This is a genomic window from Vreelandella salicampi (assembly GCF_013415105.1).
Lineage (GTDB): Bacteria > Pseudomonadota > Gammaproteobacteria > Pseudomonadales > Halomonadaceae > Vreelandella > Vreelandella salicampi.
This window is the reverse complement of the sequence record NZ_JACCDF010000009.1, coordinates 1-56544: the sequence shown is the minus strand read 5'-3', so window position 1 is coordinate 56544 and position 56544 is coordinate 1. Positions and strand designations below refer to the sequence as shown.

The window sequence follows — 56544 nt, the reverse complement described above, 5'->3', positions numbered from 1 at the left end:
CTTCATTCTAGCCGCCAGAACTGATGAGGTAGCCGAATAAATGTTTGAGCATATTGAGCGAGTCCCTGGAGATGCCATTCTCGGGCTGATCGAAGCTTTCAAGAAAGACACCAACCCACAGAAGGTAGACCTAGGTGTCGGCGTTTACCGTGATGCCGAGGGCAACACACCGGTAATGCGTGCCGTAAAGGAAGCCGAAGCTCGCCTGCTCAAGAATGAAACCACCAAAACCTATATTGGCTCCCACGGTGCCCCCGCCTATGGCGAAGTCGTGCTACCGATGGTGCTGGGGGAAAACTCTCCCATACTTAACGCCAATCGTGCCAGCGCGACACAGTCACCCGGCGGTACGGGCGCGCTGCGCTTAGCTGCAGACTTTATTTCTACACAGCTGCCGGATAAGGGAATTTGGGTATCTGACCCAACGTGGCCAAACCACCACGGCATTTTCACCGCCGCCGGTATTGCGCTGCACAAATACCCTTATGTTGATGCCGAAAACCGGCTTGATTTTGATGGCATGCTGGCGGCACTTAAACAAATCCCGGAAGGCGATGTGGTCGTTCTGCATGCCTGCTGCCATAACCCCACCGGCTTTGATCTCTCCAAAGAACAGTGGCAAACCGTGCTTGAGGTCGTGCGCGAGCGCCGCTTGCTGCCACTGATTGATTTCGCCTACCAAGGCTTTGGCGAAGGCTTGGATGAAGATGCTTACGGCGTGCGCTTGATGGCCGAAGAACTGGATGAAGTGATCATCACCAGCTCCTGCTCGAAAAACTTCGGCATTTACTGCGAGCGTACAGGCTGCTTGATCATGGTGGCGAAAAATAGCGAGCAGATGGAAAACATTCGCTCGCAGATTGCCATTGTCGCGCGGGAAAACTACTCCAACCCGCCAGCTCACGGTGGCGCTATCGTCAGCGACATTCTCCATGATGACGAGCTGACCGCCATGTGGCGTGAAGAGCTCACCGAAATGCGCGACCGTATCAACACCCTGCGTCGTGATTTCGTTGAAGCGCTAAAACCTTATGGGCTGGACGATAAGTATGCTTGTGTCGCCGAGCAGCGCGGCATGTTCTCCTACACCGGTTTAACACCGGAACAGGTGGATCGTCTGCGCGATGAGTTTGGCATCTACATGGTGCGCTCGGGTCGCGCCAACGTCGCGGGCTTCTCCCACGAGAACTTGCCCTACCTGGCCAAAGCTATCGCCGCTGTAAACGACTAGCGACCCACCATTACCGCACTATAAACGCCCAGGCTTGCCTGGGCGTTTTTGTGCCTAGGACTGCATTTTCTTGTGTACAATTACGCGCTCGCTGCCGTAGCCGGAGTGTCCGTGCGGCCCCCTATATTCGTATTAGCACAATGCAACACTTGACCGATTAGTCAACACTTCGGCACACTCAGCATTGCCTTGTATACAACACACCAAAATCAAGAGGCTTATCATGGCGGCTGCCAGCACCCACTACCCTTGGTACAAAAAAGAAGACACCGATGCGTTCTTTGCGCTGTTTCAGAACAACATCGCCAACTTCGTCATCATCGCCATTACCATGCTCGGCATGGGTTTTCCCGCTTCCATCGTGTACGGCCAAGTATTGCCCGGCGCTGCCGTTGCCGTGATGGTCGGCAACTTCTATTACGCCTGGAGCGCAGCCCGCCTAGCTCGCAAAGAACAGCGCACCGACGTTACCGCGCTCTCTTACGGTATTTCCACACCAGTCATGTTTGTCTTTCTCTTCGGGGTGCTTCTACCCGCTAAACAGCTGACCGGCGATGCGGCGCTTGCTTGGAAAATCGCTGTTGCCGCGTGTTTTATTAGCGGCGCTATCGAAGCGGCGATAAGTATTATCGGCCGTTGGGTGCAGTATCACTTACCGCGCGCTGCCATGCTCGGCGCTGTCGCCGGGGTGGCGCTCACCTTCATCGCCGGGGAAATGCTGTTTAAAACCCTGGAAATGCCGATCATCGGGCTGGTGGTGCTCGCGATTATCATCGTCGGCTTGATTGCCCGTGTGAGCATGCCGTTTCGCCTGCCCACATCGCTGTTTGCCATCGTGGTTGGCACCCTAATGGCCTACCTCATCGGCGATGCCGACGGCGCCCGCTTCAGCGATGCTTTCAGCCATCTTGGTTTCTATCCGCTACTGCCTAACCTTGCTTGGTTTGAAGGCTTAGGACTACTCTTCACTAGCATGCTGGCGGTGCTCACCGTGGTGCTGCCGATCACGCTGTATAACGCGATTGAAACCATGAACAACGTCGAGGCAATGGAAGCCGCTGGCGACAAATACGATGTGCGCGAGTGCCAAGCCGTAGATGGTGTCGGCACCATGATCGGCGCGCTATTTGGTGGTGTTTTCCCTACCACGGTGTATATCGCCACCGTTGGGGCTAAGTGGATGGGCGCCGGTCGCGGCTATAGTCTTTTAAACGGTGCTGTGTATGCCATTGCGACCATGTTTGGCCTAATTGCGGCACTGGCGGCGATCATTCCCGTTTCCGTGGTCGCGCCGATTCTGGTTTTTGTCGGTATTTCGATGATCGCCACGGCGTTTCAAACCAACGATACCCGCTACTACCCGGCGGTGGCGTTGGCGATGCTGCCCTATTTCGCTAACTACGTAATGACACGCTTCAACCGGGGTGCCGAAGAGGTGGTCAGCGATATCTCGAATGCCATTGTGATCATGGGTCAGGGAGCGATGTTTATGGCGATTTTTCTCGGTGCGATGACCGTTTCTGTCATCGACCACCAGTTCCGTCGCGCCGCCGCGTTTGCGCTGATTGCCGCAGGGTTCTCTTGGCTAGGGTTGATGCACGCGCCCAAACTCGCCCTAAACGCCGCGCCGGATTTTGTCGTAGGCTACTTAGCCATGGCAGTGCTTTTTGCTTACTTTGCCTTTCAACAGCGAAATGAGGGGCACTAAACCGGCTTTGCGACGCCCGCCTGCCGATGTGGGCGGGAGAGAATCCGTTTAAGCACGTGCCACGAGGTCAACCCCGCCATTACGTTGCCGATGGCCGCGCCTAACGCAAGCCCCATCCATCCGCCAAGCTGCGCGCCCAGCCATAAACAGGGCAGATAACAGATAAAAAGCCGCGCGGCGGAAAGCAACATCGCCCGTAATGGCCATCCCAGCGCATTTCCCGCTGATACGATTAACATACACACGCCGAGAGCGGCGTAGCTTGGCAGCAAAAAGCGAATCAAAAGCGCCAGCGCCTTCTGCACCTCCGGTTGGCCGGCCAGCGCCAGGGCCACCCAGGATGCTCCCAATGCCATCAACACACCGAGGCTCAACTGCCAAACCACTGCGACTTTCAACGCCAAACGCAACAGCCGGTGAATCTGTGACCAATCTCCTGCGCCGTAGCAGCGCCCTAGCCAGGGCGGCAGTGACATCGTCATGGCCAAAATCACCATCAGCGATAGCGTTTCCAAGCGGCTGGCCAGGCCCCACGCCGCGACATAGGTTTCTCCTAGCGGCGCCACGATAGAAATGGCGAGCATTGCCGCCAACGGTGGCATCAGCTGGCTCATCATGGCAGGCCCGGCAATCCCGGCAAATGGCTTGTAGGAAAGCAGCGCTTCCGCTTTCACCCCGTTAAAGGCCAACCAGTTCTGCCTTGCAAGCTGACGGCAAGTAACCACTAAGCCAGTCGCAAACGCGAGAATCGTCGCTAGAGCGGCCCCCGGTAGCCCTAAGCCCTCCCACGGGCCGACACCAAAGATAAACAACGGGTCGAGTGCCAGATTAACCAAGCTACTCAGCACCATCATTTTGCCCGGCAGTTTGGTATCCCCATGGGCGCGAAAGAGACTGTAAACAAAATACAACAACGCCCCGAGCCAAGCCGCGACCAACTGCGGCGCCCAGTAAGGGCGAATATGTTCAAGCGCGGTTTGATCCGCCCCCAATAGCGTAAAGATGGGTGCTTGCAGCCACCATAGAATGACGGCTAAGAGCCCAATAACCCCACCACCGGCCATCAGGACCAGGGTGCCTAGGCGTTTCGCCCGCGCGTTCTCCCCCGCCCCTAATGCTCGGGAAATAAGCGCCGCAATAGCGATCCCTAACCCTACCTGAATGCCGATGATGAAAAAGGAGAGCGGAAAGGTAAACGACTGAGCGGCAAGTGGCGCCGTCCCTAGACGGGCTATAAACGCACTGTCGACCAGCTGAAAGCCCAGCAGCGACAACACCCCAATTGCCATTGGCCACGTTTGCTGCCAAAGCGTTTTACCTAACCCATCGGGTTTCTCGATATCGACCACCTAATCCAACTCCCACGCCATCTGTGTAAAACGCAAAAACGCCACCAACCTATAAAAGGAAGGTGGCGCTGTCTAACAAGTCTACCGCTTACTGGCGAACGCCTTCAAATGTCACGTAGAGCTCAAGCTCGTGCATGGCTTCCGGGAAGGCACTCATATCGATGCCAAAGTCCGAGAGCGTCAGCATGGTGCTGCCTTCAAAACCGGCGCGATAGTTACCCCAAGGATCTTCGCCTTCCCCTATCAGCTCTACCGGCATTTCAATTTCTTGGGTTTCGCCATGCAAGGTTAAATCACCGGTGACCACGCCTTCATTATCGCCGGTTGGATCAAACCCCGTCGAGGTAAACGATGCCGTTGGGTATTCACCTGCGTTTAAGAAGTCGTCGCTCAAAATATGGCGGTCGCGCTCGGCATGGTTAGAGTTGAGGCTATCCACCTGCACTTCCATCTCAAGGGAAGAGTCTTGCAAGTTCTCTGGGTCGTAATAAAACTCGCCGGAGAAATCTTCAAAGCTACCTAGCAGACGGGAAAAACCCAAATGGCTAATTTTAAATTGAACGAAGGCATGCTGGCCTTCTGTATCAATGACGTAAGTATCCGCTTGTGCTTGGCTTAACGGCACTAAGCTTGCGGCAGCGATGGCGGTTGCAACGGCAGTTTTCTTTAACATCATCTATCTCCTTCGGGTGAAATAACGCATCACTGCGATGACTCGTCAACGTGATGGCTATATTTAGGGGTTAGCATACGCACAAAAGTTTTGTGGTGGTCGATAAAATGGTGCTTAAGGGCGGCCAGCGCATGGCCGGCGGCGAGCACAATCAGCGCAAGTGCACTGTACCAGTGGACACTCCCTGCAAGGCTCGCTTGATTGGGTAGGTCGTGAACCAACGCGGGCACTTCAAACCAGCCAAAGACACTAATACCGCTGCCTTTTGCTGTGGAAATCAAATAACCACTCACCATCACGCTTAAAAGCAACACGTACAGGACAATGTGGCCAGCATGCGCGGCAAGCGCTTCTAGGCGACCACCCTCGGCATGGGGCGTGGGTTGAAAGAGGCGCCATACAAGACGCAAGAGAGTGAACAAAAGCAGTAAAACACCAATCGAGCGGTGAATCCACGGCGCTTGGTTGTACCAAGGGTCGTAATAACCTAGCCCCGTCATCCACCAGCCAAGAATAAAAAGTCCAATAATGGCAACGGCACTCATCCAGTGCAATGCGATACTGATAATGCCCCATCCGCTGTGTGTATTGCGCCACATGGTGCTGTTCCTTTCTGTATTAACTGACTTTCATGGTACTCGCCACTGCCGCCAAAAACTGCTGAAAAAAGCAGAACACACCATTCGTAAAAACCGTATTCGCAAAAAGCGTCAGACCAATGGTTCCTTATCACGGCGGTTCATGAAGAACGTCTAATCCATCTTACCGTATTGAGTCGCGAGATCAGACTCTTACCGTTGAACCACTTTCTCTGACGCACCCCAACAAAAAGCGTCGAACCTGGGAGAGGTTCGACGCTTTTAATACGCTTTTATATGCGAGTATGGTATTAACCTTCCCGAAACGCCTCTACCACGCGTTCGGCCAATACCTCGCTGGCATCGCTGCTGCCTGCACGCTTCACCAGCGCCACTTGATAATCCCCTAGTGGCGGCAGTGACTCGTTGTGGAGACGTTTGAGCGGCGGTCGGATCAAGCTTTTCGGGAAGGCCGTCACGGCCAGGTCGGCCAGCATAGCCGCTTCCTGCCCGGCGCAGTGGTCGCAGGAGTAGGCGATCCGGTAATCAATACCTGCATGATCAAGGGCGTTCAGGGTAATTCTACGCCACGCGCATCCCTGTTGAGCCAAGGTCACCGGCAACGGAATACGCTGGGCCGCAACGCCATCCTCACGACCGGCCCACACTAACGGTTCGCTATGAACGATGTCGCCGCGTGTCGCCTGACCAGGCTCTACGCTCATCACCAGCGCCAGATCCAGCTCCCCATCATCCAACTGGGCGAGCAAATCTTTGCTGCGCCCCACCACCACATCGACCTGCACCGCTGGATGCGAGCGGGCAAACTGGGCGAGCACCGTAGGCAGGATACGCCCTACGACGTCGTCCGTGATCCCTAGTCCCACGCGCCCTTCTATGGTGGGGGCTAAAAACTGGGTGACGGCTTCGGCATTGAGCTTAAGCAACCGCCGTCCGTAGCCCAGAAGTACTTCACCCTCGGAAGTCAGGCGCACATAGCGCGCCTCGCGCACAAACAGCGTTTGCCCGAGCGTTTCTTCCAGGCGTTTGATCTGCATGCTCAGCGCGGAAGGGGTCCGAAATAGCTGCTGGGCGGCGCGGGTGAAGCTGCCGCTCTCCGCGATTGTTACAAAGGTGCGCAGCACCTCGCTATCCAGTAGCGGTAAGGCAGCCCGGCTGGGAGCTATGGTCGATAGTTGATTCATCACGCCCACCTTTCAGAAAAACTTAACACTCAGTGTAGATCTTTTCGTTTGATTGATCCAAGGCGAAGCACCAAGCTGATACCTAGAGGTCGCGACCCTCCCATTTGTTAATCACAGATCACACCTGCCTAACCGGTGCCTGGGCGCCGGTTACTGAACGGCAGGAGGTGAATATGGAGGTGCGCGATGAAGTGTGAAAACCCGACCCAACATGCCCATCATGCATGGAAAAAAGCGAGCCAATTGGCGCCGCCGCCCAAGCCGCCACAATTGCATTTTTACATGCCTGCCATGCCGTCGATGCGGCTAATTCGTGCGCTCGATATGGGCTGGTGGCGTTACCGGCGGCGTTGGCTTTTCCGCCGCCATATACTGCCGCTACTGGCCTACGATGACCACGTACTGTTGGATATTGGCCATTGTCGTGAAGATATTCTCTGGGCCAACCAGCTCCCATTGAAGGTCGATGCCATTCACGCGTTAGAAGCCCGGCAGAAAAAGCGGCAAGTTCAGCAGGCCTAGAATCAAAAAAGCTTCGAACCTATGAGAGGTTCGAAGCTTTTAATGAAGCCTTTAATAGCGTTTTAAGCACCTAATATAGTTATTAGGCTTTGTGCTTATCGCCTGGTTTTACACCCCTACCGGCCCGCCGTCGCGTTTCTGAATAACAACGGTTGACGCCCGAGGGCGTACTTGGCCGCTGGCAGCAACGGTGGCATCTTGCACTAGCTCGCTACCATCCGCGGGCCAGTTACCGGGGTGCTGAATGTTAATAAACAGCGCGGTTTTATCCGGCGTGGCAAAAATACCTGTCACTTCGCAGCCGTTCGGCCCTACCGCAAAGCGCTTCAGCTGCTGCTGGTTGCTGCTGTTAATCACCGGGCCGGTGCCTTGAATATCGTCTAGCCCGTTAGGTACCACGGCAAGCAGTTGGTCGTTGGTGTACTCGGTTACTCCATCATAACCGTTATCGGTTTGGATCCAGAGGATACCCTGACCGTCCTCTCGCTCGTCGAACCAGAGCCCATCGGGGCTGGCGAACTGATTCATTTCTGTCAGGCCCGAGTGATTATCGGCATCGTCAGCGGCCGCGCCAAACACAAACACCTCCCAAGTAAAGGCATTGGGCAACCGGCTTTCGCGCCAGCGAATAATATGCCCTTGCTCGTTATTAGCGCGCGGATTAGCCGCATTAGTCGGTGCCAAATCGTAACCCACGCCCGTCTGCTCAAGGCTATCGCCACCGTTGGTATAGGTTGGCGATGCACCTTCTTCGATGCGCTGGGAATTATTGGTGAGTGTGAGATATACCTCGCCTGAGGCGGGGTCAACGGATGCCCACTCAGGGCGGTCCATTGGCGTGGCGCCCATTAAATCCGCTGCATCGCAGGTGTTGATGATAATACCCGCTCTATCGTCGTCGGCCAGGCCCAGTGCCGCTGCCAGCGTGCGGCCACCACGTGTTTGAGCGCTTGGCGTCAATGGCAACCACTCACCGCTGCCGTCGGCGTGAAAGCGGGCCACATAAAGAGTGCCGTTATCCATATATTTATTGCCAATGGCAAGGCGGTCGTACTTCTCACCGGGGCGGTTAGCATCGGCGGGATCCCAGGCAGCGTCAGACACGTATTTATATACGTATTCGTTACGAGCATCGTGACCTGAATAGAACACCACCGGCTGGCCCGCTTCCAGCTTGCCTAGCCAGCAGCCTTCATGGCGGAAACGGCCAAGTGCTGTGCGCTTAACCGCGAGTGCATCGCTATATGGATCAACTTCCACCTGATAGCCGAACGTGCGTGCTTCGTTGCGATAATCATCTTCAGCACGCTCGCCGCGTGGGGTAATGTCGAAGCGAGCAAATTCGTCATTCTGTTCAGAGGCGTCTCCCGCCGAAGTATCCCAACCATAGCGGCTTTTAGCGGTGGGAATACCAATCCGCGCGTCGTCCTGGAAGCGTTCGCCATGATTAACGAACACATTGGGCCAGTTCTCTTCACAGGCAATATAGGTGCCCCAGGGCGTTACCCCGTTACCACAGTTATTGTTGGTACCACGGGTTTGGGTACCCTCAGGCGAAAAGCGCGTTTTTACGTAGTCGCTGCCCGCCACTGGCCCGGAAAGTTCCATTACCGTCGCACTGGTGAGGCGACGGTTATAACGCGAACCCGGCACATGCGCCCATTGGCCGCTGGCATTCTTTTCGACCTCAACAAGGGTGACACCATGAGCGTTGATCTCAGTGCGCGACTCAGCTGCTGGCCGCTGGCCCTCATCCGCGTTAGTGGGGCCGCCTTGGGGCGCCCATAGCGCTGCTTGGTCGATATACTCATTGTTGAGCGCCAGCACAAAACGGCGCGAGGCGTTGTCGGTATCCAGGGCAAAACCGGCCATGCCGTCATGGTGCATGCCCACACTCTCCGCCTGACGCTCAGCGGTCATCGGCTGCTCGGGCTGCCAGGTAACATTTTGGTTCAGCGGCGTGCCCCACGGCACCAAGACTTGAGCCACATAACCTTCCGGCACCACGACGGCATCGGTAAGCGACCCATTCACCGCCTCAAACGCCAACGTCAGTGGCGTTTTTTGCGCCCCGCTTGAAGCAAGCGCCTGAGCAGCCCCGCCAAAGCTAAGCATCGAGGCGGCTGCCATGCCCAATCCCCCACGCATGACATCGCGCCGGGATACATGCCGCGCCAATACCTCGGCGAAAGGCGGATTGCCGCTGTGGTTAAACAGACGATGATCTTCGATTTCTTTGCTCATTTGTGTCTCCCCCTTATCGTTTGCAGGCCAACGGTTAACCCTCAAGAGACACTAACGACGCTAAATGACAGCACAATGACGGAGTGTCTGCATTTAGATGAAGAACATCCGTGATGTTTGCTAGACGCTTTTACTCTCCAAGCCCTATTGAGGGAACCCTATAACTCTGCTAAATTAACGCTAATAGTTATCATTAACATAGGAGTTATTCTCTCATGCAGTCACCCGATAAGGGCACTAGCCAGGGGGACACGTCTTCCTCGGCGCTCCGGGAGGTGGAAAGCAGCGATTTACTCGGCAACGCGGGACAGTTGGTTATCCACCATGAACAGCGCCGCTATGTTCTGCGACGTACTAAGAGCGGCAAGTTAATCCTAAACGCCTAACGCCCTTAACATCCAAGCTCTTCAAATCTAATAGCTCCCTAATTCACTTAAAAATTTATCAAGCTTAAGCCAGCCAGGTAGCCCATCGCACCCAGCAAGCAATCTCTTTCACTTCACTCTGTTGGAGCTCTCTGGCTTATGAAACACACACGCGCCTTTAGTGGCCTCTTGTTAACGCTTCTCCCGTTGTTAGCCGCTCAAGCAGACGACGCCGAGCTTAACCCAGTGACGGTCACCGGCACCCGAGCGCCTACGGACCTTTCACGGGCACCGCTGATTATCGATATTATTGATCGCGATGACGCCGTGCTGGCCACCGCCAGCCGGGTCGAAGACGTGCTTAGCCGACAACCCGGCCTGCATGTGGCTGGCCAAGGGCGCCGAAATGGCCAAACTTTGAGTATGCGCGGCTTTGGCAGCAAAGGGGTGCTGGTACGTTTGGATGGCGTTCGTCAGGATATCTCCACCGGCCATATCGGCAACTTCTTCCTCGACCCGGCGTTGATTCAAGAGGTACAGATCGCCCGTGGCGCGCTCTCCAGCCTATATGGCAGCAATGCCATGGGCGGTGTGGTCAGCTTCACCAGTGTGGATGCCGATGATCTGCTTGCCCCAGGCGAAGACAGTGGCGTGCGCTTGTCAGTGGGAGGCGCCACGGCCAGCGACGAGCTGCGCGGCAGCCTGACCGCCTTTGGCCGCCGCGACACCGCCAACGGCCAAGTCGATGGACTGTTTTCCGTGGGCCGCAGTGAATCCGGCGATATTCGCCGGGCCGGAGGCGATGAAGCCGAAGAGGATGCCGCCCTCAATAGCCTGCTGCTAAAAGGCGGTTGGGAGCCAAGCGACGACCAGCGGGTATTTATGAGCTGGCAGCATTACGACGAAAGCGCCACCCAGCCCGCTAACCCACAGCAACTTTCAACCGATGCCAGCAATCCGCTGCGTGACCGCGATGTGGAAAGCAACAACGTCCAGTTCGGCCACCGCTGGCAGCCCAGCGGGGTAACCGAAATCACCTCTCGGCTTACCTTTAGCCAGCAGGCTATCGACGAGCCCCAGGCCAACCGCACCCTAGAGCGGGTCGGGCTACAGAGCGACGGCTACCACGCCATGGATCATGGTTGGCTCTCGCAAACGCTGGTGTTCGGTGCCGAACTGGAGCAGGCCCGCCAACGGCCGGATGGCGACGCCAATGGCTTCCCCGACGCCGATATCGACACCCAGTCAGCTTATCTCGACACCACCCTTACCGCTGGACGCTATCTAGCCGACGGCGGCGCCGGGCAGTTTGATGTTGGTTTGGGAGCCCGCTACGACCGTTACGACGCCAGCGGCCAAAACGATGCCGATAGCGTCCACGACCAAGTGTCACCGCGGTTTCGTCTCGCCTGGCGGCCAGATGATGCTTTAATGCTGTTCTCCGGCTACGCTGAAGCCTTCCGCGCGCCCAGCCTTTCCGAGCTTTACGCCAACGAGCGCCACTTTGCCGGCTTCTGTGCCGGGCCCTTCTTCTGTACACCAGATAACTACTGGATTCCCAACCCCAATCTCTCGCCTGAATCCAGCCACACCTGGGAGAGCGGCGTGGTGTGGCACCAAGGCGACTGGCAGCTGCGCGCCAGCTACTTCGATACTCGCGCGGACGACTTTATCGACACCCAAGTCGACATTATGGCGGGCACCACCCAAGCGGTGAACGTACAGCGCGCCCAGCTGTGGGGCTATGACGCTCGCGTAACTTGGCAGCCCAGCGCCTTCCCAATGCTGACCAGCTTTGTGGGTATTTCCGAAGTGTCTGGCAAAGACCGCGACACCGGCGAACCGCTGGGCAGCCAAACGCCGCTGGAAGCCACGTTGGGGAGTGACATTGCGCTTCACGGTGGCGATGTCCGCTTAGGTTGGCAGGCCCGCTTTGCCCGCGCGTTTGACAAACAAGGCGATGACGAACGCCTGCCCGGCTACGGGCTTCACGATCTGCATCTCGCCTGGCAAATCACTCCGGCCGTTGATACCTCGCTGCGTCTCGCCAATATTGGCGACAAGGTGTGGTACCGCCCCGACGGCAGCCTGGGCGATGGACGCAGCCTGTTCGCCACCCTTAACTGGCAGTGGTAAATCCATGCAGTGAACCCTATCGAGGTACGTCATGATTCCATCCCAACAGATCGCGATTATCGAAGCTTTTGACGCGGCACGCGCCGCGCAGCCGCGGCTACCCGCGCTTGAAATTGCCGAACGTTTAGCCATCAGCGAAGGCGAGCTTCAAGCTGCCCGTTTAGGCCGTGATGTATGGACGCTGCCACTTGCGCCTAACGATCTCGCCGCCCGCCTGCCCCAGTTGGGGCGGGTGAAAGCGCTGACCCGCTCACGGCTAGCCGTGCTTGAGCAAAGCGGCGATTACCCCGAACTAAGCGGCGGACAGCATACTGGCCTGTTGCTCGATCCCGGCGGCCTGGACTTACGGCTACTCTACGCTCACTGGCACTGGGCCTGCTTGATTCGCGACCCGATGCCTTCCATCAATGAGGAAGAAGCGCAGTGGCGTTGGAGCCTGCAGATATTCAATCAGCATGGCTGCGCCGTTCACAAATGCTTTGCCCTGGAGCATCCGCTGCCGCGCCCCTGGGGCACTTTGGCGGCCTTGAGCACTCGGGACACCCCGGCATTTACCCAGAGCATGCCGCGCCTAAAGCGCCCGCTCCCCGACGTGCCCACGCTTGCTAGCGAATGGGGCTCGATGCGCGATGTACACCAGTTCTTCGCGCTCCTCCAGCGCCATCATCTTGAGCGTATTGAGGCCAACCAGTTAATGGAAGGCCGCTACAGCCGCTCATTGCCCGTGAATACTCTGGAAACACTGCTCAATCAGGCCAGCCAACGCGCGTTGCCGTTGATGCTGTTTGTCGCTAGTCCCGGCTGCGTACAGATTCGCACCGGCACATTGCCCGCTCCTCAACGGGCCCGCGGCTGGCTGAACCTTTTCGGCGAGCAGTTCACGCTGCACCTGGATGACGCCGCGATTGACCAGGTATGGCAAGTCAGCAAACCCAACCGTGACGGCGGCGTGACCAGCATCGAAGCCTTCGATTCAGAGGGCTCTCTCGCGCTGCAAATTTACGCGCAGCGCCAGGAAGGCCGCGGTGAGCGCGCCGAGTGGCGGAAACTGCTGGATGAACTCGACAATCAAGAGGCAGTGGCATGAACCCTTCAAAAACTCGCCTCTTGGCAATGATGGCCTTGGGGTTGCTGCTGGCAGGCACACCACTGGCTCAAGCTGAAGAGCGCGAACAGACTAGTGAACGCTGGGTGGTACTGGGGGGCGATATAGCGGAAACCCTGGCCGCCCTGGAGGCTGATATCAACGTTATCGCCCGGGACGACACGGTAGTGCATCCGCCCGCCATGGCGGCGCTACCCTCGGTGGGTTACCTGCGCCAGCTCTCGGCGGAAAGCGTGCTGTCGGTTAAACCTGACCAAGTGCTAGCCGCCGGATCAGCAGGCCCCAGGGAAATACTGGCACAGTTGGAGGCGGTGGGAGTCAACGTCGCCACCATCAACGCCCCACCCAGCCTTGATGCCATTGCCGATAAAGTCCGCGCCGTTGGCCAATTAACCGACCGTCAAAACGCCGCAGAAGCCTTGGCAAATGACTTGAACGACAAACTTAACCGGCTGGCCAGCATGCCCGCCCTACCGCCAACCCGCGCGATGTTTATCATGCAGCATAGCGGCTTAACCCCTCGGGCGGCAGGCAGCGACACCGCAGCGCATAGCGCGCTTGAAGCGGTGGGCCTGGACAATGCCTTCGCCGAGATGCAGGGCTACCACAGCGTGGGCGCCGAAGCGCTGGCCCGACAATCGCCGGACGTGGTGATTGTCTCCGAACGGGGCCTGGCAGCAATGGGCGGCGAAGCCGCGCTATGGCAGTTACCCGGCTTGGCGTTAACCCCCGCAGGCCGCAAGCAACAGCTGATTGTGGTTAACGTTCAAGCCCTGCTCGGCTTTGGCCCGCGCACCCCCGATCAATTACTCGCTTTGCGCCAGGGCGTCGAAGCACTCCTGGGCGCATCGGCTAATGCTCAGAAAAGCACCGCCAAGATAAGCCCATGATTGCCATCCTCAACGCTTACCGCTTTCGAGCGCGGCTGCCGATTAATCGAGCAGCCCGCGTGCTCGTCGGATTAACCGCCGCGCTGCTGCTGGCCTTGGGCTGGTCAGCCGCCTCCGGCGCGCTGGGCATTTCCCCCTGGGGCTTACTCAGCGGCCAGGCCGACCCGCTCAGTGTTCAAGTGTGGTGGCAGTTGCGTCTGCCGCGCTTGCTACTCGGCGTGGCGGTGGGCGCGATGCTCGCCGGTAGCGGCGCCGCCATGCAGGGGCTATTTCGTAACCCGCTGGCCGACCCGACCCTGCTCGGCCTTGCCAGTGGCGCCGGGCTCTTTGTGGCGGTGTGGATTGTGCTGTTTCAGGATAGTGGCGCCGGCAGCCTATACGGCCAGTTTGCAGCAGGCTTTCTGGGCGCCTTATGCGTCTGTTTGATTGTCTTTGGCATCGCCAAGCGCCAAGGCGGCGGCAGTGCTGCGGTGATGACCCTGCTGCTGGCTGGCTTGGCCATCAATACCCTGGCTGGGGCTGGCGGTGGGGTTTTAGCCTTTATCGCCAGCGATGAGCAGCTTCGCCAGCTTAGTTTATGGGGCATGGGCACGCTGACTAACGCCCTGTGGCGCACCACAGCGCTCGCCCTGGTGCTCATTGCCATTGCCCTGTGGCTGTTAATGCGCAGCGCGCGCGAACTTGACCTGCTGCAGCTAGGCGAGTCCACCGCTCATGCGGCGGGGCTGGATGCGGCGCGTTTAAAACGCCGGGTGGTGGTCGCTACCTCGCTGGGCGTCGGGCTTTGCGTGGCGCTCACTGGGGTGATTGGCTTTTTGGGTCTGTTGGTACCCCACTGCCTGCGGCTCTGGCTGGGGCCTGGCCACCGGTTGCTACTCCCCGCTTCGATGCTCGGTGGCGCACTGCTGCTGGTCGTCGCCGATACCCTCGCCCGCACCGTCGCCGCCCCTGCGGAAATTCCCGTCGGGCTGCTCACCAGCCTGCTGGGCGGCCCCTACTTCCTGTACCTACTAATGCGCAGGAACCGAGCATGCTAACGCTTCACCAAGCGGGTCTAACCGCCGTCCCCGCTATCGCCCCCCTGGACGGCACCATTCGTCCCGGCGAGCTGCTGGCGATTGTCGGCCCCAACGGCGCGGGCAAGAGCACACTGCTCAGCATGCTGTCGGGGTTTCGCCCTGCCGAGCAAGGCGAGCTGCGACTGGATGGCACCCCCCTGCCCGACTGGCCCATCGCCGAACTCGCCAACCGCCGGGCGCTGGTCGCCCAGCAGGAGTTGCCCGGTTTTGACTGGCAAACTGACGAGCTATTGAGTCTAGGCAGTAACCCGGCTAAATCACTGGTAGCGGCGCTATTGGACGACCTAGATCTAACCCATCTCGCCAAGCGCAGCGTGCTCTCGCTTTCCGGCGGCGAACGCCAGCGGGTGATGATCGCCCGCGGCGCCTGCCAGCTTCTCTCAAGAGGTTCTCCTACCGCCAAGGACGGCGGTCTTTTATTGTTGGACGAGCCCACCAGCGCCCTGGATATCGGCCAGCAGCAGCGCCTGATGCGCCAACTACGCGCCTGGGCCGAGCAGCATCGCATGGCGATTGTTTGCGTACTCCACGACCTTAATCTCGCCAGCACCTACGCCGACCGGGTATGGCTGCTGCATCAAGGGCAACGTATTGACCACGGCCTGCCTAATCAAGTGCTCAACCCCGCAACCATTGCGAAGATCTATGCGGCCGAACTTCAGCTCCTAGAGGGCAGCTCACATGGCAAGCACCTGCTTGCCCTAGCGCCTTGATGACTCGTTGAACCGTTTTTCAATCGCCGTGGCATTTGATCGACAAACAAGACCATACTTTCCTGCTAGCATTAACCGCGAGCATGGCGTGTTAAGCCGTTTAGCGTGCTAAGCCAGGAGTAAGGATGAGAGTTATACGTGCCCTATGGATAGCATTGGCGGCGATCAGTTTTAGCATTGGTTTGCTTGGGGTTTTTCTGCCCTTATTGCCCACCACGGTGTTTATGCTAATGGCTGTTTACTGTGCTTCTCGCGGTTCCCCGCGCTTTGAGGCCTGGATCCGCTCCCGCCACTATGTCGGCCCTCTGCTGGTCACCTGGGAGCAAGAACGCGCCATACCCCGGCGCGCTAAGCTGGCAGCCGTTGGCGCGATCACATTGAGCGCATTAATCACCGGTTGGTCACTCGGCCCCGGCTGGCTGCGCTGGGCAGTGATCGCCCTACTGGTGCTGATTGCCTTATGGCTGGCCACCCGGCCAGAGCCCTCGTCTGCGCCTTAAGCAACGCTTAGCATACGGCGTTCGCGTGGCTTTCAACCAAGCCAACCTATAAGATTGAGAAAACAGGCAGCCAAACAGCAAGGACGGACGCTATGCGCGATGATGAAAAATATGCCAATAACGAAGAGTTGCTGTTGCATCTTCAGAAGCTGTTAGACACCCCAGACATAGCGGCTCTACAAGAGTTCTTCACTGAACTCGACATCTTAGACATTGCGCGAACACTTGAATCCTTTCCAGCTAAAACGCGAGATTTTCTTTGGGAATATATTCCTGACGATTTAATCGGCGAGGTTCTCGCCGAAGTCGACGAAGATATCCGTGCCGACTATATCGAAGATTTATCGGCCAGCGATATAGAACAAATTGTTAAAGGCTTGGATGCTCAAGAAGTTGCTGAAGTACTGGATGTTGCTGATGAGGCCATAAAAACCAGCGTTTACGCCAGCCTAGACCAAGATATTCGCGCCCATGTTGAGAATCTTCATGCCTATGAGGAAGATGTGGTGGGTCGCTACATGGACCCCGAGACGGTTAATGTAAAACAAGGCGTGTCGTTAGAGGCGGTGCAACGCTATATCCGGATTCATCACTTGCTTGACGATGAATCGCAACAGATCATGATTACGGATAAGAATAAGCGTTTGCTCGGCACGTTGACCCTCATTGATTTAATCAAACAACCTCAAGATGCCGTGGTTGATGATTATATGGATGATTTTTTTACCCTCAATGATCAAATGAAAGTCGGTGATGCCGCAGCGTTACTGCGCTCTAAAGAGCTTCACTTTGTGCCCGTCTGCGATAGCGATGGGTTATTGGTCGGGCAGCTAAATTCTGCCGACGTCTTAGAAATCACCCAAGAAGACGCTGACATGACGTTAAAACATATGTCGGGCGTCAGTAACGAAGAGGAAGTCTTTACCCCGATTACACGCAGCGCGAAAAGTCGCGGCATTTGGCTGGGCATTAATTTGTTAACGGCTTTTTTAGCAGCCTTCGTGATTGGGCAATTTGAAGCGGCATTAGATCAAATTGTTGCGCTGGCCATTTTGATGCCGGTCGTGGCAAGCATGGGGGGTATTGCCGGTAGCCAAACCCTCACCGTCGTCATTCGCGGCTTGGCGCTGGGCCAGCTCGCCGGTAACAATATAAAATGGCTTTATAACAAAGAGATGTGGGTAGGCATGAGCAACGGCCTGGTTTGGGCGTTAGTGGTAGGCCTGATTGCCCATGTCTGGTTTAGCGACGCTATGATTACGCTCGTAATCACACTAGCCATCTTTATCAACATGAGCCTCGCCAACTTATCTGGCGTATTAATCCCCATGGTGTTGAAAAAGCTGCAGATCGACCCGGCGTTATCCGGCGCAGTGATTTTAACCACCGTGACCGATGTGGTCGGCTTTTTATCATTCCTGGGGCTCGCGACGCTGATTATCCTTTAACCTTATCCTCTTTGGCTGATGCTAGATCGTTTGCCCAGGCTTCAACCAGCGTCTTACATTAAAGCAACAGAACATTCGCCCGCTAACGTTTATCTAATGCTATGCTGATGTGCCCCGCCGATGCGGGGCTTTTTTGTGCTTCACTCTTTTACAGCATACAGAGGCGACCATGCTCCCCGATTACTCCGTCATTGCCTGGCTGTTGATCGTCTTTTCGGTCTACCTGACCGGTGTTTCCAAAGGCGGCTTTGCGGGTGGTTTCGGCACGCTGTCGGTGCCACTGATGGCGCTTGCGATCAGCCCGGCTCAGGCAGCGGGCCTTCTATTACCGCTGTTACTGGTGATGGATGTGTTTGCGGTGAAGGCGTGGTGGGGCAGGCACGCGGTGGCCGAGGTATGGCGGTTTGTGCCGGGGCTATTCATCGGCGTGGCGGTCGGTACGCTGCTGTTCGACAGCCTGAGCGAGCAGGGATTACGCCTGACGCTCGGCGTGATCACCCTGCTGTTCGCCACCTATATGCTGCTGAAACCCGTTGCCAAGAAGCCCATTTCCTCCCGCTGGGCATTGCCAGCCGCAAGCGTCTGCGGCTTTACCAGCTTCATGGCCCATGCGGGCGCACCGCCGCTCAACGTGTACCTGCTGCCGCGCAAGCTGTCGAAAGAGACCTTTATCGCCACCTGCGCCGTCACCTTTGCCGTGGTCAACGTGATCAAGCTGGCACCGTATATGTGGCTTGGCGAGATCAACGTGACCAGCGCCTGGGCCTCGCTGGTGCTGGTGCCCATCGCCTGGATCGGCGTGCGCAACGGCCTGTGGCTGCAAAGCCGCGTCAACGAAGTGCTGTTTTACCGGTTGGTGATTCTGACCATGTTTTTAGTCGGCTTTAACTTGATTTATCAGGCTATTTAGCCGGTTAGCGGCGGCTAGACTACCCAACGTCCATGACATAAAGATGACGCGCGGAGCGCACCTCGCTAACGGTCAAGCCATATCGCGGCAAATTCATCGGCCGGCTTGGGCCGACCAAACAAAAACCCCTGTGCTTCCAGGCAGCCCATTTCGGCCAACAGCGTGGCCTGCTTTTGATGCTCGACCCCTTCGGCTAGGGTCTTCATTCCCAAGGCATCGGCCATAGCAATAATGGTCTGGACAATGGCGCGGTCATGCTGGTTATCGAGCACCTCGCGCACAAATGAGATATCAATCTTCAGCGCGTCAGCAGCAAAGCGCCGCAAATATGAGAGCGACGAGTAGCCGGTGCCAAAATCATCAATATACAAGGCATACCCGGCGGCGCGCATCGCCTGGGTAATCTCAACCGCTTGGTCGGGATCGCGCATAAAGTCGCTTTCGGTCAGCTCCAACGCCAACGCTGAGGCCGGCACCCCTCGGGTAAGTCGGGCGATGTGTTGCGCCAATTGCGGGTCGGCAAACTGTTGGGCGGCGATGTTAATAGACAACCGTCCCGTTAAGGCCATCCCATGGTCTTGCCATACGCGCAATTGCCTAGCGGCCTCAGCCAGCACCCAATCACCCAGCTCACGAATCAGCCCGCGTTCCTCCGCCAGGGGAATGAATTCGCCGGGACTGACCCAGCCCCAGTCGGCTTCGTGCCATCGGCACAGCGCTTCAGCGCCGGTAAGCTGGCCGGTTTCTAGGTTCACTTGGGGCTGAAAATAAAGAGCCAGACGATTCTCAACCAGCGCCTGATGCAGTCGCTCCGCCATTTTCTGGCGGCGGCGTTGATGGTGCATCATGTCATGGCTAAACGGGCATACGGTGCCGTCACGCTTGGCAAAATGGAGTGCAATACTGGCGGCCTTGAACAGCTCTCCAGCCACCGAGGCATCGACGGGATAGTGGGCAAAACCGATACTTACCTGCAAGTTGAACGTGTTGTGGTCCAGCCGAATTGTCTTCCCGACCGTGCTGCGCAGATCGCCCAGGATGTCAGCCAACTGCGCCTCACTGGGATTGCTCAAAAGAATGGCAAATTCGTCGCCGGATAATCGTGCCAGAAAGCCGCCGTCGGGAAGGACATGCTGCAAGCGACCGGCGATGGTGGCCAGCAGTTGGTCGCCTACATGATGACCGTGGGTATCGTTAATCTCTTTAAAACGGCGAATATCGAGCAGGACCAAGCTTAACGACTGATCCCTCTGTGCGGCTTCGCGCAACATGTTGGCATGAACTTCCATAAAGCGAACGCGGTTTGAAAGCCCCGTAGTGCCATCGATATACGCCAGCTGATGCATACGACGTTGGTCGCGGCGGCGCTCCAATTCCGCCGAGGCCCCGGTGGATAAGATACGCAATAGAGACGTCGCAAAGGCGTTGGTGCTGAGAGGCTCGTGGTAGAACACCATCATCACGCCAATTGCCTCACCACCGGCATTATCCAAACGTCGACCTATCCAGGCCTGGGCCTGAAGTGCTCTACCGGGGATTGGTGTGAAATGACCACTGTGGGAAACGGCCTCTCGCTGATTTATCACCTGCTCGCAGGGTGAGCCACTCACTGCAAATGTCTGATTGCTAAGGGGCTCACCGTCGGCGATAACGCTAACGGTACTGATAGTCGCCGCTTGCCGTGGGCGACCGTTGGTCGTGTGGGGAGACCGATTCAGTAATGCAATAAAGCCACCGTCAGCATCCAACAATTCCACCAGTGTGCCGATCAGCTGCTGGAAGTAGTCGTCGCCGACATGCGACGTGACTGTCGAGGCTACCTGCATGACCGCCTGCTGAACCCGCTGGGCTTCATGGCTCTCGGTCACATCGGTAGTAAACCCTTCCAGGCAGACCACCTCGCCCGCTTCACCGAACACCGCCTGCCCTTGTTCCCACACCCAGCGAACACGACCATCACGATGATACAGGCGGTAGGTCACCTGATAAGGGCGCTTGTCATCGATGGCCGCCTGAACCTCATCAAAGACGCGCGTGGCGTCCTCGGCATGTATCAGCTCGGCAAAACTGACCCGGTGGTTCTCCACCAGCTCATCGGGATGATACCCGGTGAGTCGGTAGGCCCCCTGGCTAACCAGCTCCATGGTCCAATGGTCATCGTTGAGGCAGCGATAGGCTATTCCCGGCAGATGATTGAGCAGCGTATCCAGGCGACGCTCACTTTCTCGGGCGATCGCTTCGCTTTCCCGGGCGACCGCCTCGCTTTCCCGGGCGACCGCCTCGCTGGCCTTGAGGGCCGCCTCCGCCTGCTGGCGGCCCAGTTCAGCACCGGCTTGAGCCGCCACAATACGTAGTACTTCGCTGGTCATGCTATCCAGCGACATCACCGAATCGTTAAGCAATGCCAGTAATCCAATCGCGGCTCCGTCCGAGGCATAAAGAGGCCATCCCATATAACTATCGGCACCCAGCTCAGCAAGCATATAATCATCTGGAAAGCACCGTTGTACCTCGCAGGGATACAAGCACGGTTCGCGACCGACAACGGTCTCGCAAGGAGTTCCGGCCAACGGATAGGTGACATTGGGCAGATGCCGACCGTTGGACCAGACCGCCAGTGTTTCAGCGACGTCTGCCTGTGGGTCGCTAGCCGAGTCGTTACCCGCGTAAACGCGGGCCACCATGACATGATCCACGTCCAGCAGATTTGCCAGCCGCTCCACCAGCATTGAGTAAAACTGGGGAGTGCCTGTTTGTCCCATTCCTTCAGCCAACTGCCGAAATGTATCGGCCGCTTCGATCCCCGTCTGCATTGATTTGCTCGCTGCCCTTTTTAAATCAGCTTATCTGGAAGTTCCTTTTCGGTGAAGCATTTCACAATAAACGCTTAATTGATGCTCACCTATCCACCTTCGGTATTAGTTCAGTGAGCGACGGGCGGATGACCAAGTTCAGCTAATACGGTTACCCGGCAGAAAAAAGCCAGTCAGCGCTAACCGACTGGCATTAGTGAATTGAGTACCGGTTGATGTAAGCCACGCTTAACGCGTTAGTTGATCCAACCCTCGGGCTAAATCTCGCTGAATATCAGCTTGGCTCTCAAGTCCTACCGCCACACGTATCAGCCCCGGTGAAATCCCTGCGGCCGATTTTTGTGCATCGGAAAGACGCCCGTGAGTCGTTGTTGCTGGATGTGTGATAGTGGTTTTCACATCACCCAAATTGCCGGTGATCGACACCATTTGCGTGGCATCAATTACCTGCCAAGCAGCGGCTTGGCCACCGTTCACTTCAAACCCCAACACCGCGCCAAAACCTTTTTGCTGCTGCTTGGCGAGTGCATGCTGGGGATGATCCGTCAAACCACTGTAGTACACATGCGCCACACCCGGGTGCTGCACCAGCCACTGCGCCAGCTGCTGCGTATTCTCACAGTGCGCGTTCATCCGCAACGATAGTGTCTCTAGCCCCTTGGTAAACACCCAGGCATTAAATGGGCTCAAGCACGGCCCACAGGTGCGCACCACGCCGAAGATCTCTTCTAGAAGTTGATGACTGCCTACCACAGCACCGCCCACGGCTCTCCCTTGACCATCCAGGTATTTGGTCGCCGAGTGAATAACCAAATCGGCGCCCAGTGCCAGAGGCTGCTGCAGCGCCGGGGTTAAAAAACAGTTATCAATCGCCAATAAGGCGTCGTGTCGCTTTGCCAACGCCGCGAGTGCCGTGATATCGGCTACTTCCGCCAACGGGTTCGATGGTGTTTCCGCAAATAGCAACTTAGTCGCTGGCGTAACGGCCGCTTCCCACGCGTTGAGATCGGAAAGCTCCACGTAGCGGGTGGTAATACCTAACTTTGCCAAATACTTATCGAACAAGCTGACCGTGGAGCCAAACAGCGAGCGTGACGCGACAATTTCATCGCCAGCCTGCAAGAGCGCAAGCGCTGTCGACAGAATCGCGGACATACCGGAACTTGTCGCCACACAGCGCTCTCCACCTTCCAACGCGGCAAGACGCTTTTCAAACGTGCGCACCGTCGGGTTGGTAAAGCGTGAATAGACATTACCCGGCTCTTCACCACCGAACTTCCGCGCCGCTTCCGCCGCACTGCCGTACACAAAACTGGAAGTCGGGAAAATCGGCTCAGAATGCTCTTGTTCGGCAGTACGTTCATGACCGGCACGAATGGCCAGTGTTTCCAGTGACCACGACGGTTCTACCGTATCGTCTTCCATCTCTATTTCTCCTCACCAGGACGCCTAACGTAAAACACGTTTCTAAAACTAGTCGTCGAGGTCGTCGTCCTGATTGTGCATATCCACTAACGCATGGTCTCCCGCGCTATGGTCCTTGGCGGCATCGCTGCGGCTTGCCTCAAGCGCTTGAAGATACGCTTCATCAATATCGTCGGTGACATAATTGCCATCAAAGACCGAACAGTCAAAACCGTCAAACGCTGGGTTCACTTCGCGACACGCGGCTTTTAAATCGTCTAAATCTTGATAGAAAATACGGTCAGCGCCAATCAACTCGCCCACTTCAGCTTCGCTACGCCCATGGGCGATGAGCTCGGAGGCGACGGGCATATCGATGCCATACACATTCGGGTAGCGTACCGGCGGCGCAGCAGAGGCAAAATAAACATTGCGCGCCCCCGCATCGCGGGCCATTAGAATAATCTGTTTGCAGGTTGTCCCCCGCACAATCGAGTCATCCACTAACAGCACATTCTTGTCTTTAAACTCGACATCAATGGCGTTGAGCTTTTGGCGCACGGATTTCTTACGCTGGGTCTGCCCCGGCATGATGAACGTGCGACCGATGTAGCGGTTTTTCATGAAGCCTTCGCGATAGGTCACGCCCAGGTGCTGAGCCATCTCCAGCGCCGAGGTGCGCGATGTATCAGGAATCGGGATCACCACGTCAATATCGTGCTCAGGCCACTCGTTGAGAATGCGATCCCCAAGCTTACGACCCATCTGCATCCGTGTGCCATAGACGTAGGCGCCATCGAGAATTGAGTCCGGCCGCGCCAGGTAGACATGCTCGAAAATGCACGAGCGCAACAGCGGGCGGTCTGCGCAAACCTGCGTATGGATAGTGCCCTCCATATCGACAAATATCGCTTCACCGGGCGATAGATCCCGCACTAACTCAAAGCCACCCACGTCCAGAGCAACAGACTCAGACGCAATCATCACCTCTTGCTGGCCTTCATGCTCGCGGGTACCAAACACGACCGGGCGAATACCGTGAGGGTCACGAAATGCCACCATGCCAAAGCCGTTGATGATTGCCACAGCGGCGTAGCCGCCTTTACAACGACGGTGCACCCGGCGGACGGCATCGAAGATATCTTCGGCTTCTAAATGCAGCCCTTGTTTGCCTAACTCATGGGCAAACACATTGAGCAGCACTTCGGAATCGGAGCTGGTATTGATGTGGCGAAGATCGGTAGAGAAAAGCTCTTGTTTGAGCTGCTCGGAATTGGTCAGGTTGCCGTTGTGGGCCAACGCAATACCGTAGGGCGAGTTGACATAAAACGGCTGCGATTCCGCCTCGCTAGACGAACCGGCCGTCGGGTAGCGTATGTGACCAATACCTAAGTTACCCTTCAAACGCGCCATATGGCGAGTATGGAAGACATCGCGCACAAGGCCGTTGCTCTTGCGCAGTAAAAAGCGTCCTTCGCTCCAGGTCATCATCCCGGCAGCGTCCTGGCCCCGATGCTGTAGTACGGTCAAGGCATCATAAATTGCCTGATTCACCGCCTGCTTGGCCAGAAGGCCCACTATACCGCACATAACTGTCTTACCTCGCTTGATACCCAGGCTTAATATTAAGCCAACGATTAAGAAACTTTGCCTCGCCGAAACGCTCGAATCGCCCTACTTACTCTTCGTCGCGTGAACGAAAATCGGGTAGCGGAATCTCGCTTAACGAATCTGGCGCTTGGGGCAAATCGCCCTCCCACTGATCGAGCCGGCTGACGGCCCAATCACGCAACTGCTCAAAGCTTGGGCGCAGTGACGCCTGCTGCCACGCTTGCAGCTCCATCAGCGGTGTTAGCGTGATCAAGATGGTGGCAACGAGCAAAATGGCCACGCCTCGGGCGGCGCCGAACGCAGCACCCGCCAGGCGGTTTAAAAATCCCATGCCCACCCATACCACGGCTGCGTGCACGCCACGAATGACAATGCCGCACAGCAGAATCACCGCAAATATCACCAATACAAAAGCGAGAACTAAGCGAGCATCAAAGCTCTCGATAAAGCTGGTCATAAGCTCGGCCACCGGTTCAGCGAGCACACGGGCGACCAAAAGCGCCACGACCCACGCCGCAAGCCCGAGCGCTTCACGCACCAATCCACGCACAAAGCCCGCGAGCATCGACAACGCTAAAACGGCTAAAAACAGCGCGTCGATCCACGTTAACGCCATGACTTAGTCCCTCACTCGAACCAGCAAACCTTGCTGATTAACGCGTTCTTTAATCAAGGTAGAGGCGCGCTCGCCATCAGCTGAGCTGGCAAAGGGGCCGACGATCACCGTGGTCAAATCATCGCTACGCTTGCGGGTATATACATGAAACCCGTTCTCTTCCAACTCGCGCTTAAGACGTGAAACATTATCGGGATTACCGAACGTCCCCACCTGAACGCCCCACTCCCCTTGCTCGCTGGTAGCAGGAATCGCCTCTTCTGAAACCCGGCGCTGGCTATCAGCCTGCGCCATTAGCGCTGCAATGGGATCGTCTTCCACCCGCGGGGCGCTGTCTTGTGTTTCTGTGTTTTGCGTTTCTGCGTTTTGTGATTGCGTTTGATCTTGAACTGGTGATGCATCATCACGCTCGGTGACAGCAGCATCATCGACAATCGCATCATCGTTTGACGTTGTTGGCGTCTGGGGAGCGTCGCCAGAGGAAGAAAGGTCGATTGACTCGGGAGGCACGGGTTCGGCGACGTCGCGGCGTGGCGCGTCTATCGGCTGTTCAATGGTAAACGACGGCTGCGGGCGCTCCTCGCGGGGAGCGGGGTCACTCATTAACCAGGGAATCAAGATCGCGGCCAACGCTAACAGAATAACGATGCCACTGATGCGCTCCGTTTTGCCGTATTTCATTCTTTTCTCCCTTGGGAGCGCCCTATAAAAGCGCGCCAATCAAGCGGTTGCCTCGCGTGATGCCTGAGGTAACGTGATTTCAAGCAATGCCCCAACGGTAAAAAACGACCCCGTCGCCAGCACAACATCGCATGCCGCCAGCTGTCTTCCCAACCAATCAGCTCCCTCTTTAGGCGTGTCTGCGCAGTGGTGAACCCGGCCTCCTTGATGCTCGATTACGGCTTTAAGCGATGTCGCCGAACGCCCGCGGGAACCAGAGAGCGACACACACACCCAATCGGTAACTCGCGACGCCAAGTTCGCTATTACGGCGTCAGCGTCTTTATCGTCGAACATGCCGATCAAACACCAAAGACGCCCTTGAGCTGGCTTGTGTATACGGCTCGCTACAAAAGCAGCCGCATGCGGATTATGGCCTACGTCCAAACACCATTGCCCGAGCCACTGCATACGCCCCGGCAGAGTGACGCTGGCCAATGCGCTTTGCGTTGTGGCCACGTCAAGACATAAACCGGTCAGCGTAAGCGCTTGCAGCGCAGTGGCGGCGTTATCGAGCGGCAAACCGGGGTCAGGCAGCTGTGTCAACGTCACGGCTTGCCCGTCCGCGCGATGACCATGCCACTGCCAGTATCCTTCGCCTTGCGGCGCATGACGAAAAGCCTGGCCAAGGGCGAAAAGCGGCGCATTAAGTGCTTTTGCGATGTCTTCTACGCTACTGGGGAGCGTTTCGCTCCCCAACAAGGCAGGGTGGCATGGGCGCAAAATACCCGCCTTTTCGCGGCCGATTTGCTCAAGATCGGTACCTAAAAAATTGGCGTGATCTTGGGCAATTGTGGTCACGATGCCAATATCGGCATCGATGATATTCACCGCATCCAAGCGGCCGCCCAGCCCGACTTCCAACAACACAAGGTCAAGCTCAGCGTTAGCGAAGCACCAGAGCGCGCATAGCGTGCCAGCTTCAAAGTAAGTCAGGCTAATTTCAGGCGCTTCCAAGCGAGCATGCTCTATCGCTTGAAAGCCCGCTACCAGCAGATCATCACTCGCTGGTTCGCCATTGAGCGTGACGCGCTCGTTGTAGCGCACCAAATGCGGTGAGGTATATGTCCCTACCCGCTGACCATGCGCGCCTGCAACCGCGGCCATCATCGCAAGCGTTGACCCCTTGCCATTGGTGCCCGCCACCGTGATCACCTTCGGTGCCAGAGGCGAATCTAAAAGCCCTATACGCATCGCCACTTCACGAACGCGTTCAAGCCCCATGTCGATGCCGACCGGATGTAGCCGTTCTAAATACGCAAGCCATGAAGCTAAATCGTTAGGCATTGCGCGGCTTTTCGTCACTAGATGATGCTGGCGTTTCATCGTTATCGACCCAGCTCGTCGCCTGCTCTTCACTATGGTCAGCCGCATGGGCGACGGAAGGCTCATCGGCAACCGGTTCGATAACCTCTCCCTTTTCAGGCGTTTCAGTATCGCTAACCTGCTCGAAAGGGTCGTGATGGGTCAATTTACGCAACACACCGCCTAAGCGCTTACGCATGTCGCGGCGATGTACGATCATATCGACGGTGCCATGCTCTAGCAGAAACTCGCTGCGCTGGAAGCCGTCAGGTAGTGTTTCACGAACCGTTTGTTCGATTACGCGTGGACCAGCAAAACCAATCAGCGCGTTGGGCTCGGCGACGTTTAGATCCCCAAGCATCGCCAACGAAGCGGAAACGCCGCCAAAGACAGGGTCAGTCAGCACGGAAATATAAGGCACGCCCGCCTGCTTTAACTTTTCCAGTGCCGCCGAGGTTTTCGCCATCTGCATCAGCGAAAAAAGCGCTTCCTGCATACGCGCACCGCCTGATGCGGAGAAGCAGATCAGCGGAATACGCTCCTCCAAGGCCAGTGTGGCCGCACGCACGAACTTCTCCCCTACTACAGCGCCCATTGAGCCGCCCATAAAGGTGAATTCAAACGCGACAGCAACCACAGGCAGGCCATCGAGATGACCACGGAAAGACACCAAGGCGTCTTTTTCGCCAGTGTCTTTCTGGGCCGCCACAAGACGGTCTTTGTACTTTTTCGAATCGCGGAATTTCAACCGGTCGATTGGCTCAATCTCTGGGGCGAGCTCTTCGCGCCCTTCTTTATCCAAGAACCAATCCAGCCGCTTGCGGGCCGTCAAGCGTAGGTGATGGTCGCACTTAGGACATACGCTATAGTGTTTTTCCAGCTCGGGAAGGTAGAGCACCGCTTCGCACTTAGGGCATTTGCGCCAGAGGCCGTCCGGCACACTGGCACGACGGTCTTTACGCTGGATACGTCCCATAGAGGGCACAATTTTATCTAACCAGCTCATATCAAAAATTTTTCCGTTATACGTCAATGCCTGGCAAAGCCAGGCGTTGGTAAGTGTTTAACTGGGAATTAAAAAACGTGTAACGCAATATCTTAGCGTAGACGAGTTTCATGCATCCATAGCCGAGCGCATATCCGCCAGCACATCTTTTAGCTGACCGGGAATGATCTCAGGTGTTTGCGTATTTTCCGCAATGCGGTTCACCAGCGCGCTACCGACAATCACGCCATCTGCCACATTGGCCACCTCGGCTGCCGTCACGCCATCGCGAATACCAAACCCAACGCACAGCGGCAGATCCGTCATTTCACGGAGCGGTGTCAAATGTGCCGCCACATCGGCCGCGTTTAGCGACGCCGCACCGGTCACCCCTTTGAGCGAGACGTAGTAAAGATAGCCTTGACCGTGGGCGCATATTGTAGCGGCCCGCTCATGAGAAGTGGTAGGGGCAACTAAAAAGATCGCGGCTAAATCGCGAGATTTCATTAACGGACCGATCTCTCCGGCCTCTTCGGGTGGCATATCGACGATCAGCACGCCATCCACCCCGGCATTCGCCGCTTTATCGGCAAACACCTCATAGCCGATTCGCTCGATAGGATTCAAGTACCCCATCAATACCACAGGCGTTTGCGTATCGGCTTGGCGAAACTCCTTCACCATTTCAAACAGATCCACCAAGCGCGTGCCGTGCTTTAACGCGCGCTCGCAGGCTTTTTGAATGACAGGCCCATCCGCCATGGGGTCAGAAAACGGTACGCCAAGCTCAATCACATCCGCGCCCGCCTCAACCAAAGCATGCATAAAGCCAACGGTATATTGCGGCGCTGGGTCACCCGCAGTGATATAAGGGATTAGCGCCTTACGGCCTTGCGCTTTGAGTTCGCTGAAGCGTTGATCAATTCGATTCATTGCTATCCCTTAAAATTCAATGCCGTCGAGCTTAGCGACCGTCATAATATCTTTATCGCCGCGGCCTGAAAGGTTCACCACGATATGCTGGTCCGGGCGCATGGTAGGCGCCAACACTTTGGCATACGCCAAGGCGTGAGCTGACTCTAGCGCCGGCATAATCCCCTCCATGTGCGTTAACTCACGGAACGCTTCCAGCACGTCATTGTCGTTGGCTGCCACATAATTGACCCGCCCAACGTCTTTCCACAAGGCGTGCTCCGGGCCGACGCCGGGGTAGTCAAGTCCTGCTGAAATGGAGTGAGTATCAGAAACTTGGCCCGCTTCGTCTGACATCAAATAGGTACGGTTTCCGTGCAATACGCCACGCGGAGCATTGGAGGAAAGCGGCGCCGCGTGGCGCCCGGTTTCAACCCCATCACCCCCCGCTTCAACGCCGTACATGGCGACCTCTTCGTCCTCGACGAAGGGATAAAACAAGCCCAGCGCATTTGAGCCACCGCCCACACACGCGATTAGCGCATCGGGCAGTCGGCCAATTTGCTCCATCGACTGTTTGCGCGCTTCACGCCCCACCACGGCGTTGAAATCACGCACGATAAGCGGGTACGGATGCGGGCCAGCAACGGTACCGATGATGTAGAAGGTATTATCCACATTGGTGACCCAGTCGCGCAGCGCTTCGTTCATCGCATCTTTCAGCGTGCGCGTACCCGATTCCACCGGGATAACACGCGCGCCCAATAGGTGCATACGGTAAACGTTAAGCTTCTGGCGCTGCACGTCAGCGGCACCCATGTAGACATCGCACTCAAGCCCCAATCGCGCCGCCACAGTTGCAGTAGCAACGCCGTGTTGGCCAGCACCGGTTTCCGCGATGACCCGTGGTTTGCCGATTTTCTTAGCCAGCAGTGCTTGGCCGATGGTGTTATTAACCTTGTGAGCACCGGTGTGATTTAGGTCTTCGCGCTTGAGCCATATCTGCGCACCGCCGAGTTTCTGTGACCAGCGCTCGGCGTGGTAAAGCGGTGACGGGCGCCCAACATAATGGGCTAAATCGCGGTCAAACTCGGCCTGAAATGCTGGATCGTCGCGTAAACTTGCGTAGATATTTTCCAGATCTTCCAGCGCAAAGCTCAGGGTCTCCGACACAAAACGACCGCCATACGGGCCGAAGTGACCACGGGCATCGGGCATGTGGGTCAAATTATTAAATTTTGACGTGGCGCCAGTCGGTGCGGAGCTAGTCGTTGATAAACCAGTCACAGGGGTACCTCACAAGATTGCCAAGAGCAGCAACAGTAAATAAACCAAAAACAACATAAACATTACAGCGATGAAGGCGGTACATTCGCTGCCGAAACCGCCTGAACAAACGCCTGCATTTTCGCGGCGTTTTTCTCTCCCGGTGAGGCTTCAATGCCGCCGGAAACATCCACGGCATAAGGCGCTACGTGCTTAATGGCAGCGCCAATATTACCCGGCGTTAAACCACCAGCGAGGATAACAGGTTTTGCTAAGTTTGCGGGAATTCTTGACCAATCGAAGGTCTCGCCGGTGCCACCCGGTACGCCAGGGCGGTACGCATCAAGCAGTAAAGCACTCGCCTCATGATAACGGTCGGCTTCTCGGTGCAAATCCATCCCATCGCGCATTCTCAGCGCTTTGATCCACGCCATATCATAGCCCTGACATGCCTCGGGCGGTTCATCACCGTGAAACTGCAATAAATCCAGATGCGGCGCGCAACGCTCGATCAAAGACGCCGGCTGATCGACAAAAAGACCGACCCGCGTCACAAACGCCGGCACACCGGCGGCAAGTTCCGCTAGCTGCTCAACGCTGATGCTGCGCTTGCTTTGCGGCCACATGACAAAACCAATCGCATCAACACCAAGGCTAATAGCGCTGGCAATATCGTCGGTACGAGTCAAGCCGCAAAATTTGATGCGCGTTCGCGTTATGGCGTTGGGCATCATGCGTTCTCCTGCTTTATTGGCTCACTGCCGGTTCGCGCGTGCCCTCGGCGGTGGCGCACCATCGGTGAATCGGGGATTTCCCGCTCGCCGGTCCACTCGCCGGTAAATGCCAGCAGATTGGGCCCGAGCGGCTCTTGCGGCAGGGCAAAGCTCTCGTCATAGCGCGAGTCTACAAAGTGCAAGCCGCAAGCGGGTGCGGTGACATCGCCTTTTTTACGATCACGTAATGCCAACAGCCGCTCAATGTAAGCTTCATCCTGCGCGCCCCTTCCTACACTCACCAGCGCACCGACGATATTGCGAATCATGTGGTGCAAAAACGCGTTTCCTTGCACATCCACTACGACGAGTGCGCCGTGGCGCTTCACCTCAATAAAGTGCAAATGGCGCCAAGGAGCCTTTGAGCGGCACCCCGCAGCTCGAAAGCTGGAGAAATCATGCTCGCCGACCAGCGCCTGCGCGGCGCGATGCATAGCGGCGACATCCAGCGGGTCGCGACACCAGGTGACATTGGCGCGCTCTAACACGGGCCGATTGAGCTGATTAATGAGCAGGTAACGGTAGCGGCGGGCTAGCGCCCCCAAGCGCGAGTGAAAGGTATCCGGCACGGCTTTTACCCAACGTACCGCGATATCTTTGGGTAGATTGGTATTGGCACCAAAAATCCATGCTTTTTCGCTACGCGGCACAGGCGAATCAAAATGCACAACTTGGCGGGTGGCGTGAACACCCGAGTCAGTGCGACCGCTAGCGTGAACTTTAACCGGCTCACCGGCCACTTGCGCTAGCGCCTTTTCTAGGCTCGCCTGAACAGAGGCAGCATGACTTAGCCGCTGAAACCCACAGTAGTGAGTACCATCGTACTCAACTCCCATGGCAAGGCGTCCATTGAGGGGTGTTTTTTCATCAAAGCGGTCAAACAGCGTCATCGACTCACAATACGTTAAGAGTTAAGAGGAGCGGGCATTATCCCGGCCCGGCACTTTGAATGCTACCTCTTCAATTTCCCATCCTTCGCCTAGCGGTGAATCGCTATCCGTTTTGGTTGCCTTTTGCCGCTCGTCAGCAACATTATCAGCCAGCAATTTTTCCTTCTTTTCCCCATCTTCCGCTTCTTCTGTGCCTTGCGGTTTGTTCGTTTCGACCGGCTCGAACTCAACCGTCGGCTGCATGGGGGTTTCTTCGCGGGGCGCGGCCGGCTCAGCGCTTAATGAAGGTGGCTGATAATCAATAAAACGTGAATCCGGTTGCGTGTCTTGCTCGCTAGAGGATGCCTCAGGCGGTTCGGGAGAAGCCTCGGTTTTCGGTTCTGCTTCCGGCTCGATTTTCGGTTCTGGTTCCGGCTCCATTTCCCGCTCGGCCTCCAGTGCGTCTTCTGAGTCAGACAAATCTTGAGAGCCGGCGCTTCGCTGTGAAGCGAGCCCTGCCGCTTGACTCCGGACTAAGTCTTCATCGTCATCGGCTTCCCACTCAAGCGGCTCATCTATTGCAAACGCATCGGGCTCGGGGTTGCTGTCTTCAGGCTCAGACGCTTCTGACGCGGCGTTTTTAGCGTAGACCTCTTGGGCGGCATAAATCGTCGGCGAAGGCTCGGAAAAAGGATCAGTTTCAAGCTCTTCTGTTTCAATATCTTCTTCGACGGCAGTAAATGATGACGCTTGGGGGTTCTGCGCGCTCGAAGTCTCCTGCGTAGGCGCACTCTCCTGGGTGGCGCCCCCCGGGGGTGTCGCGCTAGCGTGGTTGTTGGGGACGACAGATGGCTCGCTAATGGTTGCTTGATCGACATCCTCCCACTCTCTCGCTTGGCGCCGACGAATCATGAGCAGCAATACCAACAGCAGCGCCAACCCAGCCGTTATTAATGTCCAACGGTAATTCTCCATAAGCGCTGGTAGCGATGGAAAACCACCCGCTTCCCCGGCGGAGCTGGCTGATGCGTGTGTTTCGGCTTCTTCTATTTGCGTGTTTTGTGCATCTTCTGTCGGTGCGACACGTTCTTCTGTACCTCGCTCTGCTGCACTACTCTCAACATTGGCGTCACGAACCGCCTCTTGCTCTTGCACGACATCGCTGGCAGCGGAGGGGTCGACACGTTCCTGAGATGCCAATGCTTCAGTAAGCTCGGATACTTCACTGCGTAACGCATCAAGTTCGCCACGCATCTGCTCGCGCTCTTCGATGAGCTGCGCCAGCATCGCCTGGCTTTGTTCAAGCTGCGCCGCCAGAGTGCCAGCTTCACCACTGGCATTTACCACTTCGGCGCTAGGGCTGACCGCCTCGGCACTGGCGATAACGGCATCAGCAATGCCCGGTTCAGCGCTGTCACTGACCCCTGTCTGTTGCTGCGCGGGCGTGTCTTCATCCGGGTTTGCGGCGGTTTCAAGATTGGGCAACGCGACCGAGGCTAGGCTACTGTCGCGATTACGCCAAGCGGCATTCATCGCATCAATCGCGTCAGCTGAGGCGGCTGCCGAGCGACGCATGACATGCGCATCGGCGGGCACGTCTAGCCTAAACCCCGCCCGCATGGCGTTAATATTGCCGGATGGAAACACCTCCGGGTTTGCTTCAAGCAACGCAACCATCATTTGCTGCACGCTTGCCTGCTCGGGTTTTAACCGTTCAGCGACGCTCCAAAGCGTATCCCCACTGTTCACGTAGGCAGGATGGTTCACATCCGCGTTGACCGCATTGCGGCTTACATCAGCACGGCTAGTTTCATTACGGCTAGGCTCAGCGCGGCTTTCCGTATTAACGCGATTTGACGCTTGTGGTTGAGACTGAGACTGCGATTGAGACTGTGGTTGAGATAGAGACGGCGATGCCGCTTGGCTTGCCTGTGCCCCTTCGGTTTCGTAGTCGGCGGGATCAAAAAGCAGCGTGACTTCATGCGCATGACGCCCTGAAGGAGATTCAATCACAATAAGCAAATCGAGCCAGGGGGCATCAACGGGCTGCGACGAAGTAAGACGGATGGTCGGCGGCTGCCCTTGGAGCGTAGCGTTCACATTCGCGATGACATCACTCCACTCAAGCCCAGCGGAGGCGTAAGCGCTGCGCTGCGCTAAGCTGACGCTGAGCATTTCGGGTGAATACTGCTGCGCATCGACCAACGGGATCGAAGCATCTAACGGGGCATTTAAGGCCGAGCCTACCTCTGCCTCACCGACCCCAAGTGCATGCACCAATGGGCTCGAGACGGCGAGGCTGAGCAGCATGGCTAGCGTGATTGGTGGTTTCATGAACGCCCCTGCTTCTTTTACGTCATCTTGCTAAAGCGATAAATGGCTTATCAACTCAAAGTGTTACGCCCTTTTTACCACAGCTTATACTATTTGCGCACAAAAACGGGGGCTAATGTTAGCCCCCGCTTCAACGCCTTAGCGTAAAACCTGCCGTTTTACTGTTCGCGCAGAATTTTCAGCATGCGCTTAAGTGGCTCGGCAGCACCCCATAGCAGCTGATCCCCCACGCTGAATGCTGAGAGGTATTCGCCCCCCATGGCCAGCTTACGGAGACGACCAACGGGCACGTCAAGTGTACCGGTCGCGACAGTCGGCGTCAGGCCTGCGATGGTGGCATCTTTGTCGTTGGGAATGACTTTGGCCCATTCATTGTGCTTAGCGATGCGATCTTCGATCTCATCAATCGGCACGTCCTGCTTGAGCTTGATCGTGAATGCCTGACTGTGCGAGCGCATCGCGCCAATACGGACACATAGGCCATCAATCGGTACCGGATTGTCCTGCAAACCAAGAATCTTATTGGTCTCAACACTACCCTTCCACTCTTCGCGGCTCTGGCCGTTATCGAGTTTGGTGTCGATCCACGGCAACAAGCTGCCCGCTAAAGGCGCGCCGAAGTTCTCGGTGGGGAAGTCGCCACTGCGCATGGCGGCTGTCACTTTGCGGTCGATGTCCAAAATCGCGCTGGACGTATCTTTCAGCTCTTCCCCCACACTATCGCGCAGCGTCCCCATTTGGTTGAGCAACTCGCGCATGTGCTTAGCGCCGGAACCGGATGCCGCTTGGTACGTCATCGACGTCATCCACTCAATCATATCGGCTTCAAACAAGCCGCCCAGGCCCATCAACATCAGACTGACGGTGCAGTTACCGCCGACAAAGGTTTTCGCGCCTTTAGCAAGCTGCGCGTCGATCACTTTGCGGTTAACCGGGTCGAGTACGATGGTCGCGTCATCTTCCATACGCAGCGTGCTGGCAGCGTCGATCCAGTAGCCTTTCCAGCCTGCGCTGCGAAGATCTTTGTACACCGGCTTGGTGTAGTCGCCGCCTTGGCAGGTCACGACAACATCCAGCGCTTTAAGCGCTTCGATATCAAAGGCATCCTTTAGTGGAGGCACGTCCACGCCAACATCGGGACCCGGTTGGCCGACTTGAGATGTGGTGAAGAAAATCGGCTCGATGCCGTTAAAATCACCGTCTTCTTGCATGCGCTGCATCAGCACAGAGCCGACCATGCCACGCCATCCTACGAAACCGACTTTCAACATCGTGACGTCCTCCTATAAAAAATGAGCCCTTCATTATACATACTTTTATGCATCGTTCAGGGCGGCACGCATTACGCCTGCTGAGCAAACGCTGCCAAAACGGCATCGCCCATGGCGTCGGTGCCGATGGTCTGCATGCTTTCGGAAGCAATATCCGCCGTGCGTAGGCCGTCATCCAGCACTTTGCCGACAGCCGCTTCAATGCGCTCGGCCATGGCATTCTCGCCCAAAGAATAGCGTAGCATCATGGCCACCGAGAGCATCATAGCCAGCGGGTTAGCGACGTTTTGCCCAGCGATATCCGGCGCGCTACCGTGACACGGCTCGTACATACCCTGCCCGCTCTCGTTAAGCGAGGCTGACGGCAGCATGCCGATGGAACCGGTGAGCATCGCGGCGGCATCGGACAGAATATCGCCAAACATATTCCCGGTGACCACCACGTCAAACTGCTTAGGCGCGCGCACCAGTTGCATCGCGGCGTTATCCACGTACATATGCGAAAGCTCAACGTCGGGGTATTCCGGCGCCAGCCGTTCCATCACTTCCCGCCACAAGATGGTGACTTCCAGCACGTTGGCTTTATCCACCGAGCAGAGCTTTTTATGGCGCTTCTGAGCCATTTCAAAAGCCACGCGGCCGATTCGCTCAATCTCGCTTTCCGAGTACACGTAGGTGTTAAAACCCACGCGCTCGCCGTCACGCTCTTCGATGCCACGCGGCTGGCCGAAGTAGATCCCACCGGTGAGCTCGCGAACGATCATGATATCCAACCCGGCAACCAGCTCGGGCTTCAGGCTGGAAGCACTGGCAAGCTGCGGGTAAAGCATCGCCGGGCGTAGGTTGCCGAACAGCCCGAGGTTTTTACGCAGGCCTAGCAAGCCTTTCTCCGGGCGCTTGGCGAGATCTTCAATCTTGTCCCACTTCGGGCCGCCTACGGCACCAAGAAGAATGGCCCTGGCGGCCCTGGCTTTATCCAACGTCTCTGCCGGTAATGGCTCGCCGTGAACATCGTAAGCCGAACCGCCGACCAAGCCCTCCTCCACGTCAATATCGAGACCGGCCTCTTTGCACGCTTGCAGCAGGCGCTTAGCTTGCGCGGCGATTTCAGGGCCGATCCCATCGCCCGGAAGAAGTAAAACCTTATGTGTCATGCGAGATCCTTAAAGCATTAAACGTATATCTTTAAATTCGTGGCATGAAACGCATGCCGTTCAACATCAGGCGGTCTGGCGGAATAGCCACGGGCGGCGCTGACGGTGTTTTTCCTCGAAGGCCCGAATGGCGTCTTCGTCTTTTAGCGTGATGCCGATATCGTCTAGCCCTTCGAGCAGGCACTGCTTGCGGAAGTCATCGACCTGGAATTCCAAAATCTCGCCCCGCGGGGTCACAATACGCTGGTTTTCCAAATCGACATCAAGCGCATACCCTTCACGCTCTTCCACTTCTTGGAAGAGCCGCTCGACTTCGTCTTCTTCTAAGGTGATTAACAACAACCCGTTTTTAAATGCATTGTTGTAGAAAATATCGGCAAAGCTGGGGGCGATGATGGCTTTGAAACCGAAATCTTCCAACGCCCAGGGCGCGTGCTCGCGGGAGCTACCGCAACCAAAATTGCGCCGCGCCAGCAGCACCTCGGCGTTTTCATAACGTGGCTGATTGAGCACAAAATCCGGGTTCAACGGACGCTGAGAGCAGTCCTGATCCGGCTGCCCCTCATCAAGGTAGCGCAGCTCATCAAACAGGTTCACCCCAAAGCCCGTGCGCTTGATCGACTTCAAAAACTGCTTAGGAATAATCAAATCGGTGTCGACATTGGCACGATCTAACGGCGCCACCACCCCTTCAAAACGTTCAAACTTTTTCATCGCTTAAGCCTCCTGAGCGTGAGTGGCATCGTTTGCGGGCAAGCTGCGCACATCAACAAAATGGCCGGCAATCGCAGCAGCAGCTGCCATGGCGGGGCTGACCAAATGCGTACGGCCGCCATAGCCCTGGCGCCCTTCAAAATTGCGGTTGGAAGTAGACGCGCAGTGCTCGCCCGCACCCAATTTATCCGCGTTCATCGCTAGGCACATGGAGCAACCCGGCTCGCGCCATTCAAAACCGGCCTCAATGAAGATTTTATCCAGTCCTTCTTCTTCCGCCTGACGCTTCACCAACCCAGAGCCTGGCACGACCATGGCCAGCATAATGGAGTCAGCGACTTTCTTGCCCTTCGCCACTTTGGCGGCTTCACGTAAATCTTCGATGCGCGAGTTGGTGCAGGAGCCGATAAAGATTTTATCCAGCTTGATATCGGTGATTTTCTGGTTGGGCTGTAGGCCCATGTACTCAAGCGCGCGGGTGTGGCTGCGCTGTACGGTGTCGTCCGGGGCGGCTTTCGGGTCCGGCACTTGGCCTGAGATACCGGTGACCATTTCCGGGCTGGTGCCCCAGCTCACCTGCGGCTCAATATCCTCGGCTTTCAAGGTGACGACTTTATCGAAAGTAGCGTCAGGGTCGGAGACCAAATTACGCCAATCCGCCACGGCAGCTTCCCACTGCTCGGCGGTGGGTGCGAAAGGGCGATTGCCGATGTAGTCGATGGTAGTATCGTCGACGGCGATCATTCCCACCCGGGCACCTGCCTCAATGGCCATGTTGCACACGGTCATGCGCCCTTCCATCGAGAGCGATTCAATGGCGCTGCCAGCAAATTCAATGGCGTAGCCGGTGCCGCCGGCGGTGCCAATCTTGCCGATAATCGCCAACACCACGTCTTTTGCCGTCACGCCGAGGCCAAGTTCACCCTCGACGCGCACCTGCATATTCTTCATCTTTTGTGCCAGCAGGCACTGGGTCGCCATCACATGCTCGACCTCAGAGGTGCCGATACCGTGGGCCAGTGCACCGAAGGCACCGTGGGTGGCGGTATGGGAGTCGCCGCATACCACCGTCATCCCCGGCAGTGTTGCGCCTTGCTCCGGACCGACCACGTGGACGATGCCCTGGCGCGGATCGTTGATTTTGAACTCTTCGATGCCGTACTCAACGCAGTTGTCGTCCAGAGTTTGCACCTGAATCAGCGACACCGGGTCTTTAATACCGCTATTGCCTTCGGCGCGCTCTTTCACCGTGGTCGGCACGTTATGATCCGGCGTTGCCAGGTTGGCATCCAAACGCCAAGGCTTACGCTTGGCTAAACGCAGACCCTCAAAGGCTTGCGGCGAGGTCACTTCGTGGAGCAGTTGGCGGTCGATGTAAATCAACGCGGTGCCGTCATCGCGCTGCGTAACCAAGTGTTGCTCCCACAATTTATCGTAAAGTGTTTGACCTGACATGTGGCTCTCCTGGGCAATGCCCTGCTAGTTCGGTATGACAGCCTCTGTGTGCTGCTTATATTGCGGTTTTAAGCGTACTGTGATGAGAGTGTCACGCGACTCGCGCATAAAAGCAATTCATGTTATTCATAGATTAGATTCCAAACAGGAATATATTAATGGATACGCAAAGCCTACAAGCGTTCCTGGCGGTCGCGGAAACCCAAAGCTTTTCTCGCGCGGCGGAACAGTTGCATCTTACTCAGCCGGCCGTCAGCAAACGCATCGCCACCTTGGAAGACCTCTTGGGCACACGGCTGTTTGACCGCATTGGGCGGCGTATTGCGTTAACCGAGGCAGGCAGCGTACTGCTGCCCCAGGCGCGGCAGATTTTATTCACGGTGGAAGACAGCCGCCGGGCGTTGGCAAACCTTTCCGGCCATGTGGGCGGGCGTTTGACCCTTGCCACCAGCCACCATATTGGCTTGCACCGCTTGCCACCCGTCTTAAAGCAGTACACCCAACGCCACCCCGAGGTAGACCTGGACCTGCATTTTCTCGACTCCGAGTTTGCCTACCAGGGCGTGCGTGATGGTTCGCTGGAAATGGCCGTGGTAACCCTAGCGCCCCATCCCGTCGAGCAACTGCATGTGGTCGAACTTTGGCGCGACAGACTGTGTTTTGTTTGCGCGGCAGATCACCCCCTCGCCAACCACCGACGCGCGTTATCGCTAGCGGCTCTGTGCGACTACAACTGTGTGATGCCAGGGGCCAAGACGTTTACCGGCTCGCTGATCGCCCAGCGTTTTGATGAAGCCGGCCTACAGCTGCCGGTGAGCATGGCAACCAACTACCTGGAAACGCTCAAAATGATGTGCAGCGTGGGGTTAGGCTGGAGCCTGCTGCCGGAGAAGATGATCGACCGCGACCTGATCGAGCTTAACGTGGATACCGCCCCGCTCTACCGCCCGCTAGGTTACTTGGTTCACACCAACCGGACGCTCTCCAACGCCGCCAGTAAGATGATTGAGGCATTGGAGAGGAGCCAATAAAGAGAGTAAATGCCATCTTTGTCATTAACAAATACGCACTGCCCCGTGAAATATACCTACTCGGGGCCCCTGGGCAGGCGTAGTTATCAGCCTGCACGACAAGCCATCGCTGGCTGTGATCGTGCGCAAAGAACGCCTCTCGCTGCTCAGACCGATAAATGTCGCCTGAATAAAACCAACGCCAAAGAAAAAAACACTCCCCCGATAACGATCAGCGCCAGCATCTGTGGCCAAACCACCTCAATCCCCGCACCACGATACAGAATCGCCTGCGCCATACTCACGAAGTGCGTGGTAGGTGCTGCCAGCATGATGTTCTGCACCAGCTCGGGCATACTTTCCCGCGGGGTAATGCCCCCAGAGAGCAGTTGAAGGGGCAGGATCGTGAGAATCAGCAGCAAACCAAACTGAGGCATGGTCCGGGCCACAGTGCCGATCAGGATACCGATGGCGGTGGTAGAGAACAGGTGAATCAGGGCACCGAGCAGGAACAGCCAGACCGAGCCGGCAATCGGGACATTGAGCCACCCCTGAATCACCAGCGTGATGGACATGGAAGCCACCAGCAACACCACCAGGCCGTTCGCCCACACTTTCGACGCCATGATCTCAAAGGGACGCAGTGGCATCACCATCAGATGCTCCACGGTACCGTGCTCCCGCTCACGAATCAGTGCCGCGCCTGTCAGAATGATGCTGATCAGGGTTACCTGCGTGATCAGCTCCATGACGCCGCCAAACCATGTGCCATCCAGATTCGGATTGAAACTGGCCCGGGAGACCAGGGTCACCGGCAGGTCCATTCCGGAACTCCCCGGCTGCAGGAATTCCGCCACTTCGGTTATAACAAAGCGTTCAACGTAATTTGTTCCAATAAAGGCCTGGCTCATGCGGGTGGCGTCAATATTCAGCTGCAGGCTCACCTGCTGGCCCTGGCGAACACGGCGCTCAAACCCTTCCGGAATCACCAGGGCAAAGGTGTGGCTGCCCTGGTCGAGCAGCTCATCAATCTGGTCATAACGCACGATGTCCGGCGGCAGAAACCATGGCTGTTGCAGGGAGTTGATGACCCGGCCCGAGAGCACGGTGTTGTCTTCATCCACCACGGCAATGGGTGCATTATGCAGCTCCATGGAACCAGCAGAGCCGGCGGTGTAGATCATCAGCGTGAAGGCCAACAGAACAAACACCATCAGAACCTTGTCCTGCCACAGACTACGAAGCTCCTTGACGCCCAGGTGCCAGATGTTACTTAACGATTCCATGGTCAGCGCCCCTGTTTCCGGAGTAGTACCACTGCCATCAGCGTCAGTACCGGTATGAACGCGGCGAGTGCGAGAAAGGCTCCCTGCATATCCGCCAGGCTCAGGCCTTTGGTAAAGACGCCCCGGCTGATCTGCAGGAACCAGGTAGCCGGCCAGAACGGGCCTATCAGTGCGCCGGCACCACTCAACGATGAAACCGGTTCCGTAAGGCCGGAAAACTGCACGGTAGGCAGAATGGTCAGAATCGCGGTTGCTGCCAACGCGGCAATCTGGGTGGAAGCGAAGGTAGACATCACCTGACCCAATGCCGTGGTAGCGGTAACGAACAGCAACGCCCCCAGGGTGAGGGTCAGCAGCCCGCCTTTCACCGGCACATCAAAAACATACACCGCAAGCAGTACCAGGCTGACATAACTCACCATGCTGAACGCGATATAGGGCAACTGCTTACCGAGCAGGAACTCCAGGCGGGTAACCGGGGTTACATACAGATTGGTAATGGAGCCCAGCTCTTTCTCCCGGACAATTCCCAGAGCCATCAGAATAGCCGGTATGAAAATCAGCAGAATCGGAATCACCGCCGGGACCATGGCGTCCAGGCTCCGGAAATCCTGGTTGTAGCGGTAGCGATCTTCCAGAGCCACCAGACTCAGGGTCGGAGTTTCGCCCAGGGTACGCTGAGCCAATTCACCCAGATAGCTGATGTGCAGCCCCTGCACATAACCAAGAATGGTTTCACCCCGGAACGGCATGGCCCCGTCGACCCATACCGCAACCTCTGTATTCCGGCCTCTTTTCAGATCCTTGCCGAAGCCTGAAGGAATCTCGATGGCCAGACTGAGTTCACCTGAGCGCATTCGCTGTTCCAACGCGTCCATCCTGTGGATAGGTGGCTGTTCCAGAAAATACCGGGAGCCGGCAAACGCATTCACATAATCCCGGCTTTGTGGCGTCTGATCCCGATCCAGTACCGCGAACGACAGATCCTCCACATCCAGGGTAATGCCATACCCAAGAATCAACATCAGCAGCGCGGAGCCGATAAACGCGAACGCCATGCGGATCGGATCCCGCAGCAGTTCCCGGGCTTCGCGCCGGCCATAGGCCCAGAGCCGGCGCACGCTGAACGGTTTATGGCGACCGGAATGTTCTTTACCGGCATTCAGCACTGAGTCATCGGCGCGGGTTTTCGGCTCTTTATCGACCGCTTCCAGAGTTTTCATGAAAGCGCCTTCCAGGCTGCCGGTGCCTGTCTGTGCCGCCAACCGTTCCGGACTGTCGCAGGCCAGCACTTCGCCGGCGTGCATCAGCGAAATACGATCACAGCGCTCACCTTCGTTCATGAAATGGGTGGAAATGAAGATGGTCACCCCATCCTGCCGGGACAGCCGCATCAGCAATTGCCAGAACCGGTTCCGGGCGCCGGGATCCACACCCGAGGTGGGCTCATCCAGAATCAGCAATTCCGGCTCATGCACCACCGCAACCGCCAGGGACAGCCGTTGGCGAACGCCCAGAGGCAGGGCGCCGGAACGCTGATCGAGCACGTCTTCCAGGTCGAACTCCCGGGAGAGGGTACGGATGCGATCAGTGATTCCGGCCTCTGGCAGGTGGAACAGGCGGGCGTGCAACTCCAGGTTCTGGCGTACGGTCAGTTCGCCGTAAAGGGAAAACGACTGAGACATGTAACCCACCTTGCGGCGGGTGGCCAGATCTTTGGCATTCAGCGGCTCACCGAACAATCTCACTTCGCCGTCGGTGGGAGTAAGCAGGCCCGTGAGCATTTTCATGGTGGTGGTTTTACCGCAACCATTGGAACCCAGAAAGCCGAAAATCTCTCCTCTGGGAATATCGAAGCTCACATCCTTAACGGCGGTAAAGCTGCCAAACTTCAAGGTAAGGTTGTGGGCTTCAATGGCGAGCGTGCCCGGCCCTTGTTCAGACGGTTGCCCGGCGCCCTGGCTCCGGTTAGCGGCCGTTGTTCCCGGCTCCCGGGCCTGACGGCTTTCCGGTAGCAGAGCAATAAAGGCGTCGTCCAGGTTGTCTGTCCCGGTTTCCCGGCGCAGATCCGAGGGGGATCCAGTGGCAAGTACCTGGCCGGCATCCATGGCCACCAGCCAGTCATAGCGCTCGGCTTCTTCCATATAGGCGGTGGCGACCAGCACGCTCATTCCGCCACTCTGCTGACGAATGGTATCAATCAGGTCCCAGAATCGCCGGCGGGACAATGGATCTACGCCGGTGGTGGGTTCATCCAGAATCAGCAGATCCGGATTGTGGATGAGTGCGCAACACAGCCCCAGCTTCTGCTTCATGCCACCGGATAATTTGCCGGCCGGGCGGTCCCGGAATTCCAGCAGACCGGTAGCATCAAGAAGTCGGTCAATCTGCTCCCTGCGGGAGGCACCGGTAAGGCCGAACAGATCGGCGAAAAAGCCGATGTTTTCGTGCACCGTCAGTGCGTGATAGAGATTACCGCCCAGCCCCTGGGGCATGTAGGCAATACGAGGCGCCACCTGATTACGGAACCGCTGACTGGCCATATCGCCACCCAGCACCTGAAGGCTGCCCCGTTGTAACGCCCGGGCGCCGGCGATCAGCCCCAGCAAGGTGGATTTCCCCACACCGTCCGGGCCAATCAGGCCCACCATACAGCCGGCAGGAAACTCCAGAGCGATATCAGACAACGCGGAAGTTTCCCCGTAGCGGTGGCTGATTCCATCCAGCCGGGCCACGGTCTCAGTCATTGGGCAGGCTCACCTGCAGGTTTTCCGGCCACGGCTGGTTTTCTTCCAGCCGCACATAGGCTTCACCGGGAACACCGGTTTTCACCCGATCCCGGTAGGCCTTGAGCAAATCCGGGTTGATGCGGATGCGCACCCGGAACATCAGCTTCTCGCGCTCGCTGCGGGTCTCCACCGATTTCGGCGTAAACTGGGCTTCTGCAGCCACAAAGCTGACTTCCGCAGGCACTACGTAATCGGGCAGAGCATCCAGAATAATGCGGGCGTCAGAGCCAACCCGAACACGGCCAGCCTGGGAGGTAGGCAGAAAGATGGTCATATAAACATCGGTGACATCAAGCACCGTGGCCACTTTACCGCCAGCAGCCAGTACTTCGCCGGGCTCGGCAAGGCGATAAAGCACCCTGCCACCTACCGGCGTGCTGAGCTGGCTATCATCAATGTTGGTCTGAATCTGGCGGATAGCAGCCCGTGCAGCTTCAATACCGGCCTGAGCGGAAGCCACCTGGACCCGTGCGGCCTGCAGTGCAGCATCCGCGGTCTCGGCTGCGGTTCGGGTTCGATCTAGCTGCTCCCTGGACACATGGCCACGCTCCACCAGGGTTTCCATTCTGCCAAGCTCACCACGGGCATAACGTTGCTCGCTTTCGCGCTGGGCCACGACAGCTTCGGCCAACAGCTGTGCCTGTTCGGCCTTGTGCAGATTGGCTTCTGAGGCCGCCAATCTCGCGCTCAGCTCATCAGTATCCATCACGGCCAGCAACTGGTTCGCCTCCACCAGATCCCCCTCTTTCACCGAGAAAGATTCAAGACGGCCAGGAATACGGGTGGCAATATCCACTTCTGTGGCTTCGATGCGGCCATTACCAACGGCTATATGTTCGGGCAGGTTCTGACCATCAGACATCAGCTGCCATGTCAGAGCAGCTAATATGACAACGACAAGGGCAATAGCAACTTTATAGCCATAGCCCATCTTTGCGCTTTGTTTAGGCATAAGCTTTCCTTGAGGAAAGAAGATACTGAACATTCACTAATCATACATCAGAAATATAACTAGGGCCTGTTGATGTTTCACATGGGCAGCCATAAAAAAACCACAAGCTAAGACCACCATACTTTCGTAGTTTCGCTTGAGCTTGTCGTAACGCGTCGCTATGGCGCGATACGGCTTCAACCGAGCAAAGGCATTCTCTACAAGATGACGATAGCGATATAACCCCCTGTCTAAACTGCTATTTCCTGTCTTTGAGTTGCGCTTGCGAGGGATCACCGAGTCCATCCCCTTGGCGTCGACCTGCTCACGGATACGCTCACTGTCATACCCCTTGTCAGCCACTAATGCCCTGCCTGTTGGCAACTTGTCAATCAGCGCCTGCACCTCGGTGCTGTCATGTACGTCACCTCCGGTGATCCTGAAAGCAATCGGTAGTCCATCAGCGTCAACGGCTAGGTGTATCTTGCTTGTGTTGCCCGCACGGCTTTTACCAATGGCTTCTACTTCCTCTGTGGCAGCCGGTACGGATTCGGTAAAGTATCCCTTCTACCGTCATCCGCAGGTCAGCCTTGTCATAGATACGTTGTTGAAGCAAGATAGGTTTTAGCTTCGACCAGTGATCATCCGTGAGCATCAGTCAGGGCATGGCAAGCTCGCAGTTTGTTGGTGTCGGAACCTCTATTCTGCGAGTTTCCCCTATCCTGCCAATGCTATCCCTTAAAACGTCAACAGGCCCTAGCAGATTCGGCTTGAAGGCGCTCCACTAACGACATGTCACCAAACCCTTCGATGCCGTGGAGCTCAACCGAGTGTGGTCGGCCCTGCGTACCAAGCGTTATCACGATCTTCTCACCACCAAGGCCAAGATCGATGCACTTACCGGCCTCTGGAACCGTGGCTATCTCAATGACCGATTGCCGCTGAGATGTCAGTGCTGGCGCGCAAAGGCCTCCCGGTGGCCGTCGTGATGGTAGATATCGATCACTTCAAGCCGGTCAACGACACCTATGGCCATCCCTTCGGGGATGCGGTGATACAGCGTGTTGCAGAAGTACTCAGCAGCATGTACAGGGACAGCGATGTTGTATGCCGCTACGGCGGTGAAGAGTTTGCCGTCATCCTGCGGGACACGCCATCCGCCGGGGCCCTGACCGTAGCGGAATGCATGCGTGAGGCGGTGGAAACCCTGGAACAGACATACGGGAAAACGCCCGTGCCAATGACGGTGAGCATCGGCGTGACCGACAGCGACCGGATTGAAGAATCCACCACTGTGTCAGGTGAAGGCCTTCTGGAAGCCCCCGACCGTGACCTCTACCGCGCCAAGGAAGCAGGTTGCAACCGGGTTGAGGGATAAACGAAGAGATTGCGTGATTGACTTCTTCGCACTATGGGGCAGTTCTTTGTGAAGGATCCCGCTTGAAATTCCTGATCAGCTTGTGCGGATCAACCTGTGCCCGATCCTCGCAGGCCGCCACGCCTGTTACCAGCATGGATATATGGTTTCGCCAGCGCTGCCCCCTCCCGTATCGGGGCGTTATAGAGTTGGGCGATACTTCTCAGCAGGCCGGATCCGAATTCGATCCAGAATAAAGGCGATCAGCAACGGGGAATTTTGCCACTCACCCACTTGATCAGCACCAGTGTCATCTCAGGTCGCCCCACCCGGGGAATCGCGAATCGCATTCATGCCGAAATTGATTCGATGAATGCGCAAACCGTCCCCGACTATCCGATTACCTATGCCGCAGGCAGAACCCTGGCTGCCGTCGCAACCGCGACAGGCAGTCAGGAGTTTTCCGCGCACTGGGCGGGACAGGGGTGCTCCGCTTGCACGCGAGATGCCTGCAAGCGAGCTGATCGAGACGCTGGTACGAGAACTCGGCCATGCTCCCGGAAGCGGATTTCCTAATTCCTGATGGACCGAACTGTTACCTCTTATACCTCTTACTGAGAATACGATCTGTCAGCAGATGAATGGTTGGCCCGAGTACGAATGCGATCGTGGCTGCTGCAGGCCAGGCGGTGAAAAAGGCCGTTCCCCACTTCCACACAAACCCTCCCACGAATCCCAGGTTGATCCAGGTGACCCACGCAGTCATCAGGGAAGAGAGGGTCAGGGACATCAATAACGAGAACACAAGACGGTATTTCGTGGACATTGTTCCTATGCCTCCAGCGCGTTGAGTTCAGTGAGTTCGATGACGTCGGTCAGTCCCTGTTCCAGGTAGTTGCGAGTGTGTTCCGCTGCGTAATGGGCTTCCAGGCCAGCTTTGCCATCCCAGCTCTCCCACAGAAGAAAGTCACCTTTGCGCTCTTTATCCTCCAGTATCCGGAATTCATGACAGGCTGGCTCCTTTTGAGTGACAGTCTGGAGCGCGGTGAGTTTTCGTCTGGTTTCGTCAAGCCTTTGCAGGTCGGTCGCCCGGATGCGGGCACAAAGATAATACGGTGTCATGGGTCTCTCCTCTTCGTATTGAGCGCCCAGACTAGCAAGTGACGGTAATTGCAAGTAGAGTGATTTTTTAAACTTGATATTACGTATTTGCAAAATGCTGGATGAGCTGCAGTTATTTGTCGTAGCGGTGGAAGAAGGCAGCCTGACGTCTGCCGCCGGGCGTATGGGCCTGACCGTTGCAACCGCATCCCGCAGGATCAGTGCCCTTGAGGATCATCTTGGGTGCCGGTTGCTGCACCGGTCCCCCCGTGGTTTGTCGATGACGAGGGAGGGGCAGGCGTATTTTGATGAATGTGCGGAGTATGTACGTTCCCTGCACCATCGCCTGGAAAATCTGAACAGTACCCTCCACAGTCTTTCTGGACCGTTCCGGGTGCTTGCCCCTACTAACTTTGCGGTGGGGCCGATGGACGAATTCTGGGCTAGGTTTGTAACCCGGTATCCGGATATTGAGCTTTCGGTGGAAGTGAGTAATGAGTTCGTGGATCTCCGGCATGCACAGGCTGACCTGGCAATCAGGATCGGGCCGATGCCGGACTCATCACTGATTCAGAAGCGTCTCGGGCACGTACCGACTTTGTTGGTTGCCGGTTCAGGGGCCTTTGGAGTTCGGCGGGCTCCGCAGACGCTTGATGAACTCCGGGCATACCCGACAGTGGCGAGCCGGATGATTTCCGACTGGGAACTGATGAGCACGGGTGGTGAGCGGGCCTCCCTGCGGGAAAAACACAAGTATGTGGCTAATGACCTCAGCGTGGTGACCAGGTTGGTGAAGTCCGGTGTTGGCATTGCATTGCTGCCCCTGAGCCATGTGGCAGGTGATCTGGCGTCCGGAGAGCTTGTCAGGGTGCTGCCCCAGTGGTCCGGGCAGAGACGGGAAGTACACTTGATCTGGCACTATCGAAGGGCATTATCCGTGAGGGCAAAGGTGTTTATCGCCATGCTTGAAGAGTTCCTGGCGACCCGGCCCTGGTTTGAGTCTCAGCTGTAAATTCCCTGCCCCTCTGGCGACTCAATTCAAATCGTGGCCAGGTCCGACCGGTCTCTAATAGTGATTAGCACACGTATTCACACGTTGACGGATCCCTTAACGCTAGCACTTTCCATAAACAATAGGTCACTCGTAGACTCTGACTCGATGAGAGAGAAGCCAAGGCTTGAATACAAAGAACGAGCTGCACTATTGTCGCTGTAAACGCGCAGAGTGACCGTTGATAAGCCGGTTGATTGCCTGGCCTGCGCTATGAGCTTTTCACAAAGCAAGCGGCCTGCCCCCCTTCCTCTTGCCTCAGGCGAAATAATAATCCTGCCAATATGAACAGCGCCTTGTTTGCCAGGCCAGAACTGGCCAAAACCCAGGCAGTCGTTGTTACTATCGAATAAGCAATAGCTTGCCTCTCCTTCCATTGCGAGCAGCTCAGGCAACTTTTCAGCTGCAAATGGAAACGGCACGGATGGGCCAGCCCAGCGAGAACACGCTTTTTCATCACTTATCCAGGACGCAATCGTCTTGTAATCGGTTTGCTCTGGTCTACGCAGGGTTGCTTTCATATGACTGATACTTTAGTTAACGAGTTTTCTCGATGCTGGCACGGCACTTCCGCTCCGGCTCAATCAACTGCTCCTGGCGCTTATCAAGGGAATCCAAGTCTAGATACGCACGGCGTTCATTAACCTTAGCAGAATCATCAATGGGAAATGGCGTTGGCCAACCATTTTCATCAACATCGAACTGGGTGCCGAAACACTGAGGCTTACCAGATAAAGTACACGCCCACTCTGAAGGAATACCAACGGCCACCCCATCGTCTTTGGCTACGTCATCTTCCCCAACTAACGAAATGCCGCGCCTTGTTATACATTCTTTACGAGAACGGCTTGGGTCTTAGTTTTCCCATAGCCCAGTGCCTCATAAAAAATGTGAGACTGCTCTCTAAGGGCATTTGCTCGGACTCTAATAACACTGACGTTGCCCGATAGCCATTTTTCCGCTTCGAGAATTAAACCTTTGCCAAGCCCTTGGCCTCTTTAGTCTTCACTTACCACCAAGCTAACGATTTCGCCCTTAACTCCCTCGGCTAAGCGCACATCAATAATGGCAGATACACAGCCGCGTACTGTTCCAGCCACCTCCGCCACAAATACCTCTCCGCCCTTCTCTCGAAGGGCGACTATATTATCTAAAAGCGTCTTTTCAGAGTGATCATATCCAAGCTGCGCCATCAGCAGAACCAGCGTTTGTAGATCTTCAGGTTTGTATTTTCTATAAGTTGGATTCATAACCATCATATATAACGCCGTGCGAACCGATATTCATCTTAATTAATTGTCGGGTCCCGCGTGAATATGCACACCGCTGAAGCCCACCGTCTTTGCGTGTAACGCGGTTCTCGCATACATGGCAGGCAATGCTTGAACCTCATCCGTCGACATCGCCGCACATTGAAGGCCATCAAGGTTCAGCGCCGATGGCCCCTTTGGCTGGCTGATCGGCAAGTGCGCAAGGGCGCCGGCATGGCCGAGTTGCGCCCACAAATGAGCGCCCTTAATCATCGCCCTACTCGTTAGGGAGTGAAGCATGAGCTGGTTAGAGTGTGCTCCAAGGACGAGATTTCCCGGCTTCTCCGGAAAGCGCGGATCCCCCTGTACTTCACCGACGAAGGACACAGCCACGCCACCTTCCGCCCATCTTTCGTAAAGCCGAACCCGCGCCTCGGTCGGATTCCCCTCACCATCGGCAAGCGAATCTGACATTGCCGACTTAACCAGTCGATTCTTTAGAATCGCGCCGCAAGGAAGCTCAAGCATGCTTTGAAGGCAGTCGTTCGAGCCTGAATCTTTCATCATAGACATTACTCTGAGTAGCTAACACTGAATTGAGCCGCGCCGATTTTTGGCGCAATCAACCCTGAACCTTAGGTGACTCAATGAAGGCTGATCGGGACGATTGTGCTTGCTTAATGCAGTGTGAGTCGGCGAGATGAATCAGCCTCTAAGTGAACGGTTATTGTTGGATCGCGCGCCTGAGCGACGCAACGCGCATAGCCTTCAAAAGATCATCGACCTTGTGATGATATAGATCAAGGTCTACGTTGGGTGCAGGCACGGCCTGTCGTCGTGCCTTCACGTATCACATGGAGGTGAATATGGTCAGCAAGCTCAGGATCCACGCTCAGTTTAAGCCCCAGGAAACAGGGGTTTTAGCATTCGAACCTGTGCCAGCGCCAATTGATTGAATACCGGGATAAGCTGAAAAGACACGTTCAGCCGTCGGACTGCGTAGCCTATTTTCGCTGCAGATGAATAGAAGTTTAATAGGCTCTCCTTAGACATAGCAGTGACTAGGCATGGTTACCGCACTGCTTTAGCAGGCTTGTGCAGAACGCTGGAGACCAGAGACTAATCAGGCACAATTCGAATATTAATTCGTTTGTCTTTCCTGAAGGCTTCCTCTGCTAACTACGTAAAATCCAGAGGCAGCTTTTCCCCTCTATTTAGGGGTCTGCGGGGTTTTTTAACGTGCACTGTTAGGCATCCCGCCGCTGCCCAATACACAGCAGCGCCGTAGGCTCCAAGTCTGTAGGCAACTTCAATGCTTCCTTCACCCTTGAATCATCGAAGCCTGCTACTAGAACACAACCAACGCCAAGAGCCGTGCTCTGAAGATGGACATTTTGTAAGCGCGCCATAAAACCCATCTACCCAGATTAACGTTGGCTGATCACACTGATGGTCTCTTTTTGCTTTGGAGATCATCATGAGCCGCGAACTCAATCCCACTCAAGCGTTTTGGTTAGGGCACCTGTCTTATGCCGCTGCATTGCAGATGCCGTTAAGTGCGTATGCTGAAGCGCAAGCCGTGACGTTGGCCGACCTGATGGCGTGGGAAAATCGGTTAATCGTGCAAGGTTTTCCCGTACCTCCGCGTTGTCATCCCGCACGATTTGTCGCAGTGGAGGTGGTGACATGATCCGCCCCGGTACCGATCTGACGGTGTACCTGTGCCGCGAGCCTGTGGATATGCGGAAACAAATCGATGGGTTGGCCCTGCTGGTTCAGGAGGCCATGGACTTGAATCCGTTCGAGCAGGCACTCTTTGTGTTCGGTAACCGCCAACGCGATAAGGTGAAGCTGCTGTTCTGGGAGCGCAACGGTTTTGTGGTGTGGTACAAGCGCCTGGAGCGCGAACGCTTTAAGTGGCCAACCCACCTGGAAGGCGACACGGTGACGCTGACGGGCCAGGAACTTAACTGGCTGCTGGATGGCGTGAATCTGAAAGCCATGCAACCCCACAAAGCGTTGAATTTTCAGCAGGTTGGTTAGCTTTTTTGCTCCTGTTTTAGCGGCGTTTTTGGTAAACTAGGCGGTATGAAAAACGCCTCTTCCTCCGCGACAACGATCAACCAGCTTGAGCGCAAGCTGGCCGCTGCTGACGCTGAAAATGCGCGGCTATTGGCGTTGATGGAGAAAAAAGAAGTCCAGTGGGAAGCCACCAAACAATCACTGTTTGAACAGTTCCGGTTGGCCCTGGAGCGTCAGTTCGGCCCTTCCACTGAGAAGTATCAGGTGGATCAGAAAGACTTGCTGATCAACGAAGCCGAAGTGGCGGTTGACGAGGAAAACGGCGACACCGAGGCGACAGATAACGATGCCGTGGATGACACCGCGGCCGAGCCCGCCACGCCGACGAAGCGCCGTACCCGGGGTGGCCGGGTGGCGTTGCCGCCCGAACTTCCGCGAGTTGAGGTGGTGCATGAACTCCCTGAAGAAGCTCGCCACTGTCAGGATGATGGCACCGCGTTAACGGTCATTGGTGAAGCGGTTAGCGAGGAACTTCACGTGGTGCCCGCACGGGTCGAGGTCATCCGTCATGTCCGGCGTAAGTATGCGTGCCGAACCTGCGAAGAGGGCGTCAAGATCGCCGCGGCACCCGCCAAACTGTTGCCCAAGAGCAACGCCAGCGCCACACTGCTCGCCTATATTGCGACGGCTAAATACCAGGACGCGCTACCGCTTTATCGGCAGAGTCAGATCTTTGCCCGCCATGGCGCCGAGATCCCCCGTAATACCTTGGCCCGCTGGATGGTGCAGGCCGGTGAACGCATCACCCCATTGATCGAGACATTACGCCAGCACCTGCTGACCGCACCGCTGATCCACATGGACGAGACGACGCTCCAGGTGAATCAAGAAGCGGATCGTAAAGCGAGTGCCACGTCTTACATGTGGGTACAGCGCGGTGGGCCGCCAGGCCAACAGGTTGTCTTGTTCGATTATGACGCCAGTCGTGCCGGGCGGGTCCCCGTTCGCCTGCTGAGCGACTATGCGGGTCGCTTAATCACCGATGGCTATGAAGGCTACGCCGAGGTCGTGCGCCGCAATGGGATCACCCATGCGGGCTGCTGGGCGCATGCCCGGCGTAAGTTCGTCGAGGCCCAGAAAGTGCAGCCCAAAGGTAAAACCGGCAAAGCCGACTGGGCGCTGAACCAGATCCGCAAGCTGTACGGCGTGGAAAAACAGGCGAAGGCACTTAAGCCCGACGCGCGCCATGCGCTGCGTGACCAGAAGAGCCGCCCGTTAATCGATCAACTGCGCACCTGGCTCGACAAGTCACTGGCCCAGGTGCTGCCCAAAAGCGCACTGGGGAAAGCCCTTCACTACCTGGATCATCAGTGGCCCCGCCTGACCCGGTTCCTGGACGATGGCCTGATCCCACTGGACAATAACCCGGCGGAGAATGCCATCCGCCCGTTCGTCGTGGGCCGCAAAAACTGGTTGTTCAGCCACACCCCCAGCGGTGCACAGGCCAGCGCGGCGATCTACAGCCTGATCGAAACCGCCAAAGCCAATGGCCTCTCGCCCTACGAGTACTTGCAGCACGTCTTCGAGACACTGCCCACCCTCAATGATGATGAACTCAGCACGCTGCTGCCCTGGCAGTGGAAAGAGACATTACCGGTCTAAGTAAAGCCTGACTACATGTGGTTAATGGAGCGCTTACGACATTTTGCGCTAAAGCACCCGTTTCCATATATACATAGCGAGCACCACGCGCTCCCTGGGGTGGCTGAGATTCAAAGTGCCTGACCGCATCATCGAGCTTTGCTGTAACCCCGATGACGAGAGCGGCTTCTTTCAACCATGGTTGGTCGCCAATCCCTAGCCCCTGCACTGCCCCTTCCGGAACACGCTCACCAGTTAGTCTCAACGAATGGCTATCGGCCAGATACTCATAGATACCAGGCTCAAGCTTAGACACACGCTGCACCAAAATTTTTAGCTGCAGCGGGTATAACCCACCTGCCGATGGCGTTGCTCTTTTTTGGTCTGGCCCTGTTATGCCTTGGGCCGACCAAAGCAATTGAGACAAAACATCGATAGATAGCGATGCATTCGCGTACTCCCTAACGCTGCGCCGATTTTCAATACAGCCAGCTAATGACTCAGAGTCTTGCAATTCCGGTGCAGGTAGCTCGAAGATCATGCGTTTACTCCCCATCATAACGCCGTTCAGAACGCGCGGCTTTAAAGCGGAGGCGAAGCCGCAGGGAAATGCTAGCGATTGTTATGCGGCAATACTATGACACCAGCGGCTGAATTGCCTTGGCTAATGCAGTACCCAATTCATAGTGCTGATCTTCATCCAAATGAACGCCATCAATGCGGCTTGTGGGCGTCACCAGGCCTGCATCGAAAAAGTGGCACTCGCATTCTTCGGCGACGGCGGCAATGGCTGCGGATAACCCCACCGCTTTGCTCTCTGCGCCTTCAAACTTTGGCGCTATATTGCCTTTGGCCTTTTGGATTTTAGGAGGAGCAACGAGCATGATCGGAGGCACCGGCATGCCTGGTTCAATGGGAGCACGGCGAATGGCGCCAACCAGTGTCTTTACCCCCTGTGCAGATTGCCACGCATTGAATTTATGCATGGATTGAAAATCGTTTGTGCCTAGCAGCATAACCACTAGCGACAACGGCGAATTGATCTCTATACGCTGCTCCAAACCCTCCAGCCCGTTGCGACCTGGTTTGTAGGGATCGTCCCACACGGTTCGACGACCATTCAGGCAATCCTCGATAACCCTGACGGAAACTCCCGCTTCAAGCAGGTTCTTTTCCAACACACCCGGCCAACGTTGCTCAAAACCTAACCGACGGCGGGTATCCGGGATGATGCCCCAACTCAATGAGTCTGCGTAAACAAGGATCTGATGCATGGCCACCTCTCTTGCTACATAGCGCACTGCTAATATGTGTCGCTTGCGGCGTCATTATCGAGCGGCTTGTTAGCAGACTCTGCTTGAAGTCGCTCCACTAACCACACCTTGATGATCGATTAGCGGGTAACACTGAGCGTTGCGGCAATTTTGGAACCGCACAGCGGTGGAAAAATTATCCGGCAACAGCGGCTGGTTAAATTGCTACCGTTCACCTTCCAGTTCATGCCATACCCGAAGAATGATAATGGCACTCACATGTACTGAATATCGGACAACGTACTTGCCAAAAACCATATCGCGGACGGAATCAGGTACCGGCGCCATTTCAACCGGAGTCCCTATTTTGGGAAAGTCTGGTAGCAATTCGATTTTGCCTACCAGCTCTGCGGCTATCCTGGCTGCCGCAGAGGGATTGTGGGCTGCGATGAACTCCCTAAGGCGCTTTAAATCTTCAATGGCTTCGTCCGTGTAAACCAGTTTCACTTACCTGACCTCGGCGCATCCTGCTCGTTTTCGGTTCCCCAACTATTGAGCCAACCATGGACCTCGCTAGCATCAACTACCTTTCCTTGGGCGGCCGACTCCATTGCTTCTAGCGTTTGCTGCCAACGCTTCTGCTCACGCTGTTGCTTTTCAATGTATTCTGATAGTGCCTGATTGATCACCCAGCCTTTGCTCCGGTGGAGCCTGCCGGCGATTGCCTCCAGGTGCTGTTCAACTTCTGCCTGAAGACGAACTGTAGTGACACCCATGACTGTACCCTCGAGTTTGGTGACTACAACGTATTACAGCATAGTCTGAGAGGTTCAGCAAAAATTTAACGCCAAAATTCAGCGGCGGCCTTTACGCAGCGAAGCGGAGCAAAGGCCGTTCGGTGGAGGCCTGTCAGAGCCGGAACGAACTGGAATGACTGGTTATACACTGAGCTGCCTGAACTTCTGCTCAATTCGATGAAGTACCCAGTAGAAATAGGGAATACCTAAAAGAGCGACAATAAACCCAGGCCACGCGCTACCGAGTGCCTCCATGGCAGACAGACTGATACCCGCAAGAATGATGGCTATCCCAAGGAAAAATAAAACTCCAAGCCCCGCCAAATCGGACCACTGGCGCTCATACCAACGTACTTTCAGTAACTTGATAAGAATGTCGCCCGCAAATGCAGCGGAAAACAATGTAAAGATGAAGATAAACCAATCTGCAAGAAGTGACTGAGGTTCAGCCTTGCTCATAAACCACAGATAAGAGCCCGTGGCTAAGATCCACATTCCTACGACGACTTCCTTCAACTGCGAGTCTCCCTTGGTGTATAACGCCCGGCTCACGCGCCGGTTTGGAGCCGCGGAGCGGCGGAAAATCGGTCGCTGTTCAGCCAATTGTTAAAGCCTGCCCAGCCAGTACTGCGGACGCCGCCGGTCATGAGCAACAGCCAGAATCTGGAAACCATCAGGCCTCTCTCGGTAAACGATAGACAGGGGAAATCTGTGAAGGGGCGCTCTACGAATATCTGGTGGCAACTCGACCTGCCAAGCTTTCGGTGACTCGCCAACTAAATTGGCCAGGGCCTCAAATTCCTCTATGAGGGCACCACCCAATCCCGGAACTTTTGATTCGTAATAACCAACTGACTCCAGGAACTCGGCTTCCGCTGCCGGGTGAAAAGAATAGTTCATTTGATCAGTGCTCTAGCCTTCCTCATGACCTCATCGCCAGACACAGCCTGAACGGTGCCATTGTCGAGCTCTTCGCCCCTGCGCCGCGCCTCAAGCAACCAATCGGACCTGAGCTCTTCTTCTGACGGGGACTCCAGACTCAATACCAGTCGCTGGATCAATTGCGCTCGCTCCTCTCTAGGGAGGTGGAGCGCCTCGTCTTCAATTTTCTGGAGATTCATGAGAAAACCTCTCGTTCACGTATTGCTCAATTTTGACACGGTTGGGCATCAGGTGCCACGACACGGTTCTCCAGCTT

The 56544-nt window shown here is 56.3% G+C and carries 57 protein-coding genes and 2 pseudogenes (1 of these 59 only partly in view); 19 read left to right on the top strand and 40 right to left on the bottom strand.

The genetic code is table 11. The features are described 5' to 3' along the window. The 3 genes from HZS81_RS11040 to HZS81_RS11030 form a co-directional block, all read left to right on the top strand. Positions 1-40, top strand: partial view of a 4a-hydroxytetrahydrobiopterin dehydratase gene (locus tag HZS81_RS11040; RefSeq protein ID WP_179930618.1) — the final stretch only. The gene continues 299 nt to the left of window position 1, outside the view; 40 of the gene's 339 nt are visible here — the last part of the coding sequence; its start codon lies off the left edge, out of view; it ends in the stop codon at positions 38-40. Continuing rightward, entirely contained in the window at positions 41-1231 is a 1191-nt protein-coding gene (locus tag HZS81_RS11035; protein WP_179930617.1) for an amino acid aminotransferase, read from the top strand. A 223-nt stretch (positions 1232-1454) separates the two neighbouring features. Beyond that, a complete protein-coding gene (locus HZS81_RS11030; RefSeq protein WP_179930616.1) occupies positions 1455-2939 on the top strand; it encodes an NCS2 family permease in 1485 nt (494 codons plus the stop codon). On the opposite strand, the gene HZS81_RS11025 is transcribed toward HZS81_RS11030, so the two are convergent. From HZS81_RS11025 to HZS81_RS11010, 4 genes are all read right to left on the bottom strand, one after another. Then, entirely contained in the window at positions 2936-4228 is a 1293-nt protein-coding gene (locus HZS81_RS11025) for an MATE family efflux transporter (protein ID WP_179930723.1), read from the bottom strand. The two genes, HZS81_RS11030 and HZS81_RS11025, sit on opposite strands and share 4 nt — an antisense overlap. Positions 4229-4376: 148 nt before the next feature. After that, positions 4377-4961 carry a YceI family protein gene (locus tag HZS81_RS11020; RefSeq protein WP_179930722.1) on the bottom strand — a complete coding sequence of 195 codons (585 nt, stop codon included), beginning with the start codon at positions 4959-4961 and terminating at the stop codon, positions 4377-4379. A 29-nt stretch (positions 4962-4990) separates the two neighbouring features. Next, the gene (locus HZS81_RS11015; RefSeq protein ID WP_179930615.1) at positions 4991-5560 is read right to left on the bottom strand and encodes a cytochrome b; all 570 of its coding nucleotides are present in this window, start codon (positions 5558-5560) and stop codon (positions 4991-4993) included. Positions 5561-5850: 290 nt separating this feature from the next. Then, positions 5851-6744: a LysR substrate-binding domain-containing protein gene (locus HZS81_RS11010; protein ID WP_179930614.1), complete on the bottom strand. Its 894-nt coding sequence runs from the start codon at positions 6742-6744 to the stop codon at positions 5851-5853. A gap of 186 nt (positions 6745-6930) precedes the next feature. Between HZS81_RS11010 and HZS81_RS11005 the strand changes: the two genes are divergently transcribed. Further along, the gene (locus HZS81_RS11005; RefSeq protein WP_179930613.1) at positions 6931-7266 is read left to right on the top strand and encodes a hypothetical protein; all 336 of its coding nucleotides are present in this window, start codon (positions 6931-6933) and stop codon (positions 7264-7266) included. A 108-nt stretch (positions 7267-7374) separates the two neighbouring features. On the opposite strand, the gene HZS81_RS11000 is transcribed toward HZS81_RS11005, so the two are convergent. After that, entirely contained in the window at positions 7375-9510 is a 2136-nt protein-coding gene (locus HZS81_RS11000) for a PhoX family protein (protein WP_179930612.1), read from the bottom strand. A gap of 215 nt (positions 9511-9725) precedes the next feature. On the opposite strand from HZS81_RS11000, the gene hemP reads away from it, so the two are divergent. From hemP to HZS81_RS10955, 9 genes are all read left to right on the top strand, one after another. After that, a complete protein-coding gene (gene hemP / locus HZS81_RS10995; RefSeq protein ID WP_179930611.1) occupies positions 9726-9896 on the top strand; it encodes a hemin uptake protein HemP in 171 nt (56 codons plus the stop codon). A 138-nt stretch (positions 9897-10034) separates the two neighbouring features. Then, positions 10035-12011 carry a TonB-dependent receptor domain-containing protein gene (locus tag HZS81_RS10990; protein ID WP_179930610.1) on the top strand — a complete coding sequence of 659 codons (1977 nt, stop codon included), beginning with the start codon at positions 10035-10037 and terminating at the stop codon, positions 12009-12011. A gap of 31 nt (positions 12012-12042) precedes the next feature. Then, positions 12043-13098: a ChuX/HutX family heme-like substrate-binding protein gene (locus HZS81_RS10985; RefSeq protein WP_179930609.1), complete on the top strand. Its 1056-nt coding sequence runs from the start codon at positions 12043-12045 to the stop codon at positions 13096-13098. Next, complete coding sequence (locus HZS81_RS10980) at positions 13095-14006, top strand: heme/hemin ABC transporter substrate-binding protein (RefSeq protein WP_241697470.1); 912 nt, start codon at positions 13095-13097, stop codon at positions 14004-14006. Before HZS81_RS10985 ends, HZS81_RS10980 begins: the two co-directional genes overlap by 4 nt. After that, positions 14003-15043, top strand: coding sequence for a FecCD family ABC transporter permease (locus tag HZS81_RS10975; RefSeq protein ID WP_194249362.1), 1041 nt, complete (start codon positions 14003-14005; stop codon positions 15041-15043). The genes HZS81_RS10980 and HZS81_RS10975 overlap by 4 nt, the downstream gene beginning before the upstream one ends. Beyond that, the gene (locus tag HZS81_RS10970) at positions 15037-15798 is read left to right on the top strand and encodes an ATP-binding cassette domain-containing protein (protein ID WP_179930608.1); all 762 of its coding nucleotides are present in this window, start codon (positions 15037-15039) and stop codon (positions 15796-15798) included. Before HZS81_RS10975 ends, HZS81_RS10970 begins: the two co-directional genes overlap by 7 nt. Positions 15799-15923: 125 nt before the next feature. Continuing rightward, positions 15924-16298, top strand: a complete 375-nt coding sequence (locus tag HZS81_RS10965) for a YbaN family protein (RefSeq protein WP_179930607.1) — start codon at positions 15924-15926, stop codon at positions 16296-16298. A gap of 92 nt (positions 16299-16390) precedes the next feature. Then, positions 16391-17746, top strand: a complete 1356-nt coding sequence (mgtE, locus tag HZS81_RS10960; RefSeq protein ID WP_179930606.1) for a magnesium transporter — start codon at positions 16391-16393, stop codon at positions 17744-17746. A 169-nt stretch (positions 17747-17915) separates the two neighbouring features. Beyond that, positions 17916-18656: a sulfite exporter TauE/SafE family protein gene (locus HZS81_RS10955; protein WP_179930605.1), complete on the top strand. Its 741-nt coding sequence runs from the start codon at positions 17916-17918 to the stop codon at positions 18654-18656. A 65-nt stretch (positions 18657-18721) separates the two neighbouring features. Here HZS81_RS10955 and HZS81_RS10950 read toward each other — a convergent pair whose 3' ends face one another. From HZS81_RS10950 to leuC, 16 genes are all read right to left on the bottom strand, one after another. Further along, positions 18722-21469 (bottom strand): sensor domain-containing phosphodiesterase, encoded by a 2748-nt coding sequence (locus HZS81_RS10950; RefSeq protein WP_179930604.1) that lies wholly within the window; start codon positions 21467-21469, stop codon positions 18722-18724. Between the two features lie 228 nt (positions 21470-21697). Next, complete coding sequence (locus HZS81_RS10945; protein WP_179930603.1) at positions 21698-22894, bottom strand: O-succinylhomoserine sulfhydrylase; 1197 nt, start codon at positions 22892-22894, stop codon at positions 21698-21700. 48 nt (positions 22895-22942) lie between these two features. After that, on the bottom strand, positions 22943-24463 hold the full coding sequence (purF, locus tag HZS81_RS10940) for an amidophosphoribosyltransferase (protein ID WP_179930602.1): 1521 nt from the start codon (positions 24461-24463) through the stop codon (positions 22943-22945). Positions 24464-24551: 88 nt separating this feature from the next. Continuing rightward, complete coding sequence (locus HZS81_RS10935) at positions 24552-25100, bottom strand: CvpA family protein (RefSeq protein WP_179930601.1); 549 nt, start codon at positions 25098-25100, stop codon at positions 24552-24554. Between the two features lie 3 nt (positions 25101-25103). Beyond that, a complete protein-coding gene (locus HZS81_RS10930; protein WP_179930600.1) occupies positions 25104-25781 on the bottom strand; it encodes an SPOR domain-containing protein in 678 nt (225 codons plus the stop codon). Between the two features lie 39 nt (positions 25782-25820). Further along, positions 25821-27107 (bottom strand): bifunctional tetrahydrofolate synthase/dihydrofolate synthase, encoded by a 1287-nt coding sequence (gene folC, locus HZS81_RS10925; protein ID WP_179930599.1) that lies wholly within the window; start codon positions 27105-27107, stop codon positions 25821-25823. Next, complete coding sequence (gene accD, locus HZS81_RS10920; RefSeq protein WP_179930598.1) at positions 27100-28131, bottom strand: acetyl-CoA carboxylase, carboxyltransferase subunit beta; 1032 nt, start codon at positions 28129-28131, stop codon at positions 27100-27102. Before accD ends, folC begins: the two co-directional genes overlap by 8 nt. 108 nt (positions 28132-28239) lie before the next feature. Beyond that, complete coding sequence (gene trpA, locus HZS81_RS10915) at positions 28240-29043, bottom strand: tryptophan synthase subunit alpha (RefSeq protein WP_179930597.1); 804 nt, start codon at positions 29041-29043, stop codon at positions 28240-28242. Between the two features lie 9 nt (positions 29044-29052). After that, a complete protein-coding gene (gene trpB, locus HZS81_RS10910) occupies positions 29053-30240 on the bottom strand; it encodes a tryptophan synthase subunit beta (RefSeq protein ID WP_179930596.1) in 1188 nt (395 codons plus the stop codon). 131 nt (positions 30241-30371) lie between these two features. Continuing rightward, positions 30372-31019 (bottom strand): phosphoribosylanthranilate isomerase, encoded by a 648-nt coding sequence (locus HZS81_RS10905; RefSeq protein WP_179930719.1) that lies wholly within the window; start codon positions 31017-31019, stop codon positions 30372-30374. Further along, positions 31019-31951, bottom strand: a complete 933-nt coding sequence (truA, locus tag HZS81_RS10900; RefSeq protein WP_179930595.1) for a tRNA pseudouridine(38-40) synthase TruA — start codon at positions 31949-31951, stop codon at positions 31019-31021. The genes HZS81_RS10905 and truA overlap by 1 nt, the downstream gene beginning before the upstream one ends. A gap of 21 nt (positions 31952-31972) precedes the next feature. Next, positions 31973-34264: a FimV/HubP family polar landmark protein gene (locus HZS81_RS10895; protein WP_179930594.1), complete on the bottom strand. Its 2292-nt coding sequence runs from the start codon at positions 34262-34264 to the stop codon at positions 31973-31975. Positions 34265-34422: 158 nt separating this feature from the next. Then, positions 34423-35535 (bottom strand): aspartate-semialdehyde dehydrogenase, encoded by a 1113-nt coding sequence (gene asd / locus HZS81_RS10890; RefSeq protein WP_179930593.1) that lies wholly within the window; start codon positions 35533-35535, stop codon positions 34423-34425. A 71-nt stretch (positions 35536-35606) separates the two neighbouring features. Further along, a complete protein-coding gene (gene leuB, locus HZS81_RS10885; RefSeq protein ID WP_179930592.1) occupies positions 35607-36689 on the bottom strand; it encodes a 3-isopropylmalate dehydrogenase in 1083 nt (360 codons plus the stop codon). Between the two features lie 66 nt (positions 36690-36755). Further along, positions 36756-37403, bottom strand: coding sequence for a 3-isopropylmalate dehydratase small subunit (leuD, locus tag HZS81_RS10880; protein WP_179930591.1), 648 nt, complete (start codon positions 37401-37403; stop codon positions 36756-36758). Between the two features lie 3 nt (positions 37404-37406). Beyond that, entirely contained in the window at positions 37407-38858 is a 1452-nt protein-coding gene (gene leuC, locus HZS81_RS10875; RefSeq protein WP_179930590.1) for a 3-isopropylmalate dehydratase large subunit, read from the bottom strand. Positions 38859-39016: 158 nt separating this feature from the next. On the opposite strand from leuC, the gene HZS81_RS10870 reads away from it, so the two are divergent. Continuing rightward, positions 39017-39889 carry a LysR family transcriptional regulator gene (locus HZS81_RS10870; RefSeq protein ID WP_179930589.1) on the top strand — a complete coding sequence of 291 codons (873 nt, stop codon included), beginning with the start codon at positions 39017-39019 and terminating at the stop codon, positions 39887-39889. Positions 39890-40035: 146 nt separating this feature from the next. On the opposite strand, the gene HZS81_RS10865 is transcribed toward HZS81_RS10870, so the two are convergent. The 5 genes and pseudogenes from HZS81_RS10865 to HZS81_RS18330 form a co-directional block, all read right to left on the bottom strand. Further along, complete coding sequence (locus tag HZS81_RS10865; RefSeq protein WP_179930588.1) at positions 40036-41154, bottom strand: ABC transporter permease; 1119 nt, start codon at positions 41152-41154, stop codon at positions 40036-40038. A gap of 2 nt (positions 41155-41156) precedes the next feature. Then, the gene (gene rbbA, locus HZS81_RS10860) at positions 41157-43901 is read right to left on the bottom strand and encodes a ribosome-associated ATPase/putative transporter RbbA (protein ID WP_179930587.1); all 2745 of its coding nucleotides are present in this window, start codon (positions 43899-43901) and stop codon (positions 41157-41159) included. After that, the gene (locus tag HZS81_RS10855; RefSeq protein ID WP_241697469.1) at positions 43894-44895 is read right to left on the bottom strand and encodes an HlyD family secretion protein; all 1002 of its coding nucleotides are present in this window, start codon (positions 44893-44895) and stop codon (positions 43894-43896) included. The genes rbbA and HZS81_RS10855 overlap by 8 nt, the downstream gene beginning before the upstream one ends. 77 nt (positions 44896-44972) lie before the next feature. Next, positions 44973-45403 (bottom strand): annotated as a pseudogene (locus HZS81_RS10850) (IS5 family transposase); the annotation flags it as partial. Positions 45404-45409: 6 nt separating this feature from the next. Next, positions 45410-45529 (bottom strand): annotated as a pseudogene (locus tag HZS81_RS18330) (transposase); the annotation flags it as partial. 297 nt (positions 45530-45826) lie between these two features. On the opposite strand from HZS81_RS18330, the gene HZS81_RS10845 reads away from it, so the two are divergent. Then, positions 45827-46252 (top strand): diguanylate cyclase, encoded by a 426-nt coding sequence (locus HZS81_RS10845; protein WP_179930586.1) that lies wholly within the window; start codon positions 45827-45829, stop codon positions 46250-46252. Between the two features lie 574 nt (positions 46253-46826). Here the strand turns inward: HZS81_RS10845 and HZS81_RS10840 are convergent. Next, positions 46827-47057 carry a DUF2798 domain-containing protein gene (locus tag HZS81_RS10840; RefSeq protein ID WP_179930585.1) on the bottom strand — a complete coding sequence of 77 codons (231 nt, stop codon included), beginning with the start codon at positions 47055-47057 and terminating at the stop codon, positions 46827-46829. Positions 47058-47062: 5 nt separating this feature from the next. Further along, positions 47063-47353 carry a putative quinol monooxygenase gene (locus HZS81_RS10835; protein ID WP_179930584.1) on the bottom strand — a complete coding sequence of 97 codons (291 nt, stop codon included), beginning with the start codon at positions 47351-47353 and terminating at the stop codon, positions 47063-47065. 94 nt (positions 47354-47447) lie between these two features. On the opposite strand from HZS81_RS10835, the gene HZS81_RS10830 reads away from it, so the two are divergent. Then, a complete protein-coding gene (locus tag HZS81_RS10830; RefSeq protein ID WP_179930583.1) occupies positions 47448-48344 on the top strand; it encodes a LysR family transcriptional regulator in 897 nt (298 codons plus the stop codon). 77 nt (positions 48345-48421) lie between these two features. Here the strand turns inward: HZS81_RS10830 and HZS81_RS10825 are convergent, their stop codons facing one another. The 5 genes from HZS81_RS10825 to HZS81_RS18295 all read right to left on the bottom strand — a co-directional run bounded on the left by HZS81_RS10825 (position 48422) and on the right by HZS81_RS18295 (position 51042). Then, positions 48422-48904, bottom strand: coding sequence for a GNAT family N-acetyltransferase (locus HZS81_RS10825; protein WP_179930582.1), 483 nt, complete (start codon positions 48902-48904; stop codon positions 48422-48424). A 16-nt stretch (positions 48905-48920) separates the two neighbouring features. Further along, positions 48921-49154 carry a hypothetical protein gene (locus HZS81_RS10820; protein WP_179930581.1) on the bottom strand — a complete coding sequence of 78 codons (234 nt, stop codon included), beginning with the start codon at positions 49152-49154 and terminating at the stop codon, positions 48921-48923. A 227-nt stretch (positions 49155-49381) separates the two neighbouring features. Then, positions 49382-49642 carry a GNAT family N-acetyltransferase gene (locus tag HZS81_RS10815; protein WP_179930580.1) on the bottom strand — a complete coding sequence of 87 codons (261 nt, stop codon included), beginning with the start codon at positions 49640-49642 and terminating at the stop codon, positions 49382-49384. 33 nt (positions 49643-49675) lie between these two features. Next, the gene (locus HZS81_RS10810) at positions 49676-50200 is read right to left on the bottom strand and encodes an oxidoreductase (RefSeq protein ID WP_179930579.1); all 525 of its coding nucleotides are present in this window, start codon (positions 50198-50200) and stop codon (positions 49676-49678) included. Between the two features lie 680 nt (positions 50201-50880). After that, on the bottom strand, positions 50881-51042 hold the full coding sequence (locus HZS81_RS18295) for a nitroreductase family protein (protein ID WP_206679549.1): 162 nt from the start codon (positions 51040-51042) through the stop codon (positions 50881-50883). Between the two features lie 68 nt (positions 51043-51110). On the opposite strand from HZS81_RS18295, the gene HZS81_RS10800 reads away from it, so the two are divergent. From HZS81_RS10800 to tnpC, 3 genes are read left to right on the top strand one after another with little or no spacing between them, the layout of a single operon-like run. Continuing rightward, complete coding sequence (locus HZS81_RS10800) at positions 51111-51323, top strand: hypothetical protein (protein ID WP_179930577.1); 213 nt, start codon at positions 51111-51113, stop codon at positions 51321-51323. After that, positions 51320-51676 carry an IS66 family insertion sequence element accessory protein TnpB gene (gene tnpB / locus HZS81_RS10795; RefSeq protein WP_179930576.1) on the top strand — a complete coding sequence of 119 codons (357 nt, stop codon included), beginning with the start codon at positions 51320-51322 and terminating at the stop codon, positions 51674-51676. Before HZS81_RS10800 ends, tnpB begins: the two co-directional genes overlap by 4 nt. 45 nt (positions 51677-51721) lie before the next feature. After that, entirely contained in the window at positions 51722-53317 is a 1596-nt protein-coding gene (tnpC, locus tag HZS81_RS10790; RefSeq protein ID WP_179930575.1) for an IS66 family transposase, read from the top strand. On the opposite strand, the gene HZS81_RS10785 is transcribed toward tnpC, so the two are convergent. The 7 genes from HZS81_RS10785 to HZS81_RS18290 all read right to left on the bottom strand — a co-directional run bounded on the left by HZS81_RS10785 (position 53271) and on the right by HZS81_RS18290 (position 56467). Further along, positions 53271-53837, bottom strand: coding sequence for a SagB/ThcOx family dehydrogenase (locus HZS81_RS10785; RefSeq protein ID WP_179930574.1), 567 nt, complete (start codon positions 53835-53837; stop codon positions 53271-53273). The two genes, tnpC and HZS81_RS10785, sit on opposite strands and share 47 nt — an antisense overlap. Before the next feature lie 94 nt (positions 53838-53931). Further along, a complete protein-coding gene (locus HZS81_RS10780) occupies positions 53932-54570 on the bottom strand; it encodes an SGNH/GDSL hydrolase family protein (RefSeq protein ID WP_179930573.1) in 639 nt (212 codons plus the stop codon). A gap of 204 nt (positions 54571-54774) precedes the next feature. Continuing rightward, entirely contained in the window at positions 54775-55056 is a 282-nt protein-coding gene (locus HZS81_RS10775; protein WP_179930572.1) for a type II toxin-antitoxin system RelE/ParE family toxin, read from the bottom strand. Next, positions 55053-55325, bottom strand: coding sequence for a CopG family ribbon-helix-helix protein (locus HZS81_RS10770; RefSeq protein WP_179930571.1), 273 nt, complete (start codon positions 55323-55325; stop codon positions 55053-55055). Before HZS81_RS10770 ends, HZS81_RS10775 begins: the two co-directional genes overlap by 4 nt. 162 nt (positions 55326-55487) lie before the next feature. Beyond that, positions 55488-55862 carry a hypothetical protein gene (locus tag HZS81_RS10765; protein WP_179930570.1) on the bottom strand — a complete coding sequence of 125 codons (375 nt, stop codon included), beginning with the start codon at positions 55860-55862 and terminating at the stop codon, positions 55488-55490. A 90-nt stretch (positions 55863-55952) separates the two neighbouring features. Then, positions 55953-56246 (bottom strand): type II toxin-antitoxin system RelE/ParE family toxin, encoded by a 294-nt coding sequence (locus HZS81_RS10760; protein WP_179930569.1) that lies wholly within the window; start codon positions 56244-56246, stop codon positions 55953-55955. Beyond that, positions 56243-56467, bottom strand: a complete 225-nt coding sequence (locus HZS81_RS18290; RefSeq protein WP_179930568.1) for an addiction module protein — start codon at positions 56465-56467, stop codon at positions 56243-56245. Before HZS81_RS18290 ends, HZS81_RS10760 begins: the two co-directional genes overlap by 4 nt. Positions 56468-56544: the final 77 nt, after the last annotated feature.

Excerpts from the sequence above, each read along its gene's own strand:
- HZS81_RS10770 (WP_179930571.1), bottom strand. The coding sequence starts at position 55,325 with ATGGGTGTCACTACAGTTCGTCTTCAGGCAGAAGTTGAACAGCACCTG.
- HZS81_RS10895 (WP_179930594.1), bottom strand. The coding sequence starts at position 34,264 with ATGAAACCACCAATCACGCTAGCCATGCTGCTCAGCCTCGCCGTCTCG.
- tnpC (WP_179930575.1), top strand. The coding sequence starts at position 51,722 with ATGAAAAACGCCTCTTCCTCCGCGACAACGATCAACCAGCTTGAGCGC.
- tnpB (WP_179930576.1), top strand. The coding sequence starts at position 51,320 with ATGATCCGCCCCGGTACCGATCTGACGGTGTACCTGTGCCGCGAGCCT.
- hemP (WP_179930611.1), top strand. The coding sequence starts at position 9,726 with ATGCAGTCACCCGATAAGGGCACTAGCCAGGGGGACACGTCTTCCTCG.
- HZS81_RS10905 (WP_179930719.1), bottom strand. The coding sequence starts at position 31,019 with ATGCCCAACGCCATAACGCGAACGCGCATCAAATTTTGCGGCTTGACT.
- HZS81_RS11000 (WP_179930612.1), bottom strand. The coding sequence starts at position 9,510 with ATGAGCAAAGAAATCGAAGATCATCGTCTGTTTAACCACAGCGGCAAT.
- HZS81_RS10965 (WP_179930607.1), top strand. The coding sequence starts at position 15,924 with ATGAGAGTTATACGTGCCCTATGGATAGCATTGGCGGCGATCAGTTTT.
- HZS81_RS11025 (WP_179930723.1), bottom strand. The coding sequence starts at position 4,228 with ATGGCAATTGGGGTGTTGTCGCTGCTGGGCTTTCAGCTGGTCGACAGT.
- leuC (WP_179930590.1), bottom strand. The coding sequence starts at position 38,858 with ATGTCAGGTCAAACACTTTACGATAAATTGTGGGAGCAACACTTGGTT.
- HZS81_RS11005 (WP_179930613.1), top strand. The coding sequence starts at position 6,931 with ATGAAGTGTGAAAACCCGACCCAACATGCCCATCATGCATGGAAAAAA.
- HZS81_RS11020 (WP_179930722.1), bottom strand. The coding sequence starts at position 4,961 with ATGTTAAAGAAAACTGCCGTTGCAACCGCCATCGCTGCCGCAAGCTTA.
- HZS81_RS10950 (WP_179930604.1), bottom strand. The coding sequence starts at position 21,469 with ATGCAGACGGGGATCGAAGCGGCCGATACATTTCGGCAGTTGGCTGAA.
- HZS81_RS11010 (WP_179930614.1), bottom strand. The coding sequence starts at position 6,744 with ATGAATCAACTATCGACCATAGCTCCCAGCCGGGCTGCCTTACCGCTA.
- HZS81_RS10955 (WP_179930605.1), top strand. The coding sequence starts at position 17,916 with ATGCTCCCCGATTACTCCGTCATTGCCTGGCTGTTGATCGTCTTTTCG.
- HZS81_RS10980 (WP_241697470.1), top strand. The coding sequence starts at position 13,095 with ATGAACCCTTCAAAAACTCGCCTCTTGGCAATGATGGCCTTGGGGTTG.
- HZS81_RS10985 (WP_179930609.1), top strand. The coding sequence starts at position 12,043 with ATGATTCCATCCCAACAGATCGCGATTATCGAAGCTTTTGACGCGGCA.
- HZS81_RS10935 (WP_179930601.1), bottom strand. The coding sequence starts at position 25,100 with ATGGCGTTAACGTGGATCGACGCGCTGTTTTTAGCCGTTTTAGCGTTG.
- HZS81_RS10830 (WP_179930583.1), top strand. The coding sequence starts at position 47,448 with ATGCTGGATGAGCTGCAGTTATTTGTCGTAGCGGTGGAAGAAGGCAGC.
- leuB (WP_179930592.1), bottom strand. The coding sequence starts at position 36,689 with ATGACACATAAGGTTTTACTTCTTCCGGGCGATGGGATCGGCCCTGAA.
- asd (WP_179930593.1), bottom strand. The coding sequence starts at position 35,535 with ATGTTGAAAGTCGGTTTCGTAGGATGGCGTGGCATGGTCGGCTCTGTG.
- folC (WP_179930599.1), bottom strand. The coding sequence starts at position 27,107 with ATGCCTAACGATTTAGCTTCATGGCTTGCGTATTTAGAACGGCTACAT.
- leuD (WP_179930591.1), bottom strand. The coding sequence starts at position 37,403 with ATGAAAAAGTTTGAACGTTTTGAAGGGGTGGTGGCGCCGTTAGATCGT.
- HZS81_RS10835 (WP_179930584.1), bottom strand. The coding sequence starts at position 47,353 with ATGACACCGTATTATCTTTGTGCCCGCATCCGGGCGACCGACCTGCAA.
- HZS81_RS18295 (WP_206679549.1), bottom strand. The coding sequence starts at position 51,042 with ATGGCGCGCTTACAAAATGTCCATCTTCAGAGCACGGCTCTTGGCGTT.
- HZS81_RS18290 (WP_179930568.1), bottom strand. The coding sequence starts at position 56,467 with ATGAATCTCCAGAAAATTGAAGACGAGGCGCTCCACCTCCCTAGAGAG.
- HZS81_RS10780 (WP_179930573.1), bottom strand. The coding sequence starts at position 54,570 with ATGCATCAGATCCTTGTTTACGCAGACTCATTGAGTTGGGGCATCATC.
- HZS81_RS10855 (WP_241697469.1), bottom strand. The coding sequence starts at position 44,895 with ATGCCTAAACAAAGCGCAAAGATGGGCTATGGCTATAAAGTTGCTATT.
- HZS81_RS11015 (WP_179930615.1), bottom strand. The coding sequence starts at position 5,560 with ATGTGGCGCAATACACACAGCGGATGGGGCATTATCAGTATCGCATTG.
- HZS81_RS10865 (WP_179930588.1), bottom strand. The coding sequence starts at position 41,154 with ATGGAATCGTTAAGTAACATCTGGCACCTGGGCGTCAAGGAGCTTCGT.
- HZS81_RS10840 (WP_179930585.1), bottom strand. The coding sequence starts at position 47,057 with ATGTCCACGAAATACCGTCTTGTGTTCTCGTTATTGATGTCCCTGACC.
- mgtE (WP_179930606.1), top strand. The coding sequence starts at position 16,391 with ATGCGCGATGATGAAAAATATGCCAATAACGAAGAGTTGCTGTTGCAT.
- HZS81_RS10825 (WP_179930582.1), bottom strand. The coding sequence starts at position 48,904 with ATGAAAGCAACCCTGCGTAGACCAGAGCAAACCGATTACAAGACGATT.
- trpB (WP_179930596.1), bottom strand. The coding sequence starts at position 30,240 with ATGCCCGATGCCCGTGGTCACTTCGGCCCGTATGGCGGTCGTTTTGTG.
- HZS81_RS10815 (WP_179930580.1), bottom strand. The coding sequence starts at position 49,642 with ATGATGGTTATGAATCCAACTTATAGAAAATACAAACCTGAAGATCTA.
- HZS81_RS10990 (WP_179930610.1), top strand. The coding sequence starts at position 10,035 with ATGAAACACACACGCGCCTTTAGTGGCCTCTTGTTAACGCTTCTCCCG.
- HZS81_RS10800 (WP_179930577.1), top strand. The coding sequence starts at position 51,111 with ATGAGCCGCGAACTCAATCCCACTCAAGCGTTTTGGTTAGGGCACCTG.
- HZS81_RS10760 (WP_179930569.1), bottom strand. The coding sequence starts at position 56,246 with ATGAACTATTCTTTTCACCCGGCAGCGGAAGCCGAGTTCCTGGAGTCA.
- accD (WP_179930598.1), bottom strand. The coding sequence starts at position 28,131 with ATGAGCTGGTTAGATAAAATTGTGCCCTCTATGGGACGTATCCAGCGT.
- HZS81_RS10930 (WP_179930600.1), bottom strand. The coding sequence starts at position 25,781 with ATGAAATACGGCAAAACGGAGCGCATCAGTGGCATCGTTATTCTGTTA.
- HZS81_RS10810 (WP_179930579.1), bottom strand. The coding sequence starts at position 50,200 with ATGATGAAAGATTCAGGCTCGAACGACTGCCTTCAAAGCATGCTTGAG.
- truA (WP_179930595.1), bottom strand. The coding sequence starts at position 31,951 with ATGACGCTGTTTGACCGCTTTGATGAAAAAACACCCCTCAATGGACGC.
- rbbA (WP_179930587.1), bottom strand. The coding sequence starts at position 43,901 with ATGACTGAGACCGTGGCCCGGCTGGATGGAATCAGCCACCGCTACGGG.
- HZS81_RS10870 (WP_179930589.1), top strand. The coding sequence starts at position 39,017 with ATGGATACGCAAAGCCTACAAGCGTTCCTGGCGGTCGCGGAAACCCAA.
- HZS81_RS11030 (WP_179930616.1), top strand. The coding sequence starts at position 1,455 with ATGGCGGCTGCCAGCACCCACTACCCTTGGTACAAAAAAGAAGACACC.
- HZS81_RS10785 (WP_179930574.1), bottom strand. The coding sequence starts at position 53,837 with ATGATCTTCGAGCTACCTGCACCGGAATTGCAAGACTCTGAGTCATTA.
- HZS81_RS10945 (WP_179930603.1), bottom strand. The coding sequence starts at position 22,894 with ATGGAAGACGATACGGTAGAACCGTCGTGGTCACTGGAAACACTGGCC.
- HZS81_RS10970 (WP_179930608.1), top strand. The coding sequence starts at position 15,037 with ATGCTAACGCTTCACCAAGCGGGTCTAACCGCCGTCCCCGCTATCGCC.
- purF (WP_179930602.1), bottom strand. The coding sequence starts at position 24,463 with ATGTGCGGTATAGTGGGCCTTCTGGCCAAGCAGGCGGTGAATCAGGCA.
- HZS81_RS10975 (WP_194249362.1), top strand. The coding sequence starts at position 14,003 with ATGATTGCCATCCTCAACGCTTACCGCTTTCGAGCGCGGCTGCCGATT.
- trpA (WP_179930597.1), bottom strand. The coding sequence starts at position 29,043 with ATGAATCGAATTGATCAACGCTTCAGCGAACTCAAAGCGCAAGGCCGT.
- HZS81_RS11035 (WP_179930617.1), top strand. The coding sequence starts at position 41 with ATGTTTGAGCATATTGAGCGAGTCCCTGGAGATGCCATTCTCGGGCTG.